This window comes from Azospirillum sp. B21 (assembly GCF_008364825.1).
GTDB lineage: Bacteria > Pseudomonadota > Alphaproteobacteria > Azospirillales > Azospirillaceae > Azospirillum.
Map to the genome: position 1 here is coordinate 1 of NZ_VTTO01000024.1, position 55,089 is coordinate 55,089.

54 protein-coding genes (1 of these 54 only partly in view) are annotated in these 55,089 nt (G+C 68.7%); 28 read left to right on the forward strand and 26 right to left on the reverse strand.

What is annotated here, in order from left to right; translation table 11 throughout:
- The first annotated feature begins 187 nt into the window (after positions 1–187).
- Positions 188–997, forward strand: coding sequence for a nucleoside triphosphate pyrophosphohydrolase (gene mazG / locus FZ983_RS30475; protein WP_149228311.1), 810 nt, complete (start codon positions 188–190; stop codon positions 995–997).
- 4 nt (positions 998–1,001) lie between these two features.
- Here the strand turns inward: mazG and FZ983_RS30480 are convergent, their stop codons facing one another.
- Genes FZ983_RS30480 through crtI (FZ983_RS30500) form a run of 5 tightly spaced genes read right to left on the reverse strand, consistent with a single transcriptional unit; the run spans position 1,002 to position 7,196 of the window.
- Positions 1,002–2,123, reverse strand: coding sequence for a sulfotransferase (locus tag FZ983_RS30480; RefSeq protein ID WP_149228312.1), 1,122 nt, complete (start codon positions 2,121–2,123; stop codon positions 1,002–1,004).
- The gene (locus tag FZ983_RS30485) at positions 2,120–3,265 is read right to left on the reverse strand and encodes a glycosyltransferase (RefSeq protein WP_149228313.1); all 1,146 of its coding nucleotides are present in this window, start codon (positions 3,263–3,265) and stop codon (positions 2,120–2,122) included. The genes FZ983_RS30480 and FZ983_RS30485 overlap by 4 nt, the downstream gene beginning before the upstream one ends.
- The gene (locus tag FZ983_RS30490; RefSeq protein WP_149228314.1) at positions 3,262–4,077 is read right to left on the reverse strand and encodes a lysophospholipid acyltransferase family protein; all 816 of its coding nucleotides are present in this window, start codon (positions 4,075–4,077) and stop codon (positions 3,262–3,264) included. Before FZ983_RS30490 ends, FZ983_RS30485 begins: the two co-directional genes overlap by 4 nt.
- Positions 4,078–4,092: 15 nt before the next feature.
- A complete protein-coding gene (gene crtI, locus FZ983_RS30495; RefSeq protein WP_149228315.1) occupies positions 4,093–5,646 on the reverse strand; it encodes a phytoene desaturase family protein in 1,554 nt (517 codons plus the stop codon).
- Positions 5,643–7,196 (reverse strand): phytoene desaturase family protein, encoded by a 1,554-nt coding sequence (gene crtI / locus FZ983_RS30500; protein ID WP_149228316.1) that lies wholly within the window; start codon positions 7,194–7,196, stop codon positions 5,643–5,645. The genes crtI (FZ983_RS30495) and crtI (FZ983_RS30500) overlap by 4 nt, the downstream gene beginning before the upstream one ends.
- A gap of 63 nt (positions 7,197–7,259) precedes the next feature.
- On the opposite strand from crtI (FZ983_RS30500), the gene FZ983_RS30505 reads away from it, so the two are divergent.
- Both FZ983_RS30505 and FZ983_RS30510 read left to right on the forward strand, forming a co-directional pair.
- Positions 7,260–8,732 (forward strand): aldehyde dehydrogenase family protein, encoded by a 1,473-nt coding sequence (locus FZ983_RS30505; RefSeq protein WP_247884046.1) that lies wholly within the window; start codon positions 7,260–7,262, stop codon positions 8,730–8,732.
- A 30-nt stretch (positions 8,733–8,762) separates the two neighbouring features.
- Complete coding sequence (locus FZ983_RS30510; protein WP_149228317.1) at positions 8,763–9,224, forward strand: DUF4126 family protein; 462 nt, start codon at positions 8,763–8,765, stop codon at positions 9,222–9,224.
- Between the two features lie 10 nt (positions 9,225–9,234).
- On the opposite strand, the gene FZ983_RS30515 is transcribed toward FZ983_RS30510, so the two are convergent.
- Together FZ983_RS30515 and FZ983_RS30520 are read right to left on the reverse strand one after the other, a co-directional pair.
- Positions 9,235–10,416, reverse strand: coding sequence for an acetyl-CoA C-acyltransferase family protein (locus FZ983_RS30515; protein ID WP_149228318.1), 1,182 nt, complete (start codon positions 10,414–10,416; stop codon positions 9,235–9,237).
- A 32-nt stretch (positions 10,417–10,448) separates the two neighbouring features.
- Complete coding sequence (locus FZ983_RS30520) at positions 10,449–11,264, reverse strand: enoyl-CoA hydratase-related protein (protein WP_149228319.1); 816 nt, start codon at positions 11,262–11,264, stop codon at positions 10,449–10,451.
- Positions 11,265–11,527: 263 nt separating this feature from the next.
- Between FZ983_RS30520 and FZ983_RS30525 the strand changes: the two genes are divergently transcribed.
- From FZ983_RS30525 to FZ983_RS30535, 3 genes are all read left to right on the forward strand, one after another.
- The gene (locus FZ983_RS30525; RefSeq protein WP_149228320.1) at positions 11,528–12,775 is read left to right on the forward strand and encodes an MFS transporter; all 1,248 of its coding nucleotides are present in this window, start codon (positions 11,528–11,530) and stop codon (positions 12,773–12,775) included.
- A 111-nt stretch (positions 12,776–12,886) separates the two neighbouring features.
- The gene (locus tag FZ983_RS30530; protein WP_149228321.1) at positions 12,887–13,483 is read left to right on the forward strand and encodes a sigma-70 family RNA polymerase sigma factor; all 597 of its coding nucleotides are present in this window, start codon (positions 12,887–12,889) and stop codon (positions 13,481–13,483) included.
- A 10-nt stretch (positions 13,484–13,493) separates the two neighbouring features.
- Entirely contained in the window at positions 13,494–14,186 is a 693-nt protein-coding gene (locus FZ983_RS30535; protein ID WP_149228322.1) for a cupin domain-containing protein, read from the forward strand.
- 24 nt (positions 14,187–14,210) lie between these two features.
- Here the strand turns inward: FZ983_RS30535 and FZ983_RS30540 are convergent, their stop codons facing one another.
- A complete protein-coding gene (locus FZ983_RS30540) occupies positions 14,211–14,492 on the reverse strand; it encodes a GNAT family N-acetyltransferase (RefSeq protein WP_149228323.1) in 282 nt (93 codons plus the stop codon).
- A gap of 54 nt (positions 14,493–14,546) precedes the next feature.
- Positions 14,547–15,332 (reverse strand): SDR family NAD(P)-dependent oxidoreductase, encoded by a 786-nt coding sequence (locus FZ983_RS30545; protein ID WP_149228324.1) that lies wholly within the window; start codon positions 15,330–15,332, stop codon positions 14,547–14,549.
- A 317-nt stretch (positions 15,333–15,649) separates the two neighbouring features.
- Here FZ983_RS30545 and FZ983_RS30550 point away from each other — a divergent pair, with 317 nt between their 5' ends.
- Both FZ983_RS30550 and FZ983_RS30555 read left to right on the forward strand, forming a co-directional pair.
- Positions 15,650–15,844 (forward strand): hypothetical protein, encoded by a 195-nt coding sequence (locus FZ983_RS30550; RefSeq protein ID WP_149228325.1) that lies wholly within the window; start codon positions 15,650–15,652, stop codon positions 15,842–15,844.
- Between the two features lie 189 nt (positions 15,845–16,033).
- Positions 16,034–16,393, forward strand: a complete 360-nt coding sequence (locus tag FZ983_RS30555; protein ID WP_149228326.1) for a hypothetical protein — start codon at positions 16,034–16,036, stop codon at positions 16,391–16,393.
- A 39-nt stretch (positions 16,394–16,432) separates the two neighbouring features.
- Here the strand turns inward: FZ983_RS30555 and FZ983_RS30560 are convergent, their stop codons facing one another.
- From FZ983_RS30560 to FZ983_RS30590, 7 genes are read right to left on the reverse strand one after another with little or no spacing between them, the layout of a single operon-like run.
- Complete coding sequence (locus tag FZ983_RS30560; protein ID WP_149228327.1) at positions 16,433–17,242, reverse strand: quinoprotein dehydrogenase-associated SoxYZ-like carrier; 810 nt, start codon at positions 17,240–17,242, stop codon at positions 16,433–16,435.
- Between the two features lie 26 nt (positions 17,243–17,268).
- Positions 17,269–18,183 carry a quinoprotein relay system zinc metallohydrolase 2 gene (locus FZ983_RS30565; RefSeq protein WP_149228328.1) on the reverse strand — a complete coding sequence of 305 codons (915 nt, stop codon included), beginning with the start codon at positions 18,181–18,183 and terminating at the stop codon, positions 17,269–17,271.
- Entirely contained in the window at positions 18,168–19,253 is a 1,086-nt protein-coding gene (locus FZ983_RS30570) for a hydantoinase/oxoprolinase family protein (protein WP_149228329.1), read from the reverse strand. The genes FZ983_RS30565 and FZ983_RS30570 overlap by 16 nt, the downstream gene beginning before the upstream one ends.
- Positions 19,231–20,115 (reverse strand): triphosphoribosyl-dephospho-CoA synthase, encoded by an 885-nt coding sequence (locus tag FZ983_RS30575; protein ID WP_149228330.1) that lies wholly within the window; start codon positions 20,113–20,115, stop codon positions 19,231–19,233. The genes FZ983_RS30570 and FZ983_RS30575 overlap by 23 nt, the downstream gene beginning before the upstream one ends.
- Positions 20,116–20,120: 5 nt before the next feature.
- The gene (mch, locus tag FZ983_RS30580; protein WP_149228373.1) at positions 20,121–21,086 is read right to left on the reverse strand and encodes a methenyltetrahydromethanopterin cyclohydrolase; all 966 of its coding nucleotides are present in this window, start codon (positions 21,084–21,086) and stop codon (positions 20,121–20,123) included.
- Positions 21,086–21,991, reverse strand: a complete 906-nt coding sequence (locus FZ983_RS30585; RefSeq protein WP_149228331.1) for an NAD(P)-dependent methylenetetrahydromethanopterin dehydrogenase — start codon at positions 21,989–21,991, stop codon at positions 21,086–21,088. The genes mch and FZ983_RS30585 overlap by 1 nt, the downstream gene beginning before the upstream one ends.
- 31 nt (positions 21,992–22,022) lie before the next feature.
- Positions 22,023–23,039, reverse strand: coding sequence for a beta-ribofuranosylaminobenzene 5'-phosphate synthase family protein (locus FZ983_RS30590; protein ID WP_149228332.1), 1,017 nt, complete (start codon positions 23,037–23,039; stop codon positions 22,023–22,025).
- 340 nt (positions 23,040–23,379) lie between these two features.
- Between FZ983_RS30590 and FZ983_RS30595 the strand changes: the two genes are divergently transcribed.
- The 9 genes from FZ983_RS30595 to pqqA all read left to right on the forward strand — a co-directional run bounded on the left by FZ983_RS30595 (position 23,380) and on the right by pqqA (position 32,109).
- Positions 23,380–24,648: a formylmethanofuran dehydrogenase gene (locus FZ983_RS30595; RefSeq protein WP_149228333.1), complete on the forward strand. Its 1,269-nt coding sequence runs from the start codon at positions 23,380–23,382 to the stop codon at positions 24,646–24,648.
- Positions 24,642–26,309, forward strand: coding sequence for a formylmethanofuran dehydrogenase subunit A (locus FZ983_RS30600; protein WP_149228334.1), 1,668 nt, complete (start codon positions 24,642–24,644; stop codon positions 26,307–26,309). The genes FZ983_RS30595 and FZ983_RS30600 overlap by 7 nt, the downstream gene beginning before the upstream one ends.
- A complete protein-coding gene (gene fhcD, locus FZ983_RS30605; protein ID WP_149228335.1) occupies positions 26,309–27,220 on the forward strand; it encodes a formylmethanofuran--tetrahydromethanopterin N-formyltransferase in 912 nt (303 codons plus the stop codon). Before FZ983_RS30600 ends, fhcD begins: the two co-directional genes overlap by 1 nt.
- Complete coding sequence (locus tag FZ983_RS30610) at positions 27,217–27,972, forward strand: formylmethanofuran dehydrogenase subunit C (protein ID WP_149228336.1); 756 nt, start codon at positions 27,217–27,219, stop codon at positions 27,970–27,972. Before fhcD ends, FZ983_RS30610 begins: the two co-directional genes overlap by 4 nt.
- Complete coding sequence (locus tag FZ983_RS30615; RefSeq protein WP_247884047.1) at positions 27,950–29,209, forward strand: ABC transporter substrate-binding protein; 1,260 nt, start codon at positions 27,950–27,952, stop codon at positions 29,207–29,209. Before FZ983_RS30610 ends, FZ983_RS30615 begins: the two co-directional genes overlap by 23 nt.
- Before the next feature lie 16 nt (positions 29,210–29,225).
- A complete protein-coding gene (locus tag FZ983_RS30620) occupies positions 29,226–30,197 on the forward strand; it encodes a PQQ-dependent catabolism-associated beta-propeller protein (RefSeq protein WP_149228338.1) in 972 nt (323 codons plus the stop codon).
- Positions 30,198–30,306: 109 nt separating this feature from the next.
- Positions 30,307–30,732 (forward strand): hypothetical protein, encoded by a 426-nt coding sequence (locus FZ983_RS30625; RefSeq protein WP_149228339.1) that lies wholly within the window; start codon positions 30,307–30,309, stop codon positions 30,730–30,732.
- A gap of 322 nt (positions 30,733–31,054) precedes the next feature.
- The gene (gene fae, locus FZ983_RS30630) at positions 31,055–31,582 is read left to right on the forward strand and encodes a formaldehyde-activating enzyme (RefSeq protein WP_176581455.1); all 528 of its coding nucleotides are present in this window, start codon (positions 31,055–31,057) and stop codon (positions 31,580–31,582) included.
- Positions 31,583–31,644: 62 nt separating this feature from the next.
- On the forward strand, positions 31,645–32,109 hold the full coding sequence (gene pqqA, locus FZ983_RS34925) for a pyrroloquinoline quinone precursor peptide PqqA (RefSeq protein WP_247884048.1): 465 nt from the start codon (positions 31,645–31,647) through the stop codon (positions 32,107–32,109).
- Positions 32,110–32,156: 47 nt separating this feature from the next.
- On the opposite strand, the gene FZ983_RS30640 is transcribed toward pqqA, so the two are convergent.
- Genes FZ983_RS30640 through FZ983_RS30650 form a run of 3 tightly spaced genes read right to left on the reverse strand, consistent with a single transcriptional unit; the run spans position 32,157 to position 35,034 of the window.
- On the reverse strand, positions 32,157–32,993 hold the full coding sequence (locus tag FZ983_RS30640) for a dihydrofolate reductase family protein (RefSeq protein ID WP_149228340.1): 837 nt from the start codon (positions 32,991–32,993) through the stop codon (positions 32,157–32,159).
- Entirely contained in the window at positions 32,990–33,898 is a 909-nt protein-coding gene (locus tag FZ983_RS30645) for a RimK family alpha-L-glutamate ligase (protein ID WP_149228341.1), read from the reverse strand. Before FZ983_RS30645 ends, FZ983_RS30640 begins: the two co-directional genes overlap by 4 nt.
- On the reverse strand, positions 33,895–35,034 hold the full coding sequence (locus tag FZ983_RS30650) for an ATP-grasp domain-containing protein (RefSeq protein ID WP_247884053.1): 1,140 nt from the start codon (positions 35,032–35,034) through the stop codon (positions 33,895–33,897). Before FZ983_RS30650 ends, FZ983_RS30645 begins: the two co-directional genes overlap by 4 nt.
- A 191-nt stretch (positions 35,035–35,225) precedes the next feature.
- Here FZ983_RS30650 and FZ983_RS30655 point away from each other — a divergent pair, with 191 nt between their 5' ends.
- The 5 genes from FZ983_RS30655 to FZ983_RS30675 all read left to right on the forward strand — a co-directional run bounded on the left by FZ983_RS30655 (position 35,226) and on the right by FZ983_RS30675 (position 41,055).
- Entirely contained in the window at positions 35,226–36,029 is an 804-nt protein-coding gene (locus FZ983_RS30655) for an ABC transporter ATP-binding protein (protein WP_149228343.1), read from the forward strand.
- On the forward strand, positions 36,026–36,841 hold the full coding sequence (locus FZ983_RS30660) for an ABC transporter permease (protein WP_149228344.1): 816 nt from the start codon (positions 36,026–36,028) through the stop codon (positions 36,839–36,841). The genes FZ983_RS30655 and FZ983_RS30660 overlap by 4 nt, the downstream gene beginning before the upstream one ends.
- 409 nt (positions 36,842–37,250) lie before the next feature.
- On the forward strand, positions 37,251–39,077 hold the full coding sequence (locus FZ983_RS30665; protein WP_149228345.1) for a methanol/ethanol family PQQ-dependent dehydrogenase: 1,827 nt from the start codon (positions 37,251–37,253) through the stop codon (positions 39,075–39,077).
- Between the two features lie 99 nt (positions 39,078–39,176).
- Positions 39,177–39,728, forward strand: a complete 552-nt coding sequence (locus tag FZ983_RS30670) for a c-type cytochrome (RefSeq protein ID WP_149228346.1) — start codon at positions 39,177–39,179, stop codon at positions 39,726–39,728.
- A gap of 7 nt (positions 39,729–39,735) precedes the next feature.
- Positions 39,736–41,055: a quinoprotein dehydrogenase-associated putative ABC transporter substrate-binding protein gene (locus tag FZ983_RS30675; protein ID WP_149228347.1), complete on the forward strand. Its 1,320-nt coding sequence runs from the start codon at positions 39,736–39,738 to the stop codon at positions 41,053–41,055.
- Between the two features lie 9 nt (positions 41,056–41,064).
- Here the strand turns inward: FZ983_RS30675 and FZ983_RS30680 are convergent, their stop codons facing one another.
- Positions 41,065–41,703: a hypothetical protein gene (locus FZ983_RS30680; RefSeq protein ID WP_247884049.1), complete on the reverse strand. Its 639-nt coding sequence runs from the start codon at positions 41,701–41,703 to the stop codon at positions 41,065–41,067.
- Positions 41,704–41,802: 99 nt separating this feature from the next.
- On the opposite strand from FZ983_RS30680, the gene FZ983_RS30685 reads away from it, so the two are divergent.
- From FZ983_RS30685 to FZ983_RS30710, 6 genes are read left to right on the forward strand one after another with little or no spacing between them, the layout of a single operon-like run.
- Positions 41,803–42,291 carry a DUF3280 domain-containing protein gene (locus FZ983_RS30685; protein ID WP_149228348.1) on the forward strand — a complete coding sequence of 163 codons (489 nt, stop codon included), beginning with the start codon at positions 41,803–41,805 and terminating at the stop codon, positions 42,289–42,291.
- A gap of 45 nt (positions 42,292–42,336) precedes the next feature.
- Positions 42,337–42,777 carry a dihydroneopterin aldolase gene (locus tag FZ983_RS30690; RefSeq protein WP_149228349.1) on the forward strand — a complete coding sequence of 147 codons (441 nt, stop codon included), beginning with the start codon at positions 42,337–42,339 and terminating at the stop codon, positions 42,775–42,777.
- Positions 42,774–43,436: an aspartate/glutamate/uridylate kinase gene (locus FZ983_RS30695; protein WP_149228350.1), complete on the forward strand. Its 663-nt coding sequence runs from the start codon at positions 42,774–42,776 to the stop codon at positions 43,434–43,436. Before FZ983_RS30690 ends, FZ983_RS30695 begins: the two co-directional genes overlap by 4 nt.
- Positions 43,412–44,797, forward strand: coding sequence for a DUF6513 domain-containing protein (locus FZ983_RS30700; protein ID WP_149228351.1), 1,386 nt, complete (start codon positions 43,412–43,414; stop codon positions 44,795–44,797). Before FZ983_RS30695 ends, FZ983_RS30700 begins: the two co-directional genes overlap by 25 nt.
- A gap of 3 nt (positions 44,798–44,800) precedes the next feature.
- Positions 44,801–45,385, forward strand: coding sequence for a DUF447 domain-containing protein (locus tag FZ983_RS30705; protein ID WP_188092582.1), 585 nt, complete (start codon positions 44,801–44,803; stop codon positions 45,383–45,385).
- A complete protein-coding gene (locus tag FZ983_RS30710) occupies positions 45,382–46,119 on the forward strand; it encodes a (5-formylfuran-3-yl)methyl phosphate synthase (RefSeq protein ID WP_149228352.1) in 738 nt (245 codons plus the stop codon). Before FZ983_RS30705 ends, FZ983_RS30710 begins: the two co-directional genes overlap by 4 nt.
- Here the strand turns inward: FZ983_RS30710 and fdhF are convergent.
- The 6 genes from fdhF to FZ983_RS30740 form a co-directional block, all read right to left on the reverse strand.
- The gene (fdhF, locus tag FZ983_RS30715; RefSeq protein ID WP_149228353.1) at positions 46,079–48,850 is read right to left on the reverse strand and encodes a formate dehydrogenase subunit alpha; all 2,772 of its coding nucleotides are present in this window, start codon (positions 48,848–48,850) and stop codon (positions 46,079–46,081) included. The two genes, FZ983_RS30710 and fdhF, sit on opposite strands and share 41 nt — an antisense overlap.
- Positions 48,851–48,860: 10 nt before the next feature.
- Positions 48,861–50,648 carry an NAD(P)H-dependent oxidoreductase subunit E gene (locus tag FZ983_RS30720; protein WP_247884050.1) on the reverse strand — a complete coding sequence of 596 codons (1,788 nt, stop codon included), beginning with the start codon at positions 50,646–50,648 and terminating at the stop codon, positions 48,861–48,863.
- Positions 50,649–50,824: 176 nt separating this feature from the next.
- On the reverse strand, positions 50,825–51,862 hold the full coding sequence (fba, locus tag FZ983_RS30725) for a class II fructose-bisphosphate aldolase (RefSeq protein WP_149228354.1): 1,038 nt from the start codon (positions 51,860–51,862) through the stop codon (positions 50,825–50,827).
- A 31-nt stretch (positions 51,863–51,893) separates the two neighbouring features.
- Complete coding sequence (tkt, locus tag FZ983_RS30730) at positions 51,894–53,945, reverse strand: transketolase (RefSeq protein ID WP_211103017.1); 2,052 nt, start codon at positions 53,943–53,945, stop codon at positions 51,894–51,896.
- A gap of 165 nt (positions 53,946–54,110) precedes the next feature.
- On the reverse strand, positions 54,111–54,986 hold the full coding sequence (locus tag FZ983_RS30735; protein WP_149228355.1) for a phosphoribulokinase: 876 nt from the start codon (positions 54,984–54,986) through the stop codon (positions 54,111–54,113).
- 14 nt (positions 54,987–55,000) lie between these two features.
- On the reverse strand, positions 55,001–55,089 hold the 3' end of the coding sequence (locus FZ983_RS30740; protein WP_149228356.1) for a class 1 fructose-bisphosphatase. 1,024 nt of this gene lie beyond the right edge of the window; 89 of the gene's 1,113 nt are visible here — the last part of the coding sequence; its start codon lies off the right edge, out of view — the gene reads right to left on this strand; it ends in the stop codon at positions 55,001–55,003.

Below are 55,089 nucleotides of genomic sequence, written 5' to 3' on the forward strand. Positions count from 1 at the left end.
CACCGTCAAGCCTAAGCCTGACCTACTGACATTCCTACTTTGCGCAAACCACTGACATTTCTATCCGGTTGCAACATGTCCGCCCGCAAAGTGGGAATGTCAGTGTCCGGTCCGCACAACTTCCCCCGGCCGCTTCCGTCCGCTATCGTCCCGGACTTTCCCTCCCCGTATCCGGAGACCGCAAGTCATGACCCGCAACATCGACCGGCTGCTCGACGTGATGGCGCGGCTGCGGAATCCCGACGGCGGATGCCCTTGGGATCTGGAGCAGACCTACCGCTCCATCGCGCCGCACACCATCGAAGAGGCCTATGAGGTTGCCGACGCCATCGAAAAGGACGACAAGGTCGCCCTGCGCGAGGAGTTGGGCGACCTGCTGTTCCAGGTCGTCTATTACAGCCAGATGGCGCGCGAGGAAGGCCTGTTCGACTTCGACGAGGTGGCCGGCGTCATCACCGACAAGATGATCCGCCGCCATCCCCATGTCTTCGGACCGGAAGAGGTGAAGTCCTCCGACCAGCAGACCTCGCGCTGGGAGGACCACAAGGCGGCCGAACGGGCGGCGAAGGCGGCGGAGGAAGGCCGGGCGCCCTCGGCGCTGGAAGGCGTGATCGCCGGCCTGCCCGCTCTGACCCGCGCACTGAAGCTTCAGAACCGCGCGGCGCGGGTCGGCTTCGACTGGACCGACGCCCGCGACATCCTCGACAAGATCGAGGAGGAAGTGCAGGAGTTGCGGGCGGAGATGGACGCCGGGTCTGCGCAGGAACGGGTGGCCGACGAGTTGGGCGACCTGCTGTTCGCGCTGGTCAACCTCGCCCGTCGCCTGAAGGTGGAGCCGGAAACGGCGCTGCGCGGCACCAACGCCAAGTTCGAACGCCGCTTCCACCGGATCGAGGCGCTGCTTTCAGACCAGGGCCGCAAGCCGCAGGACGCCACGCTGGACGAAATGGAAGCGCTGTGGCAGCAGGCCAAGCGCGAGGAACGCGGCGGATCCTGACGCGTCAATAATCCCAGCGGTCGAAGGCGAAGGCCCACTGCCGGCGCACCGCGCGGCGGGCCTGGTCCTCCAACTCGTGCCGTGCCCGCTGATAGTCGCGCACGCCGGCCAGATAGCGCTCCATCCGCGGCTGCACCGGCTCGAAGGGCCCGAGGCCGAGCCCGTCATAGACGTGGCTGAGCGTTGCCAGCGGATCGGCGATGAAGCGGTCATAGCGGATTTCCACCAGCCGGCCGGGCGGCAGCAGCGCCCGGTCGCGGTCGAACCGCGCCATGATCGCCGGATAAAGGTCCAGAACCAGCCCGTCCACCACCCGCGGATCGTAGGATTGCAGGGAGAACTCCCGCAGCAAGGTCAGCAGCATGCGGCGGGTCGAGCTGAACACCTCGTAAGGGTCGCGGTGGATGTGGAGGAAGACCGCATCCGGGCGCAGGGCCAGCAATTCCCCTACCCTAGCGGTATGAGCCGGATTCTTGATCAGCAGGCGACGGCTGCCGGAATAGAGCTGCAGCTTGGTAAGGTAATGGTCCATCCGGCGGCGCCACAGCGCGACCGCCTCCGGACGGCAGCCCTCGAACAGCACGCCCTGGCGGAAGGCGCGGTAGAGGTGCTTGGGGAAGAAGATGCCGTGGTAGTAGGACAGCGGCTGCATCAGCGCCAATGCCAGTTCATCCTCCTGCGGAGCGGTCGGGTTGATGGGCATCGGGTCGATGATCCGGTCGGGCGGCAGCCACGCCTCCAGCCGCGAGCGCCAGAAGGAACTGAGACCCAGGAAGCCCCAGGGCAGGCCGACCGCCAGCGGGTCGGGCGCGGCGAACCGTTCGTCCTGGGCGAGCAGATTCAGCAGATGGGTGGTGCCGCTGCGCCAGTGGCCGAGGATGAACAGCGGCGGCGGTGCCACCCTGCCCTGCTCCCGACCCCGGCCGGCCAGCCGCTCCACCCGCCGCCGCTCCAGCAGGTCCAGCGGTGCGCGGATGGCGGCAGCGCCGGCTGCGGTCACCACCCGGTGCAGATGCAGCGGCCCGACCCCGCCGCCCTTGGCCAGCACCGTCGCCAGCGTCGCGGCGTCGGCGCCGGCCAGCGGGTGGAAGATGCGGTGAGCGCGACGGCGCAGCCAGGGGGTCATGATGCCCCCGGTCCGGTCGGATAGGCCCGGCCGCGCCATTCCGACGGCCGGCCATGGCGAGCGCGCAGCAGCGCCGCCCACTGGATCGCCAGCATGATAAGGATGCCGACCGGGTGCAAAAGCGCGCCGACGACGCTCTGGCGGAAACGGACCAGCAGCAGCAACCGGAACAGCAGCCCCGCCGCCGCCGCCAGCCCCGCCATGGTCACGGCGGCATCCGGCAGTGGGTTCAGCGCTGCCCAGCCCAGCAGGATCCAGGGCAGGACATGGCCGCCGAACAGCAGAAGCGTCCAGACCGGCAGGGCGGCCGGCGTGGCCATGCCCTCCGTCGCATTCTTGGTGAAGCCGGACCACACCTCCCGCCAGCCGCGATACATGCGGCAGCTGGCAAGGCCGGTTACGTCGAACAGGTCGGTCCCCTGCCCGGCCCGGCGGAAGGCGCGCGGCAGAGTCACCCCGTCATGCAGCGACGCCGATATGGCCGCATGACCCCCTGCTTTCCAATAGGCCTCCCGCCGCACCGCGATCAGCTGGCCGCAGGCGGCGCCGAACCGCGGATCGCCCGACCGCCGCATCCCCAGCATCGGCAGATAGCCAAGCAGCAGCACATGGATCAGCGGGATCACCAGCGCTTCCGCCAGCGTCCCGGTCTCCTGCCGGGGAAAGCCACTGACCAGACCATGCCGGCCGGACAGCAGGGCGCCGCAGGTCAGACGGGCGGCGTCCGGAGCAAGCCGCACGTCGGCGTCCTGGAAAAGCAGCACCGGATGCCGCGCCAGCGTGGCGAGCGCCTGACAGGCGTGCTGCTTGCCCGACCAGCCCGGCGGCAGCGGCGGCGCGCTTTCCAGCCGGACGCGCGGGTCGCGCGCGGCGATGGCGCGGACGATCTCGGCGGTGCGGTCGGTGGAGTGGTCGTCCAGCACCACGACCTCCACCTCGACGCCGCGGCTGAGCAGGGCCGCATCGACGGCGGCGGCGATGCCGGCCTCTTCGTTGCGGGCGGGGATCAGGATGCTGACGGCGCTGCCGGGCGGCGGAGCGGCCTTGGGGCGGCGGTAGAGCAGCAGGTTCACGATTCCCTGGAGCAGCGGCAACAGCGCCAGGATCAGCGACAGCGCGGCGATCAGGATGATGACGCTCATGGCCGCTTGACCTCCTGCCGTCCCGCCGCCCTCTGACCACCGCCATGTGCCGGAGAAAACGACCGTCCACCGGCCCAGGCGCGTGCCCGGCGCCACAGGTCGTAAACCCCGCCGATTCCGACCGTTCCCTCGATCAGCTTCAGGAAACGCGCCGGATCGCGGCTCTGCGCGTCGAGCGCCAGATGATCCATCACCGCCTCCAGCCGCGCCTCCAGCTCCGCCCCGATCTCGGGAATCGGCAGGCCGGCGAGGACAGCGGCGTCCATCGGCTCGCCGAAGCGCATCAGCGCCTCCGGCGTGCGCTCGTCCCAGAACGGGTATTCCACCGCCAGCGGCACCACCAGGGCGGAGGGCAGGCGGCGGACGAGATGGGCGATGCCCGGCCGCAGGGTCACAGGCCGGCAGCGGGGATCGGTGAAGGCGCCTTCCGCCGTGATCCACAGCATGGCGCGCGGATCGGCCAGGATGTGTTCGGCATTGCGCAGGAAGGAAACGGCGCCGGCGCGTCCGGGCTCCAGCCCGAACAGGCCGATGCGCCGCATGAAGCGGTAGCGGCGCAGCATCTCCGCATCGATCGGCCCATAGCCCGGCCGGTCGCGGAAGCGGGTGGTCCCCATCACGATCAGCAGCGCGGGGTCCCACCAGGAAGGATGGTTCAGATAGACGATCACCGGCCTGCCGGGCGGCAGCACCGGCCAGCCCGGCCGCGCCAGCCGCACCGCGTGGAAGCCGCGCCGCAGCCGCCGGGCCATGACGCCGCCGAAGAACCAGCAGAGCAGCCGGGACCGTAACGCGACCGGATCGTCCGTCATCACCACCCGCCTTTCTCAGGCGACGGCGCGGGCGGCACCGGCCTCGGCGCCGTCCCGCATGCCGCCGCGCATGTCGCGGTCGAGGCTGTCGGCGGCGATCCAGCCGGACATCAGCACCATCGGCATGCCCGGCCCCGGATGGGCGGCGCCGCCGGCCAGATACAGCCCCTCCACATCGCGGGAGCGGTTGCCGGGTTTGAAGGCGCCCATGAAGCGGCCATGGCTCGCCAAGCCATAGATGGCGCCGTTCAGCACATTGTAGCGGTCGTGGATGTCCTGCGGTGTCAGCACATGCTCCACCCGGATGCGGTCCTCCAGGTCGGCCATGCCGGCGGTGCGCTTCAGCTTGTCGAACACCACGCGCCGGTACTCCGGCAGCATGCGCGTCCAGTCGTGATGCGGGCGCAGGTAGGGGGTGTGGACCAGCACATACAGCGCCTCGCCCCCCGGCGGAGCGACGCCCGGTTCGGTGCGGGCGGGGGCGGCGATGTAGCAGGTCGGGTCGGGTGCCGGCTCGCCGCGGCGGTAGATCCAGTCGAATTCCTCCGCAGGGTCGCGGGAGAAGACAAAGTCATGGTGCAGCAGGTGATCGTATCCGCGGTCGAGCCCCAGGTAGAACACCACGCCCGAGCAGGCCGGCTCGTAGCTGCGGCGCTTGGCAAAGCGCTTCGCCGGCGCGCCCCCCACCAACTCCCGATAGGTGCGGACGGAGTCCATGTTGGACACCACGGCGGAGACGGCGATGCGCTCGCCCGCGTCGGTCTCCACCGCCACGGCGCGGCCGTCCTCCACCTGCAGGCGGCGGACGCCGGTGCCGGTGCGGATCTCCACGCCCAGCCGCCGCGCCACCCGCTCCAATGCCACCGGCACGGCGCGGGTGCCGCCCATCGGATACCAGACGCCGTCATTCGTCTGCATATGCGCGATGGCGCACAGCACCGCCGGGGAGCCGTAGGGAGACGACCCGACATATTGGGTGAAATGGTCCAGCATCTGCGCCGCCCGCGCGTCCGGCACATGGCCGCGGATGGTGCCGGCCACCGTGCTGCCCATGCGCAGGGCCAGCACGTCCGACAGGGTGCCGGCGTTCAGGCTGTTGCGGAAGTTCAGCGTGTCGCCGAGATCCTCCACCGACTTCCAGAAGAAGAAGCGCTCGGAGATGCCGTGCAGCCGTTCCGACAGCGCCTGGAACCGGCGGTAGCCCTCCCCCGCCCCGCGGCCGGGCGCCAGCCGGTCGAGTTCGGCCGCCATCTTGCCGATCTCCTCCGACAGGTCCAGCACGGTGCCGTCGTCGAAGAAGCAGCGCCATTGCGGCTCCAGCCGGACCATCTCCAATTCGCGGTCGAGGTCGCAACCGGCCTCTTCCAGGATGCGGCGCAGGACGCGCGGCACCGTCAGGATGGTCGGCCCCATGTCGAAGCGGAAGCCGCCCTCCTCCAGCACGGCCGCCTTGCCGCCGACCCAGGCGTTCTTTTCCAGCAGGGTCACCTTGTGCCCGCGTGCCGCCAGCACCACCGCCGACGCCAGTCCGCCGAGCCCGCCGCCGATCACCGCGATCCGATCCGTCATGCCATCCCCCCTGCAACGGCCTGCCGCAGCATGCCGGACAAACCCATGGTCTTTGTGCGCCACGGCGTCGGCAGGCCCAATTCCTGGGCCAACAGCCGCGACGTGATGCGTGCGCCTTCGAAGATGACCGGCAGGCCGCTGCCGGGATGGGTGCCGCCGCCCACCAGATAGACACCGTCCAGATCCTCGAACCGATTGCGCGGACGGCGGTGGAGCATCTGATCCAGGCTGTGCGCCAGATTGAAGGTGGCGCCGCGATGCACCGCGAACTGGCTTTCCCAATCGGCCGGAGTCACCACCCGTTCAACGCGGATGCGGCGCTCGATGTCACCCAGCCCGAAGCCGGCCAGCCGGTCGAGCACGGCGCGGCGGTAGCGCGGCGCCTCGGCCTTCCAGTCGATATGGCCGCGCTGGTGGCCGACCGGCACCAGGATGTAGAGCGTGCTGCCGCCGGGCGGCGCCAGATCCGGGTCGGTGACGCAGGCGTTCTGCACATAGATCGACGGCTCGCGCGGCAGCTCCCGGCATTCCTCGATCTCCGCGAGGTTGCGGGCATAATCCTTGGCCAGATAGACGGTGTGATGGTCCAGTCCGTCGACTTTGCCCTCGATGCCGAGGTAGAGCATGAAGGTGGAGCAGGAGAATTTCTTGGTGGCGAGCCGCGCGTCGCTCCAGCGCCGGCGCAGGTCGTCGGGCACCAGCGTCGTCATCGCCCGCGCGAAATCGGCGTTGATGACCAGCGCGTCGGCGGGATAGTCGCCGGCCTCCGTCCGCACGCCTACGGCTCGGCGGCCCTGGAACTTGATGTGGCGCACCGTCTCGTTCAGGCGAACGGTGACACCCAGGCTTTCCGCCACGCGTCGCATCGCCGCCATCACCGCATCCGTCCCGCCGCGGGGGTGGAAGATGCCGTGCTCATGCTCCAGGAATGACAGGATGGTGAACAGGCTGGGGCAGCGGAATGGCGACATGCCCAGATACTTGCTCTGGAACGAGAAGGCGAGGCGGATGCGCGGGTCCTGAAAATAGCGGGAGAGATCGCGGTCGACCGACCGGTGGGGCGACAGCTTGCCCAGCGCCTTCAGCATCGGCAGCGACGCGAGCGCCCAAGGGCTGGAGAAATCGGATTCCAGCACCGGGCGGAAGCGCTCCATCTTCGTCCGGTTGTCGGCCAGGAAACGCGGCAGCCCTTCGGCATCGCGCGGGCTGAGCCTGGCGATCTCCGCCATCAGCGCCTTCATCTGGGCGTGGACCCGCAGTTCCCCGCCGCCTTCGAACACCAGCCGGTAGAGTGGATCCAAACGGATCAGGTCGACCTCGTCCGACAACCGGCTTCCGCAGGCCTCGAAGATCTCTTCAAGGATGCGGGGATAGAGGAAGAAGGTCGGGCCGCTGTCGAAGCGGTATCCGTCCATGGAGAAGCCGGCCGACCGGCCGCCGACGCGGTCCTGCCGTTCCAGCACCGTCACCTTGGCACCGGTGAGCGCCAGGAGCATCGCGGATGCCAATCCGCCCGGTCCTGCACCGATGATCACGACTTGTCGTTCCATCCGCTTGCCAAACGCTCCTGCGCTGCCGACTTCTATCGTGACGGTTACGAAGCTGGGTCGGAAATGGATCACAACAATAACCCCACCTCTCCAGTCGTAATCCCTTGGTCCTATGAGGTATTTGCTCCCCAGCCGGAAGTCTGCGCCGCGTGGTCGGCCGCTGATATTTCATCGCGACTTTCGGTCATCCGCGGACTTCGCCGCAGAATTGCGGCGAATGCCGAGGATTTCGTGCAGGCATTGGCGACGCGTCCGGGCCGAAAGGCGGTAGAAAGCGTGAGCGCCGAGATCCTGCCGCTGGCCGAGGCCTGCCGCTTTCTGGAGCGCGAGGCCGCCCGCCTGCTGGCGCCGCAGCGTCTGGGGCGGCGTGGCAGGCCGGTCTGGCTGTTCGGCGTGGAGGCGGAGGTGCGGCGGGAACCCTTCGGCACGGTTCTGATCGTCGGGCCGTCCAACTACCCGCTGCTGCTGCCGGGGGTGCAGGCGGTGCAAGCCTTGGCGGCCGGCAATGCCGTTCTGGTCAAGCCGGCGCCGGGATGCCGTGCGCCGATGGACCTGCTGGCGGGCTGGCTGGAGGAATGCGGACTCCCCCATGGCCTGTTCCGGGTGCTGGATGAATCCGCCGAGGCGGTCGGCAGAGCCATCGAGGCCGGGATCGACAAGTTGGTCCTGACGGGATCGGCCGGCACCGGCCGGGCAGTGGCGGAACGACTCGCCCGCCATCTGGTGCCCTCGACCATGGAACTGTCGGGCAACGATGCCGTCTTCGTGCTGCCGGGCGCCGATGTGGAGGGCGTCGCTCGTGCCTTGTCCTTCGGCCTGCGACTCAACGGCTCCGCCACCTGCATCGCGCCTCGGCGGGTCTTCGTGCCGCTGGAATTGGCGGCCGGGTTTGAAAAGGCGGTGGAGCGCCATGCCGCCTCCATTCCGCCGGCCCCTGTTCCGGCACAGACCATGCGCCGGCTCTTGGCCCTGGCACGCGATGCTGTGGCGGACGGCGCCCGCCCGCTTTCCGGGCTGCCGGAAGAAAACGGGACCGGAATGGCGCCGCTGGTCCTGGCCGACGCGCGGCCGGACATGGCGCTGCTGCGCGAGGAGTTGTTCGCTCCGGTCCTGTCGCTGGTCCCCGTGCGCGACATGGAGGAGGCGCTGGCCGGCGCAGCGTTAAGCCCCTACGCGCTGGGTGCGTCGGTCTTCGGGCCGGTGGCGGAGGCGCGGGCGCTGGCCCGGCGGATTGACGCCGGGACGGTGACGATCAACGACCTGATCGTGCCCACCGCCGACCCGCGCCTGCCCTTCGGCGGACGCCATGCCAGCGGCTGGGGCGTCACCCGCGGGGCGGAAGGACTGCTGGAGATGACGCAGGTGAAGGCCGTCTGCGTCCGCACCGGGCGACAGCGCCCCCACTTCGACCCGCCCCGCGACGGCGACGAGGCGCTGATGCTGGCGGCGCTGCGCCTGCTCCATGGCGGACCCGGCACCCGCGCCGGGGCCATGCGGCGGCTGGTCCAGGCGGTGCGCGGGCGCCTTAAGTCATAACCAACAACAAATTGATGGACCGCCCTGCCGATGCTTGCCCTGATCCTCGCCTTTCTGATCGGCGCCGTCGCCGGTTCGCGCACCCTGCTCGCCCCGGCGGCGGTCAGCTGGGCCGCCTATGCCGGCTGGGTGGACGTGTCCGGCAGCTGGCTGTTCTTCCTGGGGCACCCGGTGTCGCCCTGGGTCTTCACCGCGATGGCGGTGGTCGAGCTGATCGTCGACAAGCTGCCCACCACCCCCAGCCGCAAGCTGCCCTTCCCCTTTGCCAGCCGGATCGTCGGAGGGGCCATGGCGGGTGCCGCCATTGGAGCCGATGCGGGATTCTGGATCGGCGGGCTGGTCGCCGGCGGCATCGGTGCGGTTGCGGGGACGCTTCTCGGCTATGCGGCCCGGATGCGCATGGCCGCCGCCTTCGGCCGCGACCGACCGGCCGCCCTGCTGGAGGATGCCGTCGCGCTGGCCGCCGCCGTCCTGATCGTGGCGGCGGCCTGACGCCGAGTACTTACACCCGCTCGAAGACCGCGGCGATGCCCTGGCCGCCGCCGATGCACATGGTCACCAGGGCATAACGGCCGCCGATGCGGTGCAGTTCGTGGATTGCCTTGACCGTGATGATGGCGCCGGTCGCCCCCACCGGATGGCCGAGCGAGATGCCGGAGCCGTTCGGGTTCACCTTGGCCGGGTCGAAATCAAGCTCGCGGATCACCGCGCAGGCCTGGGCGGCAAAGGCCTCGTTGGATTCGATCACGTCCATGTCGGCGACGGACAGGCCGGTGCGCTCCAGCACCTTGCGGGTCGCCGGGACCGGGCCGATGCCCATGTAGTCGGGCTCGACACCGGCATGGGCGTAGCCGACCAGACGGGCCAGCGGCTTCAGCCCCAGCGCCTGGGCGCGGCGGGCGTCGGCCAGCACCACGGCGGCGGCACCGTCGTTGAGGCCGGAAGCATTGCCGGCAGTGACGGACCCGTCCTTCTTAAAGACCGGCTTCATCTTCGCCAAACCCTCGGCGGTCACGTCGCCGCGGACATGCTCGTCGGTGTCGAAGACGATGGTGCCCTTGCGCGACGGAATCTCGACCGGGACGATCTGCTCCTTGAAGCGGCCCTCGGCGATGGCGCGGGCGGCGCGGCGCTGGCTTTCCGCAGCCAGGGCGTCCTGCGCCTCGCGGTCGATGCCATAGCGGGCGGCGACGTTCTCGGCGGTGACGCCCATGTGAATCTTCTGCCACGGGTCGTGCAGGATGCCGTTCATGTAGTCGACCAGCGCCCCGTCGCCCAGGCGGGTGCCCCAGCGGGCGCTGGGAACGAAATAGGGGCCGCGGCTCATGGATTCCGCACCGCCGCCGATGGCGATCTCACAGTCGCCGAGCGCGATGGCCTGCGCCGCAGAGACGATGGCCTGCAGGCCCGAGCCGCAGAGCCGGTTGACGTTGAAGGCCGGCACCTCGATGGGAATGCCGGCGTCGATGGCGGCGACGCGGCTGAGATAGGCGTCGTTGGTCTCGGTCGGGATGACGTTGCCCATCACCACATGGCCGATGGCGTCCGCCGCGGCGCCGGAACGCTCCAGCGCCGCCTTGACGGCGACGGTGGCGAGCTGGGTCAGCGGCACATCCTTCAGCGTGCCGCCGAATCCGCCGATGGCGGTGCGGGCGGCGCCGACGATGACGATGTCGTTCTGCATGGTTGGATCCACTTCTCGGGCGGAGGGAAGGGTCAGCGGCCGGTGAAGTCCGGCCGGCGCTTGGCGGTGAAGGCGGCGATGCCCTCGCGGAAATCGGCGGTGGCGGCGGTGGCGAGGAAGCGGTCGCGCTCGGCGTCCAGCTGTCCGTCCAGCGATTGGGTGAAGGACTGCCGCATCAGGTGGCGGATGCCGGCATATGCGGCGGTCGGCCCGGCGGCGAGCCGCTCGGCCAGCTTGGCCGTCTCCGCCGCCAGATCGGCGGCCGGCACCACCCAGTTGACCAGCCCGATGCGCAGAGCCTCCGCGGCGTCGATCACGTCCGACAGCATCGCCAGCTCCAAGGCGCGGCGCAGCCCGACCAGACGCGGCAGATGGAAGCTGCCCGACCCGTCGGGCGTTGCGCCGATGCGGGCATAGGCCATGGTGAATTTGGCGTCGTCGGCGGCGATGCAGAGGTCGGCGGCGGTGGCGAGGCTCATGCCCGCTCCCGCCACCGGCCCATGGACGGAGGCCAGCACCGGCACGTCCAGCCGGTCGAGGATGCGGACCGCCTCGTGCAGGTGGGCGATGATGGCGCCGGCCACCGCGGGGGCGGCGGTGGGATCGTCGTTGAAGCGGCCGACATCGCCGCCCGCCATGAAGCCGCGGCCGTTGCCGGCGATGACCAGCACGCGGGTCGGCCCCTGCCCGCCTTGATCCGCCCCCTCAGCTGCCACACTGCGGCAGGCCTCCAGCAGGGCGGCGGCGGTGGGCTCATCCAGCGCGTTCAGCACGGCGGGGCGGTTCAGCCGGATCCAGGACACGGCCCCCTCGCGGGTGAGAAGGACCGGCGGGGCGGTGTCGGACATGGTGGCGTCTCCCTGACATCTACTGCAAGGAAGGTATGTTACCGGACGGTATGCAATGTCAACGGTCAGCTTGCCCCAACGGTAAGCCGCGCATCACGAGGGCGAACCAAATCCGGGACTTGGCTGTTGGACATCAGGCCAAGGCCCGGCTGAAAAAGGCACGAGCCCCTTTCCGGAACAGCAGAGTGGAGTCCCGTCATGCATCATCGCCCCCTGACCGGCTTACCGGCCACCATGCGCTGACGGCGGACGGGAGATACGGCATGCCATCGGTTGCGCGTTCGGTCGCCTCGCTTCTGCTCGGCGTGGCTTTCCTGATGCTGGGGAACGGCGCCCTGTCCACCCTGATCGGGCTGCGGCTGTCGGCGACGGAGTCCGGCCCGACCGCGGTCGGGCTGATCACGGCGGCCTTCTATGCCGGGCTGACGCTGGGCTCGCTCTACGCCCACCGCATCATCACCCGCGTCGGCCATATCCGGTCCTTTTCCGCCTTCGCCTCCATCGTCTCGGTGGCGGCGCTCGCCCATGCGCTGTTCGTCGACGTGCCGCTCTGGGCCTTGCTGCGGCTGGCGCAGGGCTTCTGCATGGCCGGCCTCTACATGTGCATCGAAAGCTGGCTGAACGGCACCGCGACGAACGAAAGCCGCGGGCAGATGCTGTCGGCCTACATGGTCACGCTGTACGGCGCGTCGGGCATCGGGCAGCAGCTTCTGCGGCTGGATGACGAGGCCGGGGTGCGGATCTTCATGATCGTGTCGATCCTGATGTCGCTGGCCCTGGTGCCGGTGGCCCTGACCCGGACCACGCCGCCGCAATTGCCGAAGGTGTCCTCCTTCGGCGTCCGGCGGCTCTACGAGAGTTCGCCGCTGGGGGTGGCCGGCGTCTTCATCAGCGGGGCGATCACCGGATCGATCTATGGTCTGGCCCCGGTGTTCGGCGCGGCTTCCAGCTTCGGGGTGTCGGGAACGGCGCTGTTCATGTCGGCGCTGATCCTGGGCGGCATGGCCCTGCAATGGCCGCTCGGCAAACTGTCGGACCGGTTCGACCGGCGCACCGTGATCATCGGCCTTTCGGCCGCGCTGTCGCTGACCAGCCTTGGAATGATCGCCGCCGCCGGACTGGACCAGCCGCTGGCCCTGATGCTGGTCGCGCCGCTGTTCGGCGGCCTGTCCTTCACGCTCTATCCGGTCTGCCTCGCCCACACCAACGACCATGTGCGGCGGGAGGATCTGGTGTCGGCGAGCGGCGGCCTGATCCTCGCCAACTCCGTCGGCGCCATAATCGGGCCGCCGCTTGCGTCGGCGATGATGTCCGCTGGCGGGCCGGAGGGGTTGTTCGCCTTCATCGCAGGCGGCGCGCTCTGCGCCACGCTCTATGGCCTGTGGCGCACCCGCGTCCGCCCGCCGCTGCCGGCCGAGGCGCAGGCGGCCTTCCGCGCCCTGCCACAGACCACGCCGACGGTCGGCCCGCTGGACCCGCTCGGCCCCCTGAAGCCACCGCTGCCGCAATGAAGCGGTCCATCCATACGCCAACTATTCGCGCTGCCGGCAATCATGGGCGATGGAAGCCGTTAAGGAGTTTGGGCTAAGCTCCCGGCCGGTGGAATGCTGACTGGTGGTTGCATGTCGCTTTCTGAGAGACCGTCGCCGCAGGGCGCGGTGCCGCAGAGCCTGGCCGACGATAGCTTCGGGGATTTGGTCCGGTTGGTCGCGCAGCAGCGCGACCGCGCGGCCTTCGCCGCCCTGTTCCGCCAATTCGCTCCCCGCATCCTGCAATATTGCCGGAAGCTCGGCGCCGATCAGGGCGTGGCGGAGGAACTGGTCCAGGACGTCATGCTGACCGTGTGGCTGAAGGCCGACAGCTATGATCCGGCCCAGGCGTCGGTCGGCACCTGGATCTTCACGATCGCCCGCAACCGCCGCATCGACCGCCTGCGCAAGGAGTCTCGCCCGGTCCCCGACATGGACGATCCGGCGATGACGCCAGTGTCCCAGGCGACGCCGGAGGAGGCCGCACAGCTGGTGCAGGGCAGCCGCCGGCTGCACGGCGCGATCGGAACGCTGGCGCCCAACCAATCCGAGGTGCTGCGGCGTTCGTATTTCCTTGAACAGACCCACGAGGAGATCGCCGAGGAAACCGACGTTCCTCTTGGGACGGTGAAGACACGGCTGCGCTTGGCACTCGGCCATCTGAAGCGCAGCATGAAGGACACAGCATGAAAGGCCGGGCGTGACGTTCCCCCATCATCATCCGGACGACCAGCTTCTGATCGGCTATGCCAGCGGACAGGAGCGGGTGGGCAAGTCGCTGCTGGTGGCGACGCACCTCGCCTATTGTCCCGACTGCCGCCGCCGCGTCGCTGCCTTCGAGGCACTGTGCGGCAGCTGGTTCGAGGAACTGCCCGGCGAGGCCGCCGCCGATCTGGACGGACTGCTCGACCGGATGGACGGGCTGCTGGTCGCCCCGCCGGCAACGGCGGACAAATCCGCGGATGCGGAGGCTCCGCGCCTGTTCGACGTTGCCGGGGAGCCCGCTGGCCGGCTGGTGCCGGAACCTCTGCGCAGTTGGTTGCCGGAGGCGATCGACAGTCCGGTGGATTGCGGGTCCTGGACGGAACTGTCGCCGGGCGTCTGGCTGTCGGCGTGGCAGCGGACGCTGGCCGGCACCAACATCTGCCTGCTGCGGATGGCGCATGACGCACCGGTTCCGGCGCACCGGCACACGGCCGATGAACTCCTCCTGGTGCTGCGCGGTGCCTTCAGCGACGAATACGGCCACTATGAGCTGGGCGATGTCGCCCACTATGTCGCCCCCACCGACCACCATGCCCGCGGCGCCAGCAAGGAGGATTGCATCTGCCTGTTCCTGCTGGACGGTGATCTGATCTTCCTCGATGGCGAGGAGGAACGGCGGGCGGGCTGACCGCCGCCCGCCCGATTTCCTGCCCTACTCCACGAGGTCGGCGTAGTCGGGATGGCGCTTGATGTAGCCGTCGATGAAGGAGCAGAGCGGCAGCGCCTTCTTTCCTTGCGCGCGGACATCCTCCAGCGCGCCCTTCGCCAATGCCGACCCGACACCCTTGCCGGACATGCTTTCCGGCACGTGGGTGTGGGTGAAGACGATCTTGCCGTCCCGCAGCTCGTACTCCGCCACCGCGGTGGCACCGTCGATGGTCAGCTCGTACCGGTTGAGCTGTTCGTTGTTCCGCACGGTTTCAGTCACGCTCATGGGAGTCCCGCCCTTTCCTGACCAGTCGTTCGATGACCAACGAATGCCCGAACCTCAGCCGACCATCAAGGATTCCGCCCCGTCGATCCAGACCGGCGTGCCGCTGATGTGCTTTGCCCGGTCCGACGCCAGGAACAGGGCGAGTTCCGCCACGTCGAAGCTGTCGCCTGATTTCCCGTCGGTCAGGGGCACCTTGCCCTCGGGATACTCAATCGGCACCCGCAGGGACTCGAGGTTGCGGGGCTGGGTGTTGTCGGGGATTTCCGTATCGATGATGCCGGGACAGATGGCGTTGACGCGGATGCGGTCCTTCGCCAGTTCCAGGGCCAGCATCTTCACCATCGCCAGCTGGGCCGCCTTGGTGCAGGAGTAGGCGGTGGCGCCCGTGTTGCTGAACACCCGCGTGCCGTTGATCGACGCCGTGACGATCACCGAGCCGCCGCCAGCCTTCTTCAAATGCGGAACGGCATGGTGCAGCGTCAGGTAGGTGCCGCGCAGGTTGGTGTTGATGGTCCGGTCCCATTCCTCGGGCGTCAGTTCGTCGATGGCGGCCCAGACGCCGTTGATGCCGGCGTTGGCGAAGACGATGTCGATCCGCCCATACTCCGCCGCCAGCCGGTCCACCGCTTGCCGCATCGCCGCGTCGTCGCCGACATCGGCGGTCAGCGCCAGCGCCTTGCCGCCGGCAGCAACGATCTCCTCGGCGGTCTTGCGGATCTCGTCCTCGGTGCGGCTCAACACCCCGACGCTGGCCCCGGCCCTGGCGAACAGCACTGCGGACGCCTTGCCGATCCCCGACCCGGCACCGGTGACCAGCGCCACCTTCCCCGACAACTCCATGACCTTCGACTCCAACCAAGACTGAAGAGACGGGAAAGCCAACCGTGCATCCGGCGGTTCGGTTCCCGTCTTTCGCCCGTGTCATTGGCCGATGCAATTCCGGTTAGGATGGAGATGCGGAGCGCAGGAAGCGCGAATGATCGCTGAATCGAGACATAGGGCATGGTCCCAATGTTCATGCACACATGCGATGTCATACATCAGAGGTCTTGACTCGGACGCTCTGCTTGTTGTGCACTGCAACATAACCATGAAATGAACCCGAACGGCGGAGGTCAAACGGGGTCGCCCGCAACATTCCTGACTCTGGAGATGTCATGATCGAGTTGCTCTTCGTGGTCTGCCTCGTATCCAGCCCCGACCGCTGCACTGTCGAACGCCCGTCGTTCCAGGAGCCTTTCGCCAACGTGATGGCCTGTTCGCGCAACGGCATGTTCCGGGCTGCCGAATGGGCGGAACAGCATCCGAAATACACAGTCCGCCGCTGGAAGTGCGAACCGCGTCAGGTCTGACCCGGCGGACGCCTCTATTCCCGTACGGCGTCCTCACCCTCCCTCGCATCCACTCCAAAGGAGACCCCACTCCTTTGGGGTGGACGCGCTCAATCCGTATCGGTGATTGTTGCGTATAGCAATCATTGTGGGTGAACGGTCGCGGCTTTCCGGCTGCGATCGGCGGGCAACAGGGGGAGAATTCCGGGCATGCCAGTTCGCATCGCGCTTGTCCTCACGGCAATCGTCCTCGGCACGACTCCGCTGTCGGCGCTTCCCGCCGCTGCCGGTCCGGCCAACGACTATCCCACGGCGGCGCGGGCCGATTACGTGATCGCCTGCATGGCATCCAACGGCCAGTCGCACATCGTCATGGAGAAATGCGCCTGCAGCATCGACGCCATCGCCGACCGCATCACCTATGACGACTACACCGCCATCGAAACGGTGAAGGTGATGGCCGACATGCCGGGCGAGCGGGCCGGGATCTTCCGCAGTTCCGGCTGGGCCAAGGACCTGATGGACCGCTTCCGCCAGGCCCAGGTCGCCGCCGACCGCCAGTGCTTCTGAGGCAAGTGCTTCCGAGGCGCGCCGCCTTGCGGTTTGCCGTCAACCGCCCCCGGCCGCCAGCGGAACCGTCCGGGTGAAGGTGGCGCCCTTGGTGTCTTGGGCGGTCACCTCCAGGCTGCCGCCCTCGACGGGGATGAAGCTGAAGCGCAGGTTCGGATCCTCGCTGATGGAGATGTCGGTGTCCGCCTCCAGAACCGTCTGTCCGCCGATGCGGATGGTGATGGACTGGATGTAATGGGCGGGGATGTAGGTGCGGCTGACCTGATCGAACTGCAGGCCGCTGGCATTGGGATGGCTGATCAACAGCTGCGCGTCGGCCGCGCTGCCGGCACCGGCCGTCTCCGGCAGTTTCACCTTGATGCGGCCGAGCCGCGCCATCGCCTCCTGCGGGTCCTTGAGGGCCGGGGCCGAACAGCCGCCGGCCGCCTTTACGAAGGCCTGCGTCATCAGCAGGCGCCCGTCCTGCGTTTCGCCCACGGCGTGGAGATTGGTGTATTCGTTGACGCGCAGGCGGGTCTCGATGGTGCTGCCGGCGCTGGCCGGGCCATAGCGGAAGGTGGCGGCCAGCGGCACCGGGTTCTTGTCGACCAGCAGCGACAGCGACTTCAGGCGAAGGGATGGATCGACCTCCACCCGCACCGGCACCAGCGCCGCGTCGTGGGCGCGCGCCGGGGCGTCGATCCGCATCCGGTTGCCGGCCTCCTCGACCGGACGGTCCTTGAAATACATGTCGCGCAGCAGGTCCCAGCGTGCGGCATCCTCCGCCGCATCGCCGGCGGCGAGCGCCGGCATGGACAGCATCATCAGGAACCCGCCAAGACTCAGCTTCCGCATCGGATGTCCGGTCATCGCTTCCTCCCTCCGGTATCGCGCTCCTATTCCCATTCCAGCTCGGCGAAGGTCGCCGTCACGTTGCGCGGATTGTACTCATCGAACAACAGCCAGCGGTCCTGTTCATCCTTCGCCACATGCGCGACGGCCTCCTGGATGCTGCCGCCGGCCTTCAGCACCCGCCGCACCCCCTCCACCAGCGTGTTGAGGTAGCGCCGCTCGGGATCCAGCGCGCCGGGCCAGTCGACGGCCGGGGGGCCGTGTCCGGGAACGGCTCGCACCGCCGGAATGCGCCCGAGCGCGTCGATCACGCGCAGCCAGCCCACCGCACTGCCGTCCACCGCCGGCAGATGGTCGAGAAACAGCAGGTCACCGGCGAACAGCGTCCCGGTCTGCCGGTCGAAGACGGTCAGGTCGTTGTTGGTGTGCGCCGTCGGATGGGCGGTCAGGACGATGACGCGGTCGCCGAGGTCGATCCGCACCTCCTCCCCCACCGGCCGGTCCACCCGCACCGGCGCGATCCCGGCCGCCGCCTCGGCGCCCAGTTCGTCGGCCAGCCGGCGCTGGTAGACCTCGATGCGGGCGGCCAGCGCGTCCCGCAGGTTGGCGTGGCCGACCACCGGAACCCCGTCGAAGGCGGCGTTTCCGAACACATGGTCGGGATGCATGTGGGTGTTGATGACCACGACCGGCGGCTTGTCGGTCCGGCTGGCGATGGTCTCGCGCAGGCGGCGGCCCAAATCCGGCGTGCCGCCGGTGTCGATCACCGCCACGCCGCTGCCGCCCACGATGAAGCCGATGTTGGCGGTGTCGCCCCGGTTGTCCGGCGCCGGTTCGGCGATTACGCCCTGGTGCACGAAGATGCCGGGCGCGATCTCCGTCACCGCGAGCGGCTCCGACCATGCGGGTGCTGCTGCGGCGACGGACAGGATCGCGGCGAGGATCAGGCGGACGCCCATGCCACCCTCCCCCGCCGGGTTCCGTCCGGCGCCCGGCCGAGCGCGTTCAACAGGGCCACGGCGACCGCCGGTGCGCAGTCCGCGGCGATGGACCGCCAGCATTCCGGCAGAGTGGCCGCCTCCATCAGGAAGCGGTAGGGACGGCCGGTGCGCGCGGCCACACGCTCCACCAGGAACCGGCCGACCCCGGCGCCGACCAGGGGCGCTTCGTCCGGCACCACCCCGCGCGAGGCCACCTGGGCCAGCCCGTCCTCGATCCTGCGGACCTGATGGTCGATGAAGTGGTTGGCGAGCCGGCGCCATGTCGCGTCGCCGCCGTCCGCCGGATCGCCGGAATCGGCCCCGACCATGCGGGCAAGGCGTCGAGCGCTGGCCTCCAGACCCTTGTCGCGGCCGTCGGCGGTCGGGTGGAGGTCGGCCCCCTCCGGAAGGGTGCCGGCAAGCCGGTGGGCATCGGCCATGGTGGCGAAATACTCCGCCATCACGCCGCGCCAGACGCCGTTGACGGGAGCCTGCGGGGCGACCGCCATGATGGGGGTGCGGACGACACCGGTGTAGAGCAGTTCCCCCGTCTCCATCCGTGCGGCGTCGGTGTAGCCGGCATTCAGGACGCAGCCGGCGGCGAAGGGCACGATGTCGGTGGTGGTGCTGCCGATGTCGACGAGGATGCCCTCCGGCAGCGCCAGGGCGGCCAGCGCCGCCGTGGCATGCCAGTTGGCGGAGGCGACCTCCGTCACCCGATGGCGGGCATCGACGGCGGACAGGAATCCGGCCGGTCCGGCGAACACCTCCAGCGGCACTCCAGGCAAACCGGCGGCCAGCACGTCGAGAATCCGCCCGACCCCATCGGCGCGGTCGGCGAACAGATCGACCAGTTCCCCGGTCATGGTGACCGCCACATCCGACAGCGGCCGATGGCGTCCCGCGACCTCCGCCAGCGCCCCCTCCAGCCGGTCGAGCCCCTGCCAGAGCGGACAGGGCACCTGCACCACGTCGATCAGCTCGCCGCCGGAGAGCCATGCAGCCTTCAGGTGCGCGCCGCCGACATCAAGGCCGAGGGTGAACGTCATTCCTGTCATCCTTTGCTTCCTGTTCCCTGTCCTCCAGCCCGTGGGCAAAGAGGCTGGCGACGGTGAGGTCGGCGGAGGTGCCGGGGTTGATGCCCTGCCATTTCAGCCTTGCATCAAAGGCGAACAGATGGTCGTGCCGGACGGCATCCGATTTTTCCGCCGCCAGTTGCCGGCGCACCTCCCGCGCTTCGCTCATCAAGGCCGTCGCCACCGTCTCTCCCTGCTTGCGCAGGACGTGGCTGTCGGGGAAGGCGGTCAGGAATTCCAGATAGACCGCTTCGGCCATCGATACGGCATCCTTGCCAAAATCCTTGCCATCAACCGCCCGCGCACGGGCGACGCCGATCTCGAACACGTCGCGGTAGCCATCGGCATATTGGGCTGCGATGCGGTCGCGCGACCGTGCCGCGGCCATGGCTGTGCGCAGGTCCACCGTCGCGGGTCCGGCGACGTCATGCTCCGCTGCGCGGCCCAGTCCGCCGGGTGACGCAAGGCGGATCGCCTCATAGGCGGCTTCGGCATCCTCCACACCCAGGTCCCCCAGCACTGCATACACCCTGTCGCGGAGCGGACGGGACGGCGGCATCTCCGCGGCGCGCGCCAGCGGGGCGGCCAGAAGCAGGATGCCGAGATTGGTGTTGCAGTTCACCGCCGCCCGCGTCGCCCGCACCGCCCGCAGGATCCGCTCCCCCACCGACGCGCCGGGCCGTGCGATCTCCGGCGCCGCGACCTCCGCCGACAGCAGGAAGTCCGCCACCGTCATGCCGTGGCCGGCAGCGTGGACATGGACGTTCCCGGGCTTCAGCGCCATCACCTCCGCCCGGCAGACGGCCATGAACAGCTCCGCGACGCCGGGGGCCATCCCTGTCACCCCCCGAAGGACCGGTCGAGCATGCCCGACGCAAGACGCCCGCCATGAAAGCTGCGACCGGAGTGCAGGTCCGTCACCACCGCGCGGGCCGGCGCGAACAGCAGCGGGTCGATGGCGTAGAAGTCCTTGTTCACCGCCGCGAACACTTCCGCGAAGGGGCGCCCGTAGTCACGCGATTCCGTGCTCGGCAGCCGTTGCGCCAGATCGGCGGCGGCATCGTCGGGGCCGGTGACGAACAGTTGGACGGTGCCGCCGAACAGGATGGCGTCGTTGGTCCGCCCCATCGCCTCGACAAAGCCCTCGCCCGGCGGCGGCAGCGGTGCGACGCCGATGCCGTCGACGACGTCGTGCAGCGGAAAGCCCAGCGCATGCACCTTGTGCAGCGCGACCTCCAGCACGCGGGCGACGATTTGGACGGTGCCGGCGAGGCTCGCCGTCGGCGTCAGCACCAGGGTCAGCCGCTCCGGCGCCACCCCGCAATCGGCGGCGATCCGCTCCACCAACGGGGCCGGCGGGACGGTGCCGCTTTCCAGGACCAGGACGGCATGGTCGCCGCTGTCCCCGTAACCGAGTTCGTCGAACAGCGTCTCCTTGCGGGCCAGGGCGCGGCCGGGGCCGGAGCCGAGCGCGAAGAAGGACCCGCCCTCGTCCTTATGCGACAGGCTCCACCCCGCATATTGGCTGCCCAGGCAGGCGAGCACCGGGTCGGTGCTGTGCACTGCCACCTGGAAGGGCCAGCGGTCGGACTGGGTATCGGCCTGCAGCGTCACCCGGCCGAGACCGCCCATGCACAGTTCGGCGATGCGGCGTCCGGCCTCCAGCCCGCCGGGCCGGGCGATCCCGCCATCGACGACCGTCGCACCGGCAACCCGGTCGATGCCGATCCGCAATTGTGCCGCATCGGCGACCAGGGCGGCGGCGAGCGGGGCGGAGAGTGCCGACAGGCTGGGGCGATCCTGCATCACGATGCCTTTCCGGCGATGGTCCGTGCCGCGGCCATGGCGTCCTGGAAGTCGAAGGCGACGGCGGTGCCGCCGGTCTGCATCCGCTCCAGCAGATGGTGCTGGACCTTGAACTTGACGTTGCCGATGGCGAGCGCGCCAATGCCGACGGCACCCGATGCAGTCGGCAAGGCAACCCCGTCGTCCTGCACGCCGACGCCCTCCACACCGGCCGGCGGCACGGCGTTGATGTCGGCCGCCACCCGCAGGCGCTTGGCCGCACGCAGATCCTCGGTAGACAGCACGGTTATGCCCGCCTTGCCGCAGGCCAGAACGACCTCCGCACGCTCCAGAAGCTCCGCCTTGCCGCCGCTCGCCGTGTCGGCGCAGGACAGCGTCACGCCATAGCGGCGCCCGAACTCCTCCGCCTTGCCCTGCACGGCCGACACGCCGCGGTGGCTGACCAGGGTGACGCTGCCGCCGGCCTGGGCGGCGATCAGGCCGGCGATGCCGCCGACCACGCCGGTCGCGCCATAGACCTGGACGTCCAGCCCGGTGAGGCCGTCCCGCCCAACCCGCCGCAGGGCACGCGCCACCACCGCGACCATCGCTGCAGCGGTGGTGAAGGCGCCGGACGGATCGGCGAAGACCGAGATCTGGAAGGGCGGGAACATGGCCTTGCGCGCCACGTCGAGCATGTCCAGCGCCATCGCCGCATCGCGCCCGCCGATGAACAGGCCGGTGCGCGCCGCATTCTTCGGATCGCGGGAGAACATGGCGTCCTGGGTCAGGGCCTCGACCTGCGCGGTTTCGATACCCGTATAGGGGACCACCGTGTCGATGCCGGCATCCACCGCCATGTTGACGTCGAACGGGCTGACATTCGCCAGCGGCGTGATCATGTGCAGCACGTAAGGGGCGCTCATGCCTGCCTCCCTTCAGTTGTTCATCGGCCGCCTATTCACCGGCCGCCCGCCGGACCGCAGGCATGAAGCCCGTCCCGGCGTTCATGTTCTCCACCGTCGCGCCGACGTTCCGCCCGCGGCAGACCATGACCTCCAGCGGCGATCCGGCCCAGCGGTCGCGCATCTCGCCGGCCAGCCGTTCCGCCGACGCCGCATCGCCGACGATGGCGAAGCAGGTCGGCCCCCAGGAGCTTTGGCCGACGCCGGCGATTCCCTGCGCCTCCAGCCATGCCAGCACCTCCGCCACCAGCGGGCTGGTGAAGCGTCCGCCCTGGGCCGGGGCGAAATGGTCGCCGACCGTGCGCTGAAGCTCGCCGATGGCCCGGCCGAAAGCCTCTACGTCGCGCTCGGCCAGGGCCGGGAGCGCCACCATCAGCATCAGCCGGCAGAGATGGGCCGCCGCATCCGGCGGAAAGGGCGGCAGGCGCCGGAAGGCCTCCGCCTCCGGTGCGCCGTGCAGCCCATGGCCGCCACGGTGGAGCAGAAGCAGGATGCGCCAGTCGTCGGGAAATTCGGCCCGCGCGATCAGCGGGGGCGCCGCATCCAGCCCGCCGCGGCCACCGTCCAGCAGCACCCCGCCCTGCTCGAAGGCCGCCAGCCCGATGCCGGAGCGTGCGCCCCGTTCCAGCGCGCGGGCCAGATCGCGGGCGGCGGTGCGGCGCCCCTCCAGGCAGACCAGCGCCGCCGCAACGGCAAGGTCCGTCTGGGTGCCGGAACCGAGCCCGACATGGGCCGGGATCGCCTCCTCCACCGTTACGGCAACCCTATCGGACAGCCCGGCCTCCCGGCCCAGCCGCTCTATGCTGCGCCGGACACGCTCGGCAGACGGGCCGTCGACAGTCAACCGGTCGGCCGGACGAATGCGCAGGGTAATCGCCGGCCGGTCGATGGCGATGCCCAAGCTGCCGAAGCGGCGCCCGAGCCCGCCATTGAGGTCGACAAATCCGGCATGCAGCCGCGCGGGCGCATGGACCCGCACCTCCCCTATCCGATTGCGCTGGTGGCTCATCTGCATTCCCTTTGCGCGGGTCCCGGCACAATGTTAGCGTTACGAATAAAATTGTCCGTAGCGCGAACGAGTATCTGCGTGCAGTAACCCGAATGGGGTGCGGATTTCCGGGGAGGAAACTGGTCATGAACGGACCGAACGGCATGTCCGGGGCCGACCATGTCCAAGCATCGGGTGTTCCGTATCGGGGCCGATGCTTGGACGGTTGCCGGCGAAGACGACTGCTCATCTGAAATCCTCCGCATGGACCGCCGGGAATAGTTCCTGCGGCCTATGCGGTCGACTGCGCATCCGGGTGCATTCTCCGCGGTTCATTCTCCGCTCAGGCGATTGGGGGGCCATGACCTTCCACCCCGAAATACTCTGTCCGTTCTGCGGCCTGGGATGCGGCGACATCGGGATCGACCAGGACGATTCCGGCATCGCCCCCCGGCCCAGCGGCTGCCCGCAGGCCGACCGGCTGTTCCGCCGGCCCATGGCGGTGGCAACGGACGCCCGCATGGCCGGCACCCAGGTTCCCATGGACCAAGCGGTCGCCGAGGCGGCGCGGCTGCTGGGCGCCGCCCGTGCGCCGCTGATCGCCGGATTGGCCGCCGATGTCGACGGCGTGCTCGCCGCATTGACGCTCGCCGCACGCATCGGGGCGACGGTGGACCATGAGCGGTCCGATGCGCTCTTTCGCAACCTCGCGGTCCTGCGGCGCTTCGGCTGGTCGGTCACCACGCTGGCGGAACTGCGCAACCGCAGCGACCTCGTATTGGTCGTCGGGCCGGACCCGGCTGCCGCCTTCCCGCGCCTGTGGGAACGCTGGGTGGCACCGCCGCCGGCCTTCGTCCCCGGCGGGGGCCGGAGCGTCGTCTTCCTGGGCGGGGAACCGTTGCCAGAGACCGTGCAGTGCCTTGCCGGCCAGATCGAAACGCGGGGCATGGAGACCGACCCGCAGCCCGATCTCGCCACCCTGGTCACCCGGCTCAGGACGGCATTGGCCGGCCGGGGAGCGGCGGAGGATCCCCGAATGGCGGAACTGGCGGCCCGGTTGCGGGCGGCGCGCTATGCGGTGGTGGTGTGGGCGGCGGGGCTGTTCGACGGACCTCAGCCGGACCTGATCGTCGAAGCGCTTGTCCGGCTGGTCCGCACGGTGGACGGCACGACGCGTTGCGCCGGCCTGCCGCTGTCCGGCGCCGACAACCTGATCGGCGCCAACCAGGCCTGCACATGGCGCACCGGCTTTCCGCTGCGCACCGGCTTCGAGGCGGGCGCGCCCTTCCACGATCCCGACAGGTTTGACTGGCGGTCGCGCCTGCGCGATGCCGACGTGACGCTGTGGATTTCCGCCTTTCGGCCCGAAGAGCCAGAGTTCAGTACCGGCGGCAGCGTCATCATGCTGGCGCCGCCGGAGACGGCCATCACGGCCGAACCGGCACTGTTCATTCCGGTGGGAACACCGGGCATCGACCATGCCGGCGACGTGTTCCGCGCCGACAGCGTGGTGGCGCTGCATGCCGGCGCGCTGATCGACCGCGGCCTGCCCAGCGTCGCCGACGTGATCGGCCGGATGCTGGTGGCGCTGGAGCAATCCGCCGATGCCAGGGAGAAGGCCGGATGCTGACGAAGCTTGCCGGCGGACGGCTGTTCGACCCGACCAACGGCCGGCATGGTGAGGTCGCCGACCTCTGGTTGCGCGACGACCGCATCACCGCCGATCCGGGGCCGGGAGCCACGCCCGACGCCACATACGACCTGACAGGCAAGGTGGTGATGGCCGGCGCCATCGACATCCACAGCCACATCGCCGGCGGCAAGGTCAACCTCGCCCGCCTGCTGATGGGGGAGGAGCACGAACACCACCGCTTCGCCGGCAGTCCCTGCGGCTGCGGCGGCGGCAGCGGGCTCGCCACCCCCTCCACCCACACCACCGGCGCCCGCTATATCGAGATGGGCTTCACCGCCGCCTTCGAACCGGCGATGCTGGGCTCCAACGCCCGGCATGCGCATATGGAGATGGGCGATATTCCGTATATCGACACCGGCGGCTATCTGGTGCTGGGCAGCGACGATTTCCTGCTGGACCTGATTGCCACCAATGCCGGGCAGGCCGCGATCAATGACTATGTCGCCTGGATGCTGACGGCGACCCAGAGCCTCGCCGTCAAGGTGGTCAATCCCGGCGGCATCAACGCCTTCAAGTTCAACGCCCGCACGCTCGATCTGGACGAGCCCGGCCCCTATTACGGCGTTACCCCGCGCAGCGTCCTGACCGTGCTGGCCCGCGCGGTGTACGAGCTGGGGCTGCCCCATCCGCTGCATGTCCATGGCTGCAACCTGGGCGTTCCCGGCAATGTCGCAACGACACTGGACACCATCCAGGCGGCGTCCGGCCTGCCGATGCACATGACGCACATCCAGTTCCACAGCTACGACACGGAGGGTGACCGCAAATTCTCCTCCGGCGCCGCGGCGCTGGCGGAGGCGGTGAACCGGACCCCGACCCTTTCGGTCGACATCGGGCAGGTGATGTTCGGGCAGACGGTGACCGCATCGGCCGACACCATGGCGCAGCGCCGCACCGCGCCGCTGGCCCACCCACGCAAATGGCTGGCGATGGACATCGAATGCGATGCCGGCTGCGGCGTGGTGCCGTTCCGCTATCGCGACACCTCCTATGTCAACGCGCTGCAATGGGCGATCGGGCTGGAGCTGTTCTTGCTGCTGGACGATCCCTGGCGGGTGTTCCTGACCACCGACCACCCCAACGGCGCGCCCTTCACCTTCTATCCGGAACTGATCCGGCTGCTGATGGACCGCGATTACCGGCTGGCGAAGCTGGCGGAAATCCACCCCGACGCGCCGGCCCACACCACGCTGGGCTCGATCACCCGCGAATACACGCTGGCGGAGATCGCCGTCATGACCCGCGCAGCGCCGTCGCGCATCCTGGGCCTTGCCGACCGCGGCCATCTGGCGCCCGGCGCCTCGGCCGATGTCACCGTCTACACCGACCGGCCCGACCGCCGCGCAATGTTCGAACGACCGGATCTGGTCTTCAAGAGCGGGCGGCTGGTGGTGCGCGACGGGACGCTGGTGGCGATGGCACAGGGCTGCACCCATGTCGTCCGCCCCGGCTTCGACGACCTGATCGAGCGCCGCATCGCCCGCCATTTCGACGAGCGCCTCGGCCTGTCCCTCAAGCATTTCCGCATACGCGACGAGGAGATCCGCCACGGCGCCGGCCCCGTCCTCCACCCCTGCCGGCGGCGGGAGGTGCCGTGATGGCGGGGCTTCGGATCAACGGCGTGCGCATCGAGGACACTTTCGCCGAAGCCTTTCCGATGACCTACACGCGGCTGGTCGTCACCGCCGACACGCCCGCCTGGGTCGATGCGGCGACCTCCAGCCTGACCGGCTTCGCCACCTCGGTCATCGGCTGCGGCTGCGAGGCGGCGGTGGAACGGCTGCTGACGCCGGAGGAGACGCCGGACAGCCGCCCCGGCGCCGCGGTGATGATCTTCGGCATGTCGACCGGCGACCTTGCCAAGCATGTCGTCAACCGGGTCGGGCAATGCGTCATGACCTCGCCGGGTTCGGCCTGCTATGCCGGGCTTATCGACGGCGCAAAGCGCATCCCGCTCGGCGGCGGCCTGCGCTATTTCGGCGATGGGCACCAGATCTCCAAGAAGTTCGGCGACCGCCGATTCTGGCGCCTGCCGGTGATGGATGGCGAGTTCGTCTGCGAGGACAGCGTCGCCGTGGCGAAGGGCATCGGCGGCGGCAATTTCCTGATCCTGGCCGCCAGCCACCGCCAGTGCCTCGCCGCGGCGGAGGCGGCAGTGGCGGCGATCCGGCCGCTGCCCGGCATCATCCTGCCCTTCCCCGGCGGGGTGGTGCGGTCGGGCTCCAAGGTCGGGTCGAAATACAAGGCGCTGATCGCCTCCACCAACACGCGCTTCTGCCCGACCTTGCGGGCGGTCGAACCCGAAACCCTGCTGTCGCCCGATGTCGAGGCGGTGCTGGAACTGGTGCTGGACGGCACCGACGAGGCCGCCATCCGCACCGGCATGCGGGCCGGCATCGCGGCGGCCGTGGCCGGCGGGACGGCGGCCGGCGTGCTGGCGATCACCGCAGGGAATTACGGCGGCAAGCTCGGACCGCATCACTTCCATCTGCACGAGGTGATGGCATGAGCGGCCTGTCCCTGACCTACCGCGGCGACGCCGAAATGATGGTGGACATGTCCGCGCTGCTGCCGGAACGGCTGGCCGGACTGACGGCGGATGATGTCGCGCGGATGACGCTGCCCTGCGGCGGCGGGTCGGCCCGGTTGGGCGACCTGTTCGATCTGTCGGCCGGCGATGCGGCGGAGGGACTGCTGATCCGGCCGGGCGGCGCCATCCTGCACCGGGTCGGCGCCGGCATGACGTCGGGCCGCATCCTGGTCGCGGGCGATGCCGGCAACCATGCCGGTGCCGGAATGGCCGGCGGCCTGCTGCGCATCGACGGCAGTGCCGGCGACAGCCTGGGCGGCGTTCTGCCCGGACTGCCCCTGGGGATGCGCGGCGGGCTGATCAGCGTCGGCGGCGATGCCGGGGACCGGGCGGGCGAGCGGATGCGGCGCGGAATCGTCGTCGTCGACGGCCGGGCCGGCGCCTATGCCGCCGCCTTCATGGTCGCAGGCACACTCGCCGTCGGCGGCGGGTGCGGCCCGCATCCTGGATTCGGCATGCGGCGCGGCACGCTGCTTGTCGGGCATCCGCAGGACGCGGCGCCCGATGGCTTCGCCGACGGCGGCACGCGGGACTGGCTGTTCCTGCACCTGCTGCGCCGTGCGCTGGAGGGCACCGGAAGCTGGTTCGAGCGCGCGGGCACCACCCGCGCCCATCGCTTCATCGGCGATCTTGCGGAAGGAGGAAGAGGTGAGATTCTGGCCGTTGTCTAGGCGACGCACCGACTTATCGAAGGCCAAGGGACGAAGGCGCCTCATCGCCGCCCTGCCGGTTGCCGGGCTTCTGCTTGTGGCGCCCGTGGCGGCGGCATTGGCCCAGGATGCCGGCGGGCAGTCGATTCTGATCGGCTATCTTGGACGGCAGGAGGACCCGCGCACACCGGCCAGCTTCCTCGAACCCGTGGCGACCGACGAGGGTCTCCAGGGCGCCCGACTGGCCCTGGCCGACAACAACTCCACCGGCATGTTCCTGAACCAGAGCTTCCGGCTGGTGGAGCAGGTGCTGCCCCCCGACGGCGACATCGCCGCCGGGCTGAAGGCGCTGGCGGATGAAGGCGTGCGCTTCGTCGTCGCCGATCTGCCGGGCGATGCGCTGCTCGCCGTCGCCGATCGGCCGGAAGCGCGGTCGATGCTGCTGTTCAACGCCCGCGCGCCAGACGATGCTCTGCGCAACGAGCAGTGCCGGGCCAACATCCTGCACACCGCCGCCAGCCGGCGCATGCTGGCCGATGCCCTGGCGCAGTATCTCGCCTGGAAGAAATGGACGGGCTGGAGCCTGCTGATCGGCCGTGATCCCGGCGACGCGCTCTATGCCGACGCGGTGCGTCGCGCCGCCAAGCGCTTCGGGGGCCGGATCGTCGCCGAGAAGAGCTGGACCTTCGACACCGGCAACCGCCGCACCGATACCGGCGTCACCACCATCCAGTCCGACATCCCGCTCGCCACCCAGGGACCGGACTACGACGTGCTGGTCGTCGCCGACGAGGCGGGGAATTTCGGCGATTACCTCGACGGCCGCACCTGGCATCCCCGCCCGGTGGCCGGCACCCAGGGATTGATCGCCACCGCCTGGTCGCGGGTGAACGAGCAATGGGGCGGCACCCAGTTGCAAAGCCGGTTCGAGAAGCTGGCCGGCCGCTGGATGCTGCCGCGCGACTACGCCGCCTGGCTGGCGGTGCGCAGCGTGGGCGAGGCGGCGACCCGCACCAGCGCCACCGGCTTCGACGACCTCGTCGCCTATCTGCACAGCCCCGACTTCGAACTGGCCGGTTTCAAGGGCGAAGCCCTGTCCTTCCGCAAATGGGACGGTCAGATGCGCCAGCCCATCTTGATCGCCGGCCCGCGCATGCTGGTTTCGGTGTCGCCCCAGGAGGGGTTCCTGCACCCCGTGACACCCCTCGATACGCTCGGCGACGACGCGCCGGAAAGCAAATGCCGTTTCAACCGATGAAGAGGCGGACCACCCCATGCGTTCCTTACTGTGCACCATGCTGTTCCTCGCCGCCCCGGTCCTGATCGCCGAGCCGGTGCTGGCCGAAACCATTTTCGTGTCCAACGAGAAGGACAACCAGATCGCCGTGGTCGACGGCGACAGCCTGCAGATCACCAACAAGATTAAGGTCGGCCGCCGGCCGCGCGGCATCACGCTGAGCGGCGACGGGACGCAGCTCTATGTCTGCGCCGGCGACGACAACCGCGTCGATGTGGTGGACATCGCCAGCGGCAAAGTGGTCCATTCCCTGCCCTCCGGCCCCGATCCGGAGCTGTTCGTCCTCTCCCCCGACGGCAACCGGCTGTATGTCGCCAACGAGGACGACAACATGGTGACCATCATCGACATCCCCAGCCGCAAGGCGATCGGCAACATCCAGGTCGGGGTGGAGCCGGAAGGCATGGGCATCAGCCCCGACGGCAAGATTCTGGTCAACACCTCCGAAACCACCAACATGGCGCATTTCATCGACACCGAGAAACGCGCCGTCGTCGGCAACGTGCTGGTCGACAGCCGGCCGCGCGTCGCCCGGTTCAGCGACGACGGCAAGCATGTCTGGGTGTCCAGCGAGATCGGCGGCACGGTCAGCGTCATCGACGCAGGCACCCGCAAGGTGGTGAAGAAAATCCGCTTCGAGGTCACCGGCGTCCGGCGCGAGGCGATCCAGGCGGTCGGCATCCAGATGACCCGCGACGGCAAGCGCGCCTTCGTGGCACTCGGCCCCGCCAACCGGATCGCCGAGATCGACACCGAGAGCTTCGAGGTGAAACGGTACTTCCTGGTCGGCCAGCGCGTCTGGAACCTCGCCTTCTCGCCGGACGAAAAGCGGCTCTACACCACCAACGGGATCAGCAACGACCTGTCGGTGATCGACCTGGAGCGCAACAAGGTCATCAAGAGCATCGCGGTCGGCGGCGCACCCTGGGGGGTCGTGGTCAAGCCATGATGGGTAGGTGACGACATCGCGGAACCCGCGACCGCAGCGCCCGGTTGAGGGGGAAGGCCGGGTGCGGCGGCGGCTGTCGGCGACGGCCCGGCCCTAGGGAGGTGTAATCATGACAATGAAGCTCTCCAAAGGCCCGGTCCGTGCCCTGGCCTGTGCAGCCGTAATCGGTGCCGGCATTCTCGGCGTAGCGGCCATGGCCCCGGCGGCTTCCGCCCAGTCCGCCACCGGCACCACCACCCAGAACGCCCCGGCGGCGACCGAGGGGAAATTGCCGTCGGACTCCCTGCCCGGCCAGCGCCAGGGTGCCATCGGCGGCGCTCCGGTGCCCCAGGGCAGTTCCGGCACGTCCACCGGTTCCGCCACCGGTTCCGCCACCGGTTCGGCCACCGGTTCGGCCTCGGGAAGCGGCGCTGCGTCGCCGACCGGACAACTGCCCGACACGTCGCTGCCGCAGCAGCGTCAAGGCACCATCGGCGGCGCCCCGGTGACGCAGGGCGGGGCGGGTGGATCGACCGACAAGCAGGGACAGCAGTGACGTCATCCCGCGGACCGATCGCAGCCGCCGCAAAGATGGGGTAACAACCACCGAACGGTCATGCCTTCCCAGTCGAGACTGGTGCGGCACGAAGACGGCGGCTGCGATTTCAAGGTACTCCGGAACCCTTTTGTGAGTTTGTTATACAAACAAACAAACTGGCATAATGCCCACCGTGACCGACGCCGGAACTCACAGACAATCCAGACGCCGCGTTTCCGGCGAACCGGCCGGATTGAGCTGACAGGATCGAGTTGACCGGCGTGACCGCATGACTGCGGCGGTCCTCCAATGATTTTCAAAAACATGGGAGAAAACGGCGATGGGCATGTGGCAGGGGTCATCCCCGAAAATCAATCGCGTGCTGGTGGGTGAGTCTCTGGTCGGCGACGGGAACGAGGTGGCCCACATCGACCTGATCATGGGGCCGCGCGGCAGTGCCGCGGAGACCGCCTTCTGCAACGCGCTGACCAACAACAAGGACGGTTTCACCAGCCTGCTGGCGGTCATCGCCCCCAATCTTCAGTGCAAGCCCTCGACCATCCTGTTCAACAAGGTCACGATCAAGGGTGCGGAACAGGCGGTCCAGATGTTCGGCCCGGCCCAGCACGGCGTCGCCAAGGCGGTCGCCGACTGCGTGGCCGAGGGCACCATTCCGCAGGACGAGATCGACAACATCTTCATCTGCGTCGGCGTCTTCATCCATTGGGAGGCAAAGGACAACGCCAAGATCCAGGATTACAACTACCGCGCCACCAAGGAGGCCATCGAACGCGCGGTGTCCGGCTATCCCACCGCCAAGGATTTGATGAGCCAGAAGGACGTCGCGAAGCATCCGTTCGCCGCCTGATTTCTCACCGCGATCCGCTCTCCTTGAAAGCCCCTCTCTCGTCGCGGGAGAGGGGCTTTGCAATGGTGGACATTGGTTGCCAACCTTCAGCCTTGCTTGAGCGGAGCAGCGAAAAAGGACCGAATACCTTCTGTCATCAAACCATCATGCGATTAGCCCTGTGCGCCAAAATCAGGCTGGGCGCCGATGCCGGACTGATGGAAACATTTTTTTCAAATAAACAGCCAATACGAGATTGCGCCATATCAGCGCTTAACGCGTTGATTTACTCCAATTCCAAAGAGGGATCGTCGCGCAGTTCATTTCGCACCGCACAAAGAACTAGCCTAAATTCTCACTTCTCTATCCATTCGGGTGATGGTGGCGCCGGGACATCACCGGTACCATTTCCTAATGGGCTTCATGGCAATCATGCCGGTCTGCCCATCCCAGCGGAGGAAACGGACATGAAAACCTGGCGCAAACCGAAGACCGCCGAAATCCGGGTCGGCACGGAAATCAACGCCTACGCCTGCGCCGGCCTGTAACCGGCACGGAACGTTCCCACTCAAAAAGAAGCGTTCACTTCGGCCACTCAGGCCGGCCGCGGCTCGAAATGGGCGAAGAACTGCCCGGTGCCGTCCGGCGCGCTGGCATCGTAATGCAGCGCGCAAAGCCGCAGCCGGCCGGCATCGCCCAGTTCCGGCCCGGCCAGCATGCTGTGAAAGCTCTCACCGCCGAGGAGGCGATGGGCTGTGGTCAGGTACAAGCGGGAAAGCCTGTGGTCCCGCAGCATGGTGTCGAGCATGCGCGGCCCCGTCAGCAGATAGATGCTGCGCAGCCCCTGCCGGCCAAGTTCATCGGCCAGCGGCGCGCCTTCCACTGACGCCCCTGCCCCGACAATCAGCACCTCATGGCCGGCGGCACGCCACCGCGCGATACGCTCGGCCGGCGCCGCGGCACCGGTGGCAATGACCACACGCTGGCCATGGCGGGCCGGAGAGTCCGGCATCGGGAAATCCAGGCTGGCGCTGGCGATGACCAGGGTCGGCTGGGGCGTGAGGCCGTTGTCGGTGCGCCATCGCGCAAGATCCCGCGTCGCATCCTGCGTCCCCACCTGCAGCACATTGTCCAGCCGTCCGGCCGCCAGATCGCGCAGATAGCCGCCATGGGTGACCATGCAGTCCGCCTGCGCCTGGAGTTCCAGGAACAGCCGGAAGTCGTTGCCGCTGACCAGCCCGGCAGGCAGCCGGCTCTCTCCGCTGACGGGATCGCGCTGGGCAATGCGCCCGTCCAGGCTGGCAACGAAGCTGGCATAGACGAAGGGCGACCCGGCACTCCCCCGCTCATGCAGGCGGTGGGCGAGATAGGCCCCGTCGAGCGCCATGTCTTCCGATGGACCGGGAAACAGCCGCAGCATGCGGGCGGTCATTGCCGCCCTCGCGATGCGGCTGCCTCGACACGGACGAGGAAATCCGCCGCCAGCGCGTCGGCGATGTCGGCGTCGCTGACCGTTTGAAGCCCCTGCCATGCGGGCATCGAATTCACCTCCAGAACCAGCCATTGCCCTACGTCGTGGGGGGCGGAAATCAGATCGACCCCGGCATAGTCGGCACCGACCGCCGCCGCGGCACGCACCGCCAGTTCGGCAACCGCGCCTTCCGGCGCCAGGGCTTCACAGCGTCCCCCCTGATGGACGTTCGTGATCCAGCTGCGGCCATGGCGGATCATCGCCGCCACCGCGCGCCCTCCCACCACGAAGACCCGGCAGTCGCGCCACTCGGCCTCGCGGCGGGGCGGCACGAAGGGCTGCAGGTAATAGACGCCGGCCACGGCCTCCGATTCCGGTACGTCGTCCGGCCGCGGCAGGCGGCGCAGGCCGCGGCCCTGGGCGCCGAACAGCGGCTTCAGCACGCAGTCGGGCCAAGCCTCCACCACCGCGCAGGCTGTCGCCACATCCTGCACGGCGACCGAGGGCGGCGTCGGCAGTCCGGCTTGGGCCAGCAGGAAGCTGGTGGTGCTCTTGTCCACGCAACGCTCGATGGCGCGGGCAGTGTTGTAGACGGGCACCCCCAGCCGATTGAGCGCGTGAAGCACCCCCAAGCGCAGCGTCACCTGTTCGAAGCTGCCCTGCCCGACCACCCGCACGAAGGCCCCCGCCGGCAGCGCATCGCCGAACCCCGGCAGCAGCAGACCCGTCTCCGTCCGCCCGACGGCGAAGCCGCAGGCGCTCAGCGGCACGCGGCGGCACTCGACGCCGCGGCACGTCATCGCCTGTTCCAGCCTTGCCGCGTGCCAGTCGGCACCATCGGTGAACAGGGCGACCACGCCGCTCATGCCGCCTCCGCCAGCGCATACCGCCGGAAAAGCTCCCGCGCGCGCCAGCCGGCAAGGCGACGGGCCTCCACCGGATCGGCGGCGTCTGCGAGCACGGTGCAGATCGGCGCACCCACCGGGATATGGGCCGGTGTACAAGGACGGTCGGCGGTCCAGTCAGGCCAGCGCATGCGGCCGTCCAACTGAATCGGCGTCCGCGCGTAGACGACCATGGCGGCACGGCAGCCGGCCATGGATGGCAGAGCCTGCGGCAACTCCCCGGAGCAGGCGGCCATGTGCAGGCCCAGCAGGCCCGGCATCGGCGCACGGTCGAACAGGTCCAGCGTCGCCCCCGGCCGCGGGTTGATCTCCAACAGGCACCAGCCCCCCGGCCCGACCAGGAAATCGGCGCTGTTGAGCCCGACCAGCCCGACCTCCGCAGCGATCCGCGAAATGACATCGGTCATGGCCGCGGCGAGCCCCTCGCGCATCCACGGCACCGGCAGCGGGCCGACCGCGCCGCCATAGCGACAGGGCTGGCGGGGCGCCGGCGCCACCCATTGCCGGCTGAACCCCACCGGCAGAATGCGCCGTCCATCGGCGAGAAACAGCAGGGACACCGGACGCCCAGGCATGCGGCGCTGGAGGTAATGTCCGGCCGGCACGCGCCGCCCCAGCGGCCGGATGTGGCCGCCGCCGCTGGCACCGGCGCGCTTCATCAGCCATCCCCCGCCATCATCCGATAGCGACGAGGCGATCTCCGGATGCGGAATGCCGAGGCGGGCGAGCAGAGCGGCGAAGGCAAACGGGTCCTTCAGCCTTGCCACCGTGCCCGCGGCGTTGCCGAGAACCGGCCGATCGCGCTCCAGCGCCGCCAGCAGCGCCGGCCTGTCCTCGAAACCGGCGCCATAGACCAGCGGCACCCCGCGCAGATCGGGCGCCGCCATGGCGCGCCGCAGCGCCGGGCCGGGAATGCGCAGCCGCCTTGACGGCAGGGCGAGACAGCGGTCGGCCATGGCCGCGGTGTCCGCATCGGCGAACAGGTCGAGGGCCGCGACGCCCAGTCCGCTGCGCCGCGCGCTGGCCGCCAGCGCCCGCGCCGACAGCGCCACCACCAGGACGTCACTCTTCGGGAGTATGGTCGGGGTCAAGCTCACGTCCCGGCGCGAAAGCGCCTTGAACATTCATCCGCAATCCCAACAATCTTGCATCAAAGCCATCTTGGCAATCACCCTTCCGAACAACGGCGTATGCCGCCCTTCCGGCGCCCATTCGGGTGAAGACGGGGGTGCGGCCCATGGGAAGACAGTTGGAAAGGCCGTTGGGGAAGACAGTTGGGGAAGACAGGATGTTCGAGGCCGTGGTGCTTCCGGAGTCTCCGTCGATTTCCGCAATTCACGAACACGCCGCCCCATCAGTGGCCGCCTTGGCTGTGGAGGACCTTAGCCACAGCTTCGGCAAGCGCGTGGCACTCGACCATGTGTCTTTCACCGTGCCGCCGGCCGGCTTCACCATGCTGCTGGGGCTGAACGGCGCGGGAAAGACCACGCTGTTCTCGCTGATCACCCGGCTCTATTCCAGCCGCAGCGGCGACATCCGCATCTTCGGCTTCGACCTGCGGCGCCAGCCGACCCGCGCACTGGAGCGCATCGGCGTCGTGTTCCAGCAGCCGACGCTCGACCTCGACCTCACCGTGCGGCAGAACCTGCGCTACCATGGCGGCCTGCATGGCATGCGGCCATCGGACTGCGAAGCCCGCGCGCGGGAGGAACTGGCGCGCATCGGCCTGTCCGACCGCGCCGACGACAAGGTTCGCGCCCTGTCCGGCGGGCAGCGCCGCCGGGTGGAGATCGCCCGCGCCCTGTTGCACCGCCCGAGCCTGCTGCTTCTCGACGAGCCGACGGTCGGGCTCGACGTGGATTCCCGCCGCCACATCCTTGCCCATGTCCGCGCGCTCTGCCGCGAACAAGATCTTGCCGTGCTGTGGGCTACCCACCTGATGGACGAGGCGGCGGCGGAGGACTCCGTCGTCGTGCTGCACCAGGGCCGTCTGCGCGCTTCCGGCAGTGTCCGCGAGGTCTGCGCCGAAACCGGCACGGCCGCCTTGCCCGCCGCCTTCGCCGCCCTGACGGCGGGGGAGCGCCGGCCATGAGCGCCGCCACCTACTGGTACTGCCTGCGCAGCATCATCGTGCGCGAGGGCCTGCGCTTCCTGCACCAGCGCGAGCGCTTCTTCGCCGCACTGGTCCGGCCGCTGGTCTGGCTGGCGATCTTCGCCGTGGGCTTCCGCGCCGTTCTGGGCGTGTCGATCATCCCGCCCTACGAGACCTACATCCTCTACGACGAATATGTCGTTCCCGGACTGGTCGCGATGATCCAGCTGTTCAACGGCATGCAGAACTCCCTGTCGATGGTCTACGACCGCGAGATGGGCAGCATGCGCACGCTGCTGGTCAGTCCGCTGCCGCGCTGGTACCTGCTGGTCGCCAAGCTGCTCGCCGGCGTCGCGGTGTCGATCGCGCAGGTCTATGTCTTCCTCGGTATCGCATGGCTGTGGGGGGTGGAGCCGCCGCCGCTGGGCTATCTCGCCGTGCTGCCGGCGCTGGTGCTGAGCGGGCTGATGCTGGGGGCGCTGGGCCTGCTCCTGTCGTCCTTCGTCAAGCAGTTGGAGAATTTCGCCGGGGTGATGAACTTCGTCATCTTCCCGATGTTCTTCGCCTCCTCTGCCCTCTACCCGCTCTGGCGCATCCGCGAAGGCAGCCCGACCCTGTACCTGATCGCCGCCTACAACCCCTTCACCCAGGCGGTGGAGCTGATCCGTTTCAGCCTGTATCTCCGAGTCGACGTCACCGCCCTGCTGTGGGTGGCCGGTTGCCTCGCGCTGTTCCTCGGCGCTGCGGTGCTGGCCTATGATCCGGGCCGCGGATTGTGGGCAAGACGGGGCGGACCGGCGGAACAGGCCTGATCGCGCGAGCGCCAGCTCGACCATGTCCACCGTTCTGATTACCGCTTCTGGTTTCAACTACCCACTATTTCGCTTCGTTCAAAAACTTTCGAACGGCGGCGGAAAATAATCTTCACAGCCTATCTTTATTTGAGCAAACTGATTGTCAGCATCACCAACATAATGCTGGGCAGTTTAGAACCCCGCCAAGGGCCGTGCTCCGGCAGTTGATACCGGCACGCCTGGATGCCGGAAACATTGTGATTCGGAACTTTGGGTGCGGATGCACCCCCGACGCCGCCTGATCGACATCACGCGCCAACGATGGAGGGAGACCGCCCTCTCAAAAGACCGCTTCACCGACACCGCCGCCTGTCGTCGCACAGTCCCTGGGACCACGGACCACCCCTAAAAAAACGGGAGGAAACAGATGAACCCCTTTGTGCGCTGTCTGCTCGTCACTGCCGCGATCCAGGCGGCCACCGCCACGGTCGCCTATGCCAACGAAGACACCCTGAAGAATCAGAAGGATCCGGCCAACTGGGCGATGCAGCTCGGCAACTATGCCGGCCAGCGCTACAGCACGCTCGACCAGATCACCCGTGAGAACGTGAAGAACCTCAGGCCGGTCTGGCAGTTCTCCACCGGCGTGCTGCGCGGGCACGAGGGTGGCCCCGTGGTGATCGGCGACACGATGTACATATCGACGCCCTTCCCCAACATCGTCTATGCGCTGGACCTGAACGACAACGGCCGCATCAAGTGGAAGTACGAACCCAAGCAGGATTCGTCCGTCATCCCCGTGATGTGCTGCGACACCGTCACCCGCGGCGTCGCGGTGGCCGGCAACAAGGTCTTCCTGGGTCAGGCCGACAACACGCTGGTGGCGCTTGATGCGCAGACCGGCAAGATGCTGTGGTCGGCCAAGAACGGCGACGCCAGCAAGGGCGAGACGCTGACCGCCTCCCCGCTGGTCGTCAAGGACAAGGTCTATGTCGGCATCAGCGGCGGCGAGTTCGGCGTCCGCGGCCATCTGACGGCCTACGACATCAACACCGGCAAGATGGTGTGGCGGGCCTATTCGACCGGTGCCGACAAGGACGTGATGATTGACCCGCAGAAGACGCTGATGATGGGCAAGCCGATCGGCGAGCCCGACCTCGGCATCAAGACCTGGCCGGCCGACCAGTGGAAGATCGGCGGCGGCACCACCTGGGGCTGGTACACCTACGATCCCGAGCTGAACCTGATCTATTACGGCACCGGCAACCCCGGCACCTGGAACCCGGCGCAGCGCGCCGTCAACAAGGACCGGGCCAAGAGCGACAACAAATGGTCGATGACCATCTTCGCCCGCGATGCCGATACCGGACAGGCGAAGTGGGTGTTCCAGAAGACGCCGTTCGACGAGTGGGATTATGACGGCGTGAACGAGAACGTCCTGGCCGACATCAACATCGGCGGCCAGCAGCGCAAGGTCCTGATCAACATGGACCGCAACGGCTTCGGCTACACGCTGGACCGCAACACCGGCGAGCTTCTCGTCGCGAAGAAGTACGATCCGACCGTCAACTGGGCGACCGAGGTCGACATGACGACCGGCCGGCCCAAGGTCGTCGACAAATACAGCACCTTCGCCCAGGGCGAGGACACCAACACCACCGGCGTCTGCCCGGCGGCGCTGGGTTCGAAGGACCAGCAGCCGGCCTCCTACTCGCCGGACAGCGGCCTGCTCTATGTGCCGACGAACCACATCTGCATGGATTACGAGCCGTTCAAGGTGGAGTATTCGGCCGGCCAGCCCTATGTCGGCGCGACGCTCAGCATGTATCCGGCCCCGAACTCGCACGGCGGCATGGGCAACTTCATCGCCTGGGACCCGGCAGCCGGGAAAGTCGTCTGGTCGAAGCCGGAACGCTTCGCGGTGTGGAGCGGCGCCCTGACGACCAAGGGCGGCGTCGGCTTCTACGGGACGCTGGAAGGTTATCTGAAGGCCTTCGACCTGCGTGACGGCAAGGATCTCTACAACTTCAAGACGTCGTCCGGCATCATCGGCAACGTCAACACCTACACGCACAAGGGCAAGCAGTACATCGCCGTGCTGTCGGGTGTCGGCGGCTGGGCCGGCATCGGGCTGGCCGCCGGACTGACCGGCGAGCAGGAAGGCCTCGGCGCCGTCGGCGCGCACAAGTCGCTGGGCGAATACACCCAGCTGGGCGGCACGCTGACCGTCTTCGCGCTTCCGGACAACCAGTAGCGGCCAAGGCTTGGCGCCGCCCCGGAAGGGGGTCGGCGCCAAGCCCTTTTCCAAGCTGATGGCAAGACACGAACAAAGGCAGTGGGGAGAGACAGTGAGATGCCCAAATACCTGATCGGGCTGTGCGCCGCTGTTGGGTTCACCGCGACGGTGGCCCTCGGCAGCGCGTTCGGCCAGCAGGATGCCGCCCAGAAGCCGGGGCAAAACCAGCCGACACAAAACCAGACGACTCAGGCACCGTCGAGCGGAAGCGCACCGCAGGAAGCGAAGATCGCCGAGCCCGAGGAACTGGTGAACGACGAAGGGGTGCCGCTCTACGCCGTGCGGGACGGCAAGGTGGACCAGGGAACCTACAACGGCTATCGGCGCTATGCCTCGTCCTGCCATGTGTGCCACGGGCCGGACGGGCTTGGATCGTCCTTCGCCCCGGCCCTGACCGACTCGCTGAAGCGGATGGACTACTGGCAGTTCACCGACGTGGTCACCAATGGCCGCACCAACATGGGGGCCACCGGCGACCGGGTGATGCCCACCTTCGGCACCGATCCGAACGTGATGTCGAATCTCGCCGACATCTACCGGTATCTGAAGGCCCGCTCCGACGAGAAGGTCGGCCGCGGCCGCCCCGAGCGGTTCAAGTCGGCATCGTGAGCGCGGCATGATCCGCGGGTCCGCCCTTTCCTTGATGCTAGCCGCCGCGCTCTGTGCGTCGGCACCCGCCGGCCGCTCCGCCTCTGCTGCGGAAGGCATCCCCACGGAGGTTCTGCGCGTCTGCGCCGACGGCAACCTGCTTCCCTTCTCCAACGACCGGCAGGAGGGGTTCGAGAACCGCATCGCCAAACTTATCGCGGACGAGCTCAATGTACCGCTGGCCTTCACCTGGTGGCCACAGACCATCGGCTTCGTCCGCAACACGCTGCGCACCCGGCAATGCGATCTGGTGATGGGGACGGCGGTCGGCGAAGAGCTGATGCAGAACACCAACCCCTATTACCGGTCCACCTACGCGCTGGTCTACCGCAGGGATTCCGGGATCACGGCCAGGACGCTGGCCGATCCGTCTCTGCAGGGCGCCCGCATCGGCGTCGTCGCCCGCACGCCGCCGTCCGCGGTGATGCTGCGCCACGGGCTGACCAATCTGGAACCCTACCAACTCGACACCGACACGCGCGCCCACCACCCGGCCCAGCAGGCGGTGGAGGATGTCGCGGCGGCCCGCACCGACGCCGCCATCGTCTGGGGTCCCATCGCCGGATTCTTCGCCGCCCGGCAGTCCGTGCCGCTGGCGGTCGTGCCGCTGAAGGACGAACCGGGCGCTTCACCCTTCCAATACATGATTTCCATGGGCATCCGCCCGGACGAGCCGGACTGGCGCCACTGGCTGAACGACTTCATCGTTCGCCGCCAGGGCGACATCGACCGCATCCTCGGCGAGTACCATGTCCCGCTCGCCAACGCTGACGGGTCGATCCGGGCGACGTCCGCCAAGGCGGAAGTGTCCGAACCGGACGGCTACCGCATGGCCGACTACCGCGCTCCCACCCCGCCGACCCTGCGCGGCGCCGAGACGGTCGGACCGGAGGAGGTCGAACGGCTGGCGAAGGCCGGTGCCGTCCTGGTCGATGTCCTGCCGACGCCTCCGAAGCCCGAAGGGCTGGCACCGGGAAGCCGCTGGGTCCCGCCGCCCCATCGCAGCCTGCCGGGAGCCCACTGGCTGCCGAACGTCGGCTACGGCGCACCTTCCGCCGATCAGGAGGCCTATTTCCGCAACAGCCTGGAGGCGTTGACCGCAGGCGACCGCAAGCGTCCGCTGGTGGTGTTCTGCCAGCCGGATTGCTGGATGAGCTGGAATGCCGCCAAACGCGCGGTGGCGCTCGGATATCAGGCGGTCAAATGGTACCCGGCCGGCACCGACGGCTGGACGGCCGCAGGCCGCGAACTCGTCACGGTCGAACCCGAACCCAAGGTGGCGAACTGAGTGCTTCCCTCAGGACAGAAGCGCCGACAGCATGCGCGCGATCTGGCCCAGCCGCTGTTCGATGCGGGCCGGCTGCTCGCACACGGCGTTCTGCGCCCGGCGGCGGTCGTCGAGGATGCGGCGATCCCAGGCGATGGCGGACTTGATCTCCTGCGCGCGGGCGGGGTCGGCCGACGCGGCGTCGAGGTCGCGCAGGGCGGCGGCGATACGCTCGCGCAGGGCCCGTTGATGCTGGGCATAGCGCTCGATGGACGCGATGGCGGCGGTGCGCTGGCGGTCCAGCGTCTGGAAGGTGCCGGCGAAGACCAGCGCGAGCTTGCGATCATGCTCCTGCTCCGCCCCCTTCCGCACCGGGCCGGCCAGCGCGTTCGCTTCCGGTTCCAGGCGGGCGGGGTCGATGCTGTCGTCGGCCGCGCGCCGCACCAGGGTGGCAATGGCGGAATCGCGCTGCCACTCGTCCCCCAGCCCGTCGATCGACGGGCCGTCCCAGACCGAAGCCGGCGACAGGGCCGGGACCAGAACCTGCGGACAGGGCCAGTCGGGATTCTTCGGATCCGAAGAAGCCGGTTGGGCTGCCGCAAGAGCGGGCGAGCCTGCGATCAGTGCCGCGGCCAGAGCCGCAGCGGAGATGGAAGAAAATCGATGCATGCCGAGAATGATGGCAACACCAACGATCCGGTGCAATCGGAACCGCTGCGCAAAAGGGGAAGCCCGATGGATCATGCGGGGAGGAGGATCGCAGCCGCTATGATCGCAGGGCTCGTCCTCGGTCTGGCACCGGGCTTCACGGGCGCAGCAGCCGCATCGGCGCGGACGCTGGTGCTCGATCTGGAGCTTGAGGACAGCAGTGGCGAACCCCAGACGGCCGAACATGCGGAACGCCTGAAGCGGGTCAGCGCGGAGCTGCGCCGGGCGCTGGACGCCAAGGGCTATGACGTGATCGACGACGCGACCACGGCAAGGCTGGTGCCGCCGGGGACGCAGATCCGGACCTGCAACGGCTGCGAGGCCGACATCGCGAGTGCCGCCGGTGCCGATCTGGTCGTGTTCGGCGTGGTCCGCAAGATCAGCAGCCTGATCCTGTGGATCGCCGTGGCGGTCGAGGATGTCGGCACCGGCCGCGCGGTGACGACGGCGCGCGGCGACATCCGCGGCGACAATGCCGCCGCCTGGTCGCGCGGCGTCGCCTGGCTGGTCGAACACCGGCTGGCGGAGCATGCGCCGGCCAAGCAGTGAGTTGGGCGGCTCCAAGAAGGACAGGCGGCAAAGAGGACCCAGAAGATGCCGGACGATTCACAGAGCGGCTACCTCACCATCATGAACGTCCTGCGGCCGCCGCCCGCCAGCGCCGTCATGCGCCGCTACGACCTCGTGCTGCGCGACTATGTCGGGGAGTTCCGCATCGGCGTCTGGGACCATGAGAAGACCCGCACCCAGCGCGTACGAGTTAGCCTGACCGTCACGGTCGAGGTGCCGAACCGCCCCTTCGTCGACGATCTCGACGCGGTCGTCTCCTACGAATACCTGATCCAGGGCGTCGAGGCCTTCCAGCAAAGCCCGCACATCCAGCTGCTGGAGGTCCTGGCCGAAAAGCTGCTTGCCCTTTGCCTGTCGCCGCCGGAAGCGGTCTTCGCCCGGGTCCAGGTGGAAAAGCTGGAGATCGTGCCCCAGGCGGCCGGCGTCGGCGTGGTGCTGACCGGCGCGCGGGACCAGTCGCGATGAGTGGGATTTGGCCTGCCACTTGGGTCGTCAAGCTGGGCGGCAGCCTGTGGAACGGCCCGGCCCTGCGCCCCTGGCTCGCCGCGCTGGCGGCGGAGCGGGCGCGGCGCATCGTCATCGTTCCCGGCGGCGGCCCCTTCGCCGATGCGGTCCGCGATGCGCAGCCGGTGCTGGGCTATGGCGCATCCGCAGCGCACCGGATGGCGATCCTGGGCATGGAACAATATGCACTGGCGCTGCTCGACCTCGAGCCGGGGCTTCAGCCGGCGCGGACCATGGCCGATTTGGCGGAAGCGCAGGCAACGGCGGTTTGGCTGCCGGCGACCCTGTCGGCCGACGCGGATGTGGAGGAGAGCTGGGATGTCACCTCCGACACGTTGGCGGCATGGCTGGCCGAACGGCTCGGAGCGGAGCGGCTGGTGCTGGTGAAATCGGCGCCGCTGCCGCCGGGAACGGTGGATGCACGGGCGCTGGCGCGGGCCGGCGTGATCGACCCGGTCCTGCCCGGACGCATGGAACGGCGGTCGGCGGAGGTCCGCTGCGTCGGCCGGGACGACCTGCCGCTGTTCGTGGCGGAACTGCGCGGCGGCCCCGCGGCCGGCACCCGGCTGTGGGTGCAGCGGGAACGGGAGGCGGCATGGCCCGGCACATCCTATTCCTGACCGGCTCCCTGGCTGAGAACCGCTTGCGTCAGGTGCTGGACTCGCTCGCCCCCCTGCCCTTCGCGGCGACCATCGTCAATCTCGGCGTCAAGGTCGCGGCGCTCGCCACCACCGAGATCGTGCTGCGGCGGCTGGACTCCGCGCGTGGCGCCGACCTGATCCTGCTGCCGGGCCGGTTCCGCGGTGATCTAGCCGCCCTCGCCGCCCGTTTCGGCACGGCGGTCGAGCGTGGCCCCGACGAGTTGGAGGATCTGCCCCAATACTTCCAGCGGCAGGCCCGCCCGCTCGACCTCAGCCGGCACGACACCCGCATCTTCGCCGAGATCGTGGACGCCCCGTCGCGCGACACCGCCGCCATCCTCGCCAAGGCGGCGGAGCTTCGCGCAGATGGCGCCGACGTCATCGACCTCGGCTGCCTGCCCGACACGCCCTTTCCCCATCTGGAGGAGGCGATCGGCGCACTGCACGACGCTGGCTTCACTGTCAGCGTCGATTCCCTGAATGCCGACGAACTACGCCGCGCCAACCGGGCCGGTGCCGACTATCTGCTCAGCCTGACGGAGGAAACGGTCCACCTCGCCGACGAGGGCGATGCGGTGCCGGTGCTGATCCCGACCACCCCGCCGGATCTCGACAGCCTGGGACGCGCCGTCGACGCCATGACCCGCCGCGGACGGCGCTTCCTGGTCGATCCGATCCTGGAGCCGATCCACCACGGCTTCACCGACTCCCTGCTGCGGTACCGTACGGTGCGGGAACGTTGGCCGGACGCCGAGATCCTGATGGGCATCGGCAATGTGACGGAACTGACCGACGCCGACACGTCCGGAATCACCGCCGTGCTGATGGGGGTCGTCTCGGAACTGCGCATCGGCAATGTGCTGGCGGTGCAGGTCAGCCCGCATTGCCGGCGCGCCATCCGCGAGTTCGACGCGGCGCGGCGCCAGTTCTTCGCCGCCCGCGCGGCGCACAGCATGCCGCGCGGTTTCGGCACCGGCCTGCTGTGCCTGCGCGACCGCCGGCCCTTCGTCCGCAACGCCGAACAGATCGCCGAGACCGCGGAACAGATCCGCGACCCCAATTTCCGGGTGGAGGTCAGCGCGGAGGGCATCCATCTCTACAACCGCGACGGCCACCATCGCGCCACCGATCCGTTCGACCTTTTTACGAAGCTCGATCTTGGAACCGATACCGGCCATGCCTTTTATCTGGGAGTGGAACTGGCGCGGGCGCAGATCGCGTGGCAGCTCGGCAAGCGCTACGCCCAGGACAGCGAATTGCGCTGGGGTGTGGCGACGGACGAGCCGCAGGACGACCCGACCGGCTTCCACGCCATCGGCCCGACCAAGCGAGGCGGCTGACCCATGCCCCTGATCCGCGAAACCATCATCACCACCACCGGCGCCGACGGTCGGCCCCATGTGGCGCCGATGGGGGTGACGGTGGAGGCGACTGGCGACGGGGAACGCTTCATCCTGGCCCCGTTCCGGCCGTCACGGACGCTCGACAACCTGCTCGCCCGCCGTTGCGCCGTCGTCAACCACACCGACGACGTGCGGGTCTTCGCCGGCTGCATCAGCGGACGCCGCCGCGACTGGCCGACCGTTCCGGCGGAGCGGATCGACGCGCCCCGTCTGGCCGACTGCCTGTCGCATGAGGAGATCGTGGTGGAGGAGGTGGAGGACGACCCGGTCCGCCCACGCTTCCACTGTCTCACCGTCCATGCCGCGACCCATGCCCCTTTTCGCGGCCACAACCGGGCGCAGGCGGCGGTGATCGAGGCGGCCATTCTGGTCAGCCGGCTGCACATGCTGCCCGCCGACAAGATCGAACGGGAGGTCGAATACCTCTCCATCGCCATCGGCAAGACCGCCGGCCCGCATGAGTTGGAGGGCTGGGGCTGGCTGATGGACCGCATCGCAGCCCACCGCGGAGGGGAGAACTCATGACCGGCTGGCTGGCCAGCGTCGCCGATGCGGCGGAAATCCCCCTGATCCTGCCGGCGGCGCCCGACATCCTGGACCTGAAGGAGCCCTCCGCCGGAGCGCTTGGGGCATGGGCGGTGGACGACATCGCAGCGACGGTGCGCGACCTGACGGTCCTGCCCGGTTGCCCGCGGCTGAGCGCCACCATCGGCGACCATCCGATGCGGCCCGAGATCGTCGAGCCTGCTACCCGCCGGGTCGCCGGGACCGGCGTGGATTTCGTCAAGATCGGCTTCGCGCCCGATGGAGCGCCCGACCGCTGCATCGACGCGCTGGCTCCGCTCGCGGCGGAAGGGGTGCAACTGGTCGCCGTACTGTTCGCCGACCTCTGGCCGCCGGACCCCGGTTGCCTGCCCATCGACCGGCTGGCATCCGCCGGCTTTCGCGGGGCGATGCTGGACACCGCCGGCAAGCGCCACGGGCTGCGCCACTATTGGCACGATGCGCAACTGTCCAGCTTCGTGTGCTGCACACGGGCACACGGCCTGCTGACCGGGCTGGCCGGGTCGCTGCGCGTTGCAGACATCCCGGCCCTCTCGGCCCTGTCGCCCGATTACCTCGGCTTCCGCGGCGCGCTCTGCGGCGGGGAGCGCACCGCGGGCATCGACCCGCAGGCGGCGGCGCGGGTCGCCGCCGCCATTGCCGGTCTTCCCGGCGTTACTCCGCCGCCTCGGCCATCTCCGCCTTCTCGATCTTGATCGCGCAGTATTTGAACTCCGGGATCTTGCCGAAGGGGTCGAGCTGCGGGTTGGTCAGCACGTTCGCCGCCGCTTCCGCGTAGGCGAAGGGGATGAAGACCAGACCGACCGGCATGCGATCGTCGATGCGGGCCTTCAGCCGGATCGTGCCGCGCCGGCTCGACACCAGCATGTAATCGCCGGTCCTCATCCCGGCACGGGTCAGGTCGTGCGGGGAGACATAGGCGACCGCCTCCGGTTCCACCGCATCGAGCACGCTGGACCGCCGGGTCATCGACCCGGTGTGCCAGTGCTCGAGCTGGCGGCCGGTGGTGAGCACCAGCGGATAGTCGAGGTCGGGCGTCTCCGCCGGATTGATCGGCCGCGCCGGCACGAAGCGACCGCGGCCCGTCTTCGTCGGGAAGCCGTTGCCGAAGACGATGTCGTGGCCGGGCTGGTCCGGCCCGTCCACCGGATAGGTGACGGAGCCTTCGCGCTCCACCCGTTCCCAGGTGATGTTGGCGAGCGACGGCATGGCACCGACCATCTCCGCGAACACCTCCGACACGTGGGTGTAGTTCCAGTTCAGGCCCAGTCCGCGGGCCATGTCCTGGATGATCCACAGATCCTGGCGCGCCTCGCCCGGCAGCGGCACCGCCGCGCGGCCCATCTGGACCTGCCGGTTGGTGTTGATGACCGTGCCGTCCTTCTCCGGCCAGGCGGACGCCGGCAGCACCACGTCGGCGTATTTCGCCGTCTCGGTCAGGAAGATGTCCTGCACCACCAGATGGTCGAGCATGGCCAGCGCCTCGCGGGCGTGGGTCACGTCGGGATCGGACATCGCCGGGTTCTCGCCCTCGATGTAGAGACCCTTGATGCGGTTGTCATGGATGGCGTCCATGATCTCGACCACGGTCAGGCCGCGCTTGCCGTCCAGCTTGGTGCCCCAGTAATTCTCGTAGAAGGACTGGACCTCCGGATCCTCGACCGACTTGTAGTCGGGGTAGAACATCGGGATCAGGCCGGCGTCGGACGCGCCCTGGACGTTGTTCTGGCCGCGCAGCGGGTGCAGGCCGGTGCCGGGGCGGCCGATCTGGCCGGTGACCAGCGACAGCGCGATCAGGCAGCGGCTGTTGTCGGTGCCGTGGATGTGCTGCGACACGCCCATGCCCCAGAAGATGATCGACGCCTTGGACCGGGCGAACAGACGCGCAACCGTGCGCAAGGTGGCGGCCGGGATGCCGCAGACCTTCTCCATCTCCTCCGGCGGGTAGTCCTTCACCGTCTCGGCCAGCGCCTCGAAATCCTCGGTGTTGGCCTGAACATACTGGCGGTCGTACAGCCCCTCCGCGATGATGGTGTGGAGGATGGCGTTCAGCATCGACACGTCGCGGCCGGGCGTGAACTGCAGCATGTGCGTGGCGTGGCGCGCCATGGCGAGCCCGCGCGGATCCATGACGATCAGCTTCGCGCCGCGCTCCGCCGCGTTCTTGAAGAAGGTCGCGGCGACGGGATGATTCTCGGTCGGGTTGGCGCCGATGATGACGATGACCTCGGCATCCTCCGCCGCCATGAAAGGCGCCGACACCGCTCCCGACCCGACGCCCTCGATCAGCGCCGCCACCGAGGACGCGTGGCAGAGCCGCGTGCAGTGGTCGACGTTGTTGGTACCGAAGCCGGTGCGCACCAGCTTCTGGAACAGGTACGCCTCCTCGTTCGACCCCTTGGCCGACCCGAAGCCGGCCAGCGCGTTGCCGCCGCGCTCGTCCCGGATTTTGCGCAGGCCGCCGGCGGCGACCGCCAGAGCCTCGTCCCAGCTCGCTTCGCGGAAATGGGTGAAGGGGTTCATCGGGTCGATGTCGACGTCGTGCTTTGAAACGCCTTGCCGGCGGATCAGCGGCACGGTCAGCCGGTCACCGTGATGGGCGTAATCGAAGCCGAAGCGGCCCTTCACGCACAGGCGGTTCTGGTTCGACGGACCGTCACGGCCGTCGACGGCGACGATCTTGTTGTCCTTGATCTTGTAGGTCAACTGGCAGCCGACGCCGCAATAGGGGCAGACTGAGTCCACTTCGCGGTCGGGCGCGTTGGTGTAGACGCCCTTCTCGTCCACCAGGGCGGCCGGCATCAGCGCACCGGTCGGGCAGGCCTGCACGCATTCGCCGCAGGCGACGCAGGTGGACTGCCCCATCGGGTCGTCGAAATCGAAGACGATCTTTTCCAGATGCCCGCGCGCCGCCATGCCGATGACGTCGTTGACCTGGACCTCGCGGCAGGCGCGGACGCACAGATTGCAATGGATGCAGGCGTCGAGCTGGACCGCCATCGCCGGGTGCGACATGTCGTCGGTCTTGTTCGGCCGGTCCACGGTGGGGAAGCGGCTGCCGGCGATCTCGACCTTGTCGGTCCATTTCCAGAAGGTGGAGTTGGGGTCGTGCGCGGTCTCCCGCTCCGGCTGGTCGGCCAGCAGCAGTTCGAAGACCAGCTTGCGCGACGCCTTGGCCCGCTCCGACGCGGTGCGCACGGTCATGCCGGGCTTGGGCTTGCGGATGCAGGAGGCGGCGAGCACGCGCTCCCCCTCGATCTCCACCATGCAGGCGCGGCAGTTGCCGTCGGGGCGGTAGCCCGGCTCCGGCCGGTGGCAGAGGTGCGGGATTTCGGTGCCCAGGCGCGTGGCGACCTGCCAGATCGTCTCGCCGTTGCGTGCCTCGACCTCGGCGCCGTCCAGGGTGAAAGTGATGCCGTGGGACATGTCGGTCTCCTTACCCCTGCGATCCGGTTGCGCCCTGGGCCACACCCTGAGCCGTGCCCTGGCGCGACACGAAGTCTTCGCGGAAATGCTTCATCACCAGCTTGATCGGATTCATCGCCGCCTGCCCCAGGCCGCAGATCGACGCATCGCCCATCACGGTGGCGAGCGCGGTCAGCAACTCCTCGTCCCACTCGGGTTCACTGATCAGGCGCACGGCCTTCTCGGTGCCGACCCGGCAAGGCGTGCATTGGCCGCAGCTCTCGTCCTCGAAGAATTTCAGCAGGTTGAGCGCCACGTCGCGCATGTTGTCCTTGTCGGACAGCACGACGACGGCGGCCGAGCCGATGAAAGAGCCGTGCGGCTCCAGAGTGCCGAAATCGAGCGGGATGTTGGCCATCGACGCCGGCAGGATGCCGCCGGACGGGCCGCCCGGCAGATAGCCCTTCAGCGTGTGGCCCTCGGCCATGCCGCCGCAATACTGGTCGACCAGTTCCTGCAGGGTGATGCCGGCCGGGGCCAGCTTGACCCCCGGCTCCTTCACCCGGCCGGAGACCGAGAAGGTGCGCAGCCCCTTGCGCCCGTTCATGCCGTGGCTGGCGAACCAGGAACCGCCCTTCTCCAGGATCTCGCGGACCCAGAACACCGTCTCGATGTTGTTGATCAGGGTCGGGCGGCCGAACAGGCCGACCACTGACGGGAAGGGCGGCTTGTGGCGGGGCAGGCCGCGCTTGCCCTCGATGCTCTCCAGCATCGCCGACTCTTCGCCGCAGATGTAGGCGCCGGCGCCGCGCCGCAGATGGATGCGGGTGTGGCGGGCGAGACCAGCGGCCTCGACCTTCGGGATCTCACGCAGCAGGATTTCCCTGCACTGCGGGTATTCGTCGCGCAGGTAGATGTAGACGTCCGTCGCTTCGGCCGTCCAGGCGCCGATCAGCATCCCCTCCAGGAAGCGGTGCGGGTCGCGCTCCAGATGGAAACGGTCCTTGAAGGTGCCGGGCTCGCCCTCGTCGCCGTTGATCGCCATCATGCGCGGACCAGGCTCCGCCCGGACATAGCGCCATTTCAGGCCGGTGGGGAAGCCGGCGCCGCCCAGGCCGCGGATGCTGGAATCCTCCAGCATCTTCAGCACCTGATCGACGTCGCGCGCACCGTCCAGGCATTCGGCCAGCATCTTGTATCCGCCGCCGCGGATATACTCGTCGAAGCCGAGATAGTCGGGAATGTCCGGGTGGACATGGCCGTGGGCGACGGCGTCGAGCACGCTCTCGACGGTCGCGTTCTCGTGCGGGGCATGGCCGATCGCCACGACGGGCGCGTTATTGCAGCCGCCCATGCAGGGCGCGCGCAGGATGCGGACCTCGCGCTCGTCGACGCCGGCCTTCAGCGCCTCATGCAGCTGTTCCGCCCCGGCGAGCGCGCAGCTCAGCGAATCGCAGACGCGGATGGTGAGCTTCGGTGGTGCCGGTTCGCCGTCCATCACGATGTCGAAATGGGCGTAGAAGGACGCGACCTCGAATACCTCGACCAGCGCCAGCCGCATCTCCTTCGCCAATGCTGCGAGGTGGCGGGCATGCAGGCAGCCGTAATGGTCCTGAAGCAGGTGGAGATGCTCGATCAGCAGGTCCGCCTGACGGGAGCGGTCGCCGAGAAGCGCCCGAACCTCCTCGAGGCTGACGGGATCGACTTGGCGGCCCTTCTGCTGGTCGCGCGTCTTGCGGCGGCCGGAGCCGGGATGGATACTGCGGGCAGGAGCGCCGCCCGGCGGCTTTGCGCTGATGATCGGAGGAAATGCGGTCACGGCGTTTCTGGCCTCTGCTGGATGGTCCGCGCTTCTGGGTGTCGCGATCCGAGTTCCTGGTGTCTCGTATACCAGATGCCACGGTAACGCATCCTTTGCTGAAAGTCAGCATCCTAAATCATCATCGCCTTCCGCTGGTTGGGAATGTCGGATGGGGTGTTGGGATTGTTGGGGAATCAGGCGGCGCGGGCGGCCATGCGTTCCAGCGGAAGCGGGGCGATCCGCTCCGCCTGCGCTGCCGATCCGAAGGCTTCGAACCGCTCGCGGCAGAGCGCGCGGGCGGCCTTGGTCGCTTCGGCCAGGAACTTGCGCGGGTCGAACTCCTCCGGCCGCGTCATCATCGCGCGGCGCAGGCTACCGCTCATAGCGAGGCGGATGTCGGTGTCGATGTTGACCTTGCGCACACCGTTGCGGATGCCTTCGCGGATCTCCTCGACCGGGACGCCGTAGGTCTCGCGGATACGGCCGCCATGGGCACGGATGATCTCCAGCCATTCCTGCGGCACGCTGGAGGAGCCATGCATCACCAGATGGGTGTCGGGAATGCGGTCGTGGATGGCGCGGATGCGGCCGATGGCCAGCACCTCGCCGTCCGGGCGGCGGCTGAACTTGTAGGCGCCGTGGCTGGTGCCGATGGCGATGGCCAGCGCATCCACCCCCGTCCGCGCCACGAAATCCGCCGCCTGCTCCGGGTCGGTCAGCAGTTGGTCATGCGACAGGATGCCGGCGGCACCGGATCCGTCCTCCTCCCCCGCCCGCCCGGTTTCCAGCGAGCCGAGGCAGCCCAGTTCGCCCTCCACCGAGACGCCGACGGCGTGCGCCTGCTCCACCACCTGCCGGGTGACGCGGATGTTGTAGTCGTAGCTTGCCGGCGTCTTCATGTCGTCCAGCAGCGAGCCGTCCATCATCACGCTGGTGAAGCCGGAGCGGATGGCCTGCTGGCAGACGGCCGGGCTGGCGCCATGGTCCTGGTGCAGGCAGATGGGAATGTGCGGCCACATCTCCACAGCCGCCTGGACCATGTGGCGCAGGAACGGCTCGCCGGCATATTTGCGCGCGCCGGCGGACGCCTGCAGGATCACCGGGCTGGCGCAATCGTCCGCCGCCTGCATGATCGCCTGGATCTGCTCCATGTTGTTGATGTTGAAGGCCGGCACGCCATAGCCATGGTCGGCCGCGTGGTCGAGGAGCTGTCGGAGGGAGATCAGGGCCATCGCGTGAGGTCTCCGGTTCAGGGCACAGGATTCAGGACTGGGGGGAGCAGAGGCGCTGCGCGCGTTCCGCCACCGCCTCCGCCGTGATGCCGAAATGGCGGTAGAGATCGGCGGCCGGAGCGGACTCGCCGTAGCGGTCGAGGCCGACCACATCGCCGTCCAGCCCGACATGAGCGCGCCACAGCCCGGTCGCCCCGGCCTCCACCGCCAGCCGGGGAGTGCCGTCCGGCAGCACTCTGCTTCGCCATTCGGGGTCCTGCCGGTCGAAGACCTCGCAGCAGGGCATGGAAACGACGCGGGCGGCAACACCCCGGCCGGCGAGCAGCCGCCGCGCCTCCATGGCGATGGCGACCTCCGACCCGGTGGAGATCAGCACCACGTCAGGGCGCCCGTCATCGGCCAGCACATAGCCGCCGCGGGCGGCATCGCAGGCTCGGTCAACACCCCTCTGTGCCGGCAGGGTCTGGCGCGACAGCAGCAGCGCGGTCGGCCCGTCCGTCTGCTCCACCGCGGCGCGCCACGCGACGGCAGTCTCCAGCGCATCGCAGGGACGCCAGACGTCGAGGTTCGGCATCAGGCGCAGGCTGGCGGCATGCTCCACCGGTTGGTGGGTGGGGCCGTCCTCGCCCAGGCCTATGCCGTCATGGGTGAAGACATGGACGACGCGCAGCCCCATCAGCGCCGACAGGCGCAGACCGTTGCGGGAGTAGTCGGAGAAGGCGAGAAAGGTGCCGCCGAAGGGCAGAAAGCCGCCATGCAGAGCAAGGCCGTTCATAACCGCGGCCATGGCGAACTCCCGCACGCCGTAATGTAGGTGGCGCCCGCCGCTCCCCCGCCAGTCGGTGAGATTGGAACCGGTGAGGTCGGCCGATCCGCCCAGCAGTTCCGGCAGCAGGCCCGCCAGCGCCTGGATGGCTTGCTGGGAGGCCTTGCGGGTCGCCATCGGCTCCGCCCGCTCCGCGACGGCGGCGATCCAGGCGTCGGCGGATTCGGCGAAGCTCTCCGGCAGGTCGCCGCGCATGCGCCGTAGGAACTCGGCTGCGAGTTGCGGGTGGGCGCCGGCATAGGCATCGAAGCGCGCCTGCCAATCAGCCTGCGTCGCCGCACCACGCCGCCGGGCGTCCCAGCCGGCACGCACCTCCTCCGGCAGCTCGAAGGGCGGAGAGGTCCAGCCGAGTGCGGCCCTGGTTGCGGCGACCTCGACCGATCCCAGCGGCGCGCCATGCGCCTCGGCCGAGCCGGCCCGGTTGGGGGAGCCATGGCCGATCACCGTCCGGCAGCAGATCAGCGTCGGCTTGCCGCAGGGGGCCAGCGCCTCGTCGATTGCGGTGTCCAGCGCGTAGGCGTCGTGACCGTCGACCTCGCGGATCACCCGCCAGCCATAGGCTTCGAACCGCTGCGCCGTGTCGTCGGTGAACCAGCCGGTGACGGGCCCGTCGATGGAAATGCCGTTGTCGTCGTAGAAGACCACCAGCTTTTCCAGCCCGAGCGTACCGGCCAGCGAGCAGGACTCGTGGCTGATCCCCTCCATCAGGCAGCCGTCGCCGACGAAGCAAAAGGTCCTGTGGTCGACGATCCGGTGCCCCGGCCGGTTGAACTCCGCCCCCAGCAGCCGTTCGGCCAAGGCCATGCCGATGGCGTTGGCAAGGCCCTGCCCCAGCGGCCCCGTGGTCGTCTCCACCCCCGGCGTCAGCCCGTATTCCGGATGCCCCGGCGTGCGCGAGCCGAGCTGCCGGAAGCGCCGCAGTTCCTCCATCGGCAGGTCGTAGCCGGTCAGGTGCAGCAGCGCGTAGAGCAGCATCGAGCCGTGCCCGTTCGACAGCACGAAGCGGTCGCGGTCGGGCCAGCGCGGATCGGCCGGATTGTGGCGCAGGTGACGCCGCCACAGCGCCTCGGCGATGTCGGCCATCCCCATCGGCATGCCGGGATGGCCGGAGTTCGCGGCCTCCACCGCATCGATGGCGAGAATGCGCAGGGCGTTTGCCAGCAGGCGGCGTCCGGAGCCACGGTCGGGTGTGTCGGGTGGCAAGGCAAGCCGGTCCTGTTCGCGGACCTCGACGGCCGCGGTCATCGACGCGTTCATGGTTGGTGTCCTTCCCCTGGTGGGTGTTTTTGCTTGGCGGTACGGAGCGGCCGTCCTCTCGGCGTCATCCCCGCGAAGGCGGGGATCCAGAGCTTCCAATGCAAGGGCCTGCAAAGTTTGGATTCCCGCCTTCGCGGGAATGACGACCGAAGAGATGAGCCCCCCTCAGAACGCCTTCTTCTTGCGGTCGACCAGCTGCCAGATCATCGGCGTAAAAATCAGCTGCATCGCCAGCGCCATCTTGTCCCCCGGACAGACGATGGTGTTGGGCCGGGTCATGAAGCTGTCCTTCAGCATCGACAGCAGATAGGGGAAGTCGATGCCCTTCGGCCGGGTAAAGCGGATGACCAGCATGCTTTCGTCCGAGGTCGGGATGTCGCGGGCGATGAAGGGGTTGCTGGTGTCCACCGTGGGCACGCGCTGGAAATTCACGTCGGTGCTGCTGAACTGCGGGCAGATGTATTTCACATAGTCCGGCATCCGCCGCAGGATGGTGTCGACGATGGCTTCCTCCGAATAGCCGCGCAGGTTGCGGTCGCGGTGGATCTTCTGGATCCACTCCAGGTTCACGATGGGCACGACACCGATCTTCAGGTCGGCATGGCGGGCGAGATCGACGCGCTCGGTGCGCACGCAGCCGTGCAGCCCCTCGTAGAACAGCAGGTCGGTGCCGGGCTCGATCTGTTCCCAGGGCGTGAAGGTGCCGGGGTCCTGGCCGTAGGGTTCGGCCTCCTTCTCGTCGTGCAGATACTTGCGGGTCCGGCCGCCGCCGGTCTCGCCATAGCTGCGGAACAGGTCGTCCAGTTCCTCGAACAGATTGGCGTCGGGGCCGAAATGGCTGAAGGTCGAATGGGGCTCCTCCTGCGCCTCGGCGACCTTGGCGCGCATTTCGCGGCGGTCGTAGCGGTGGAAGCTGTCGCCCTCGACGATGGCGGCGGCGATGCCTTCGCGGCGGAAGACCTGCTGGAAGGTGCGGGTGACGGTGGTGGTCCCGGCACCGGAAGAGCCGGTGACGACGATGATCGGATGACGGGCCGACATTGTGCGTTCCTCCCTCAACCGAGCGCCGCGGATTCGGGCGCCAGGAACAGCGACCGGCTGCCGAACAGCGGCGCGTGGAAGGACAGTTCCTCCCCCCGGTCGT

What these genes read in the sequence shown, in the direction of transcription:
- FZ983_RS30700 (WP_149228351.1), top strand. Translation starts at nt 43,412, where the DNA reads ATGGCCCGGCACATCCTATTCCTGACCGGCTCCCTGGCTGAGAACCGC.
- FZ983_RS30575 (WP_149228330.1), bottom strand. Translation starts at nt 20,115, where the DNA reads ATGGCCCCCGGCGTCGCGGAGCTGTTCATGGCCGTCTGCCGGGCGGAG.
- fba (WP_149228354.1), bottom strand. Translation starts at nt 51,862, where the DNA reads ATGGCCCTGATCTCCCTCCGACAGCTCCTCGACCACGCGGCCGACCAT.
- FZ983_RS30550 (WP_149228325.1), top strand. Translation starts at nt 15,650, where the DNA reads ATGATCGAGTTGCTCTTCGTGGTCTGCCTCGTATCCAGCCCCGACCGC.
- fdhF (WP_149228353.1), bottom strand. Translation starts at nt 48,850, where the DNA reads ATGTCCCACGGCATCACTTTCACCCTGGACGGCGCCGAGGTCGAGGCA.
- FZ983_RS30585 (WP_149228331.1), bottom strand. Translation starts at nt 21,991, where the DNA reads ATGAGCGCCCCTTACGTGCTGCACATGATCACGCCGCTGGCGAATGTC.
- FZ983_RS30505 (WP_247884046.1), top strand. Translation starts at nt 7,260, where the DNA reads ATGGATCACAACAATAACCCCACCTCTCCAGTCGTAATCCCTTGGTCC.
- FZ983_RS30660 (WP_149228344.1), top strand. Translation starts at nt 36,026, where the DNA reads ATGAGCGCCGCCACCTACTGGTACTGCCTGCGCAGCATCATCGTGCGC.
- FZ983_RS30515 (WP_149228318.1), bottom strand. Translation starts at nt 10,416, where the DNA reads ATGCAGAACGACATCGTCATCGTCGGCGCCGCCCGCACCGCCATCGGC.
- FZ983_RS30545 (WP_149228324.1), bottom strand. Translation starts at nt 15,332, where the DNA reads ATGGAGTTGTCGGGGAAGGTGGCGCTGGTCACCGGTGCCGGGTCGGGG.
- FZ983_RS30655 (WP_149228343.1), top strand. Translation starts at nt 35,226, where the DNA reads ATGTTCGAGGCCGTGGTGCTTCCGGAGTCTCCGTCGATTTCCGCAATT.
- FZ983_RS30480 (WP_149228312.1), bottom strand. Translation starts at nt 2,123, where the DNA reads ATGACCCCCTGGCTGCGCCGTCGCGCTCACCGCATCTTCCACCCGCTG.
- FZ983_RS30675 (WP_149228347.1), top strand. Translation starts at nt 39,736, where the DNA reads ATGATCCGCGGGTCCGCCCTTTCCTTGATGCTAGCCGCCGCGCTCTGT.
- FZ983_RS30610 (WP_149228336.1), top strand. Translation starts at nt 27,217, where the DNA reads ATGAGCGGCCTGTCCCTGACCTACCGCGGCGACGCCGAAATGATGGTG.
- FZ983_RS30665 (WP_149228345.1), top strand. Translation starts at nt 37,251, where the DNA reads ATGAACCCCTTTGTGCGCTGTCTGCTCGTCACTGCCGCGATCCAGGCG.
- mazG (WP_149228311.1), top strand. Translation starts at nt 188, where the DNA reads ATGACCCGCAACATCGACCGGCTGCTCGACGTGATGGCGCGGCTGCGG.
- FZ983_RS30695 (WP_149228350.1), top strand. Translation starts at nt 42,774, where the DNA reads ATGAGTGGGATTTGGCCTGCCACTTGGGTCGTCAAGCTGGGCGGCAGC.
- FZ983_RS30680 (WP_247884049.1), bottom strand. Translation starts at nt 41,703, where the DNA reads ATGCATCGATTTTCTTCCATCTCCGCTGCGGCTCTGGCCGCGGCACTG.
- FZ983_RS30640 (WP_149228340.1), bottom strand. Translation starts at nt 32,993, where the DNA reads ATGACCGCCCGCATGCTGCGGCTGTTTCCCGGTCCATCGGAAGACATG.
- FZ983_RS30560 (WP_149228327.1), bottom strand. Translation starts at nt 17,242, where the DNA reads ATGACCGGACATCCGATGCGGAAGCTGAGTCTTGGCGGGTTCCTGATG.
- FZ983_RS30670 (WP_149228346.1), top strand. Translation starts at nt 39,177, where the DNA reads ATGCCCAAATACCTGATCGGGCTGTGCGCCGCTGTTGGGTTCACCGCG.
- FZ983_RS30565 (WP_149228328.1), bottom strand. Translation starts at nt 18,183, where the DNA reads ATGGGCGTCCGCCTGATCCTCGCCGCGATCCTGTCCGTCGCCGCAGCA.
- FZ983_RS30525 (WP_149228320.1), top strand. Translation starts at nt 11,528, where the DNA reads ATGCCATCGGTTGCGCGTTCGGTCGCCTCGCTTCTGCTCGGCGTGGCT.
- FZ983_RS30540 (WP_149228323.1), bottom strand. Translation starts at nt 14,492, where the DNA reads ATGAGCGTGACTGAAACCGTGCGGAACAACGAACAGCTCAACCGGTAC.
- pqqA (WP_247884048.1), top strand. Translation starts at nt 31,645, where the DNA reads ATGGTGGACATTGGTTGCCAACCTTCAGCCTTGCTTGAGCGGAGCAGC.
- FZ983_RS30570 (WP_149228329.1), bottom strand. Translation starts at nt 19,253, where the DNA reads ATGACGTTCACCCTCGGCCTTGATGTCGGCGGCGCGCACCTGAAGGCT.
- FZ983_RS30625 (WP_149228339.1), top strand. Translation starts at nt 30,307, where the DNA reads ATGACAATGAAGCTCTCCAAAGGCCCGGTCCGTGCCCTGGCCTGTGCA.
- FZ983_RS30485 (WP_149228313.1), bottom strand. Translation starts at nt 3,265, where the DNA reads ATGAGCGTCATCATCCTGATCGCCGCGCTGTCGCTGATCCTGGCGCTG.
- crtI (WP_149228316.1), bottom strand. Translation starts at nt 7,196, where the DNA reads ATGGAACGACAAGTCGTGATCATCGGTGCAGGACCGGGCGGATTGGCA.
- FZ983_RS30520 (WP_149228319.1), bottom strand. Translation starts at nt 11,264, where the DNA reads ATGTCCGACACCGCCCCGCCGGTCCTTCTCACCCGCGAGGGGGCCGTG.
- FZ983_RS30555 (WP_149228326.1), top strand. Translation starts at nt 16,034, where the DNA reads ATGCCAGTTCGCATCGCGCTTGTCCTCACGGCAATCGTCCTCGGCACG.
- crtI (WP_149228315.1), bottom strand. Translation starts at nt 5,646, where the DNA reads ATGACGGATCGGATCGCGGTGATCGGCGGCGGGCTCGGCGGACTGGCG.
- FZ983_RS30530 (WP_149228321.1), top strand. Translation starts at nt 12,887, where the DNA reads ATGTCGCTTTCTGAGAGACCGTCGCCGCAGGGCGCGGTGCCGCAGAGC.
- FZ983_RS30710 (WP_149228352.1), top strand. Translation starts at nt 45,382, where the DNA reads ATGACCGGCTGGCTGGCCAGCGTCGCCGATGCGGCGGAAATCCCCCTG.
- mch (WP_149228373.1), bottom strand. Translation starts at nt 21,086, where the DNA reads ATGCAGGATCGCCCCAGCCTGTCGGCACTCTCCGCCCCGCTCGCCGCC.
- tkt (WP_211103017.1), bottom strand. Translation starts at nt 53,945, where the DNA reads ATGAACGCGTCGATGACCGCGGCCGTCGAGGTCCGCGAACAGGACCGG.
- FZ983_RS30645 (WP_149228341.1), bottom strand. Translation starts at nt 33,898, where the DNA reads ATGAGCGGCGTGGTCGCCCTGTTCACCGATGGTGCCGACTGGCACGCG.
- FZ983_RS30690 (WP_149228349.1), top strand. Translation starts at nt 42,337, where the DNA reads ATGCCGGACGATTCACAGAGCGGCTACCTCACCATCATGAACGTCCTG.
- FZ983_RS30705 (WP_188092582.1), top strand. Translation starts at nt 44,801, where the DNA reads ATGCCCCTGATCCGCGAAACCATCATCACCACCACCGGCGCCGACGGT.
- FZ983_RS30685 (WP_149228348.1), top strand. Translation starts at nt 41,803, where the DNA reads ATGATCGCAGGGCTCGTCCTCGGTCTGGCACCGGGCTTCACGGGCGCA.
- FZ983_RS30600 (WP_149228334.1), top strand. Translation starts at nt 24,642, where the DNA reads ATGCTGACGAAGCTTGCCGGCGGACGGCTGTTCGACCCGACCAACGGC.
- FZ983_RS30510 (WP_149228317.1), top strand. Translation starts at nt 8,763, where the DNA reads ATGCTTGCCCTGATCCTCGCCTTTCTGATCGGCGCCGTCGCCGGTTCG.
- fae (WP_176581455.1), top strand. Translation starts at nt 31,055, where the DNA reads ATGGGCATGTGGCAGGGGTCATCCCCGAAAATCAATCGCGTGCTGGTG.
- FZ983_RS30595 (WP_149228333.1), top strand. Translation starts at nt 23,380, where the DNA reads ATGACCTTCCACCCCGAAATACTCTGTCCGTTCTGCGGCCTGGGATGC.
- FZ983_RS30735 (WP_149228355.1), bottom strand. Translation starts at nt 54,986, where the DNA reads ATGTCGGCCCGTCATCCGATCATCGTCGTCACCGGCTCTTCCGGTGCC.
- FZ983_RS30620 (WP_149228338.1), top strand. Translation starts at nt 29,226, where the DNA reads ATGCGTTCCTTACTGTGCACCATGCTGTTCCTCGCCGCCCCGGTCCTG.
- FZ983_RS30590 (WP_149228332.1), bottom strand. Translation starts at nt 23,039, where the DNA reads ATGAGCCACCAGCGCAATCGGATAGGGGAGGTGCGGGTCCATGCGCCC.
- fhcD (WP_149228335.1), top strand. Translation starts at nt 26,309, where the DNA reads ATGGCGGGGCTTCGGATCAACGGCGTGCGCATCGAGGACACTTTCGCC.
- FZ983_RS30490 (WP_149228314.1), bottom strand. Translation starts at nt 4,077, where the DNA reads ATGACGGACGATCCGGTCGCGTTACGGTCCCGGCTGCTCTGCTGGTTC.